This window comes from Streptomyces sp. NBC_01669, from assembly GCF_026339735.1.
GTDB classification, from domain to species: Bacteria; Actinomycetota; Actinomycetes; order Streptomycetales; family Streptomycetaceae; genus Streptomyces; species Streptomyces yanii.
In genome coordinates, this window is record NZ_JAPEQG010000001.1 from 6532501 (window position 1) to 6590171 (window position 57671).

At 70.2% G+C, this 57671-nt stretch carries 50 protein-coding genes (2 of these 50 only partly in view); 19 read left to right on the forward strand and 31 right to left on the reverse strand.

Annotation, left to right across the window (positions count from 1 at the left end; translation table 11 throughout):
* Window positions 1-1198, reverse strand: partial view of a type I glutamate--ammonia ligase gene (gene glnA, locus OG972_RS29240; RefSeq protein ID WP_266986438.1) — the 5' portion only. 212 nt of this gene lie to the left of the window's left edge; 1198 of the gene's 1410 nt are visible here — the first part of the coding sequence; its start codon is at window positions 1196-1198; the stop codon falls past the left edge of the window.
* Window positions 1199-1452: 254 nt separating this feature from the next.
* Between glnA and OG972_RS29245 the strand changes: the two genes are divergently transcribed.
* Window positions 1453-1920, forward strand: coding sequence for an RDD family protein (locus tag OG972_RS29245; protein WP_266986440.1), 468 nt, complete (start codon window positions 1453-1455; stop codon window positions 1918-1920).
* 90 nt (window positions 1921-2010) lie between these two features.
* On the opposite strand, the gene OG972_RS29250 is transcribed toward OG972_RS29245, so the two are convergent.
* The 4 genes from OG972_RS29250 to lipB all read right to left on the reverse strand — a co-directional run bounded on the left by OG972_RS29250 (window position 2011) and on the right by lipB (window position 5133).
* Complete coding sequence (locus OG972_RS29250) at window positions 2011-2718, reverse strand: DUF4191 domain-containing protein (RefSeq protein ID WP_266986442.1); 708 nt, start codon at window positions 2716-2718, stop codon at window positions 2011-2013.
* A 19-nt stretch (window positions 2719-2737) separates the two neighbouring features.
* On the reverse strand, window positions 2738-2938 hold the full coding sequence (locus OG972_RS29255; protein ID WP_037693926.1) for a hypothetical protein: 201 nt from the start codon (window positions 2936-2938) through the stop codon (window positions 2738-2740).
* Window positions 2939-3243: 305 nt separating this feature from the next.
* Window positions 3244-4209: a lipoyl synthase gene (gene lipA, locus OG972_RS29260; protein WP_266986446.1), complete on the reverse strand. Its 966-nt coding sequence runs from the start codon at window positions 4207-4209 to the stop codon at window positions 3244-3246.
* Window positions 4210-4335: 126 nt separating this feature from the next.
* Entirely contained in the window at window positions 4336-5133 is a 798-nt protein-coding gene (gene lipB / locus OG972_RS29265; protein ID WP_266986448.1) for a lipoyl(octanoyl) transferase LipB, read from the reverse strand.
* Window positions 5134-5398: 265 nt separating this feature from the next.
* Between lipB and OG972_RS29270 the strand changes: the two genes are divergently transcribed.
* Complete coding sequence (locus OG972_RS29270; protein WP_266986450.1) at window positions 5399-7075, forward strand: regulator; 1677 nt, start codon at window positions 5399-5401, stop codon at window positions 7073-7075.
* A 117-nt stretch (window positions 7076-7192) separates the two neighbouring features.
* Here the strand turns inward: OG972_RS29270 and OG972_RS29275 are convergent, their stop codons facing one another.
* The 5 genes from OG972_RS29275 to OG972_RS29295 form a co-directional block, all read right to left on the reverse strand.
* Entirely contained in the window at window positions 7193-9445 is a 2253-nt protein-coding gene (locus OG972_RS29275) for an alpha-L-fucosidase (RefSeq protein ID WP_266986452.1), read from the reverse strand.
* Between the two features lie 17 nt (window positions 9446-9462).
* Window positions 9463-11790: a family 20 glycosylhydrolase gene (locus tag OG972_RS29280; protein WP_323135906.1), complete on the reverse strand. Its 2328-nt coding sequence runs from the start codon at window positions 11788-11790 to the stop codon at window positions 9463-9465.
* A 94-nt stretch (window positions 11791-11884) separates the two neighbouring features.
* Window positions 11885-13198, reverse strand: coding sequence for an NAD(P)/FAD-dependent oxidoreductase (locus tag OG972_RS29285; protein ID WP_266986454.1), 1314 nt, complete (start codon window positions 13196-13198; stop codon window positions 11885-11887).
* 170 nt (window positions 13199-13368) lie between these two features.
* On the reverse strand, window positions 13369-14268 hold the full coding sequence (locus OG972_RS29290; RefSeq protein WP_266986456.1) for a TIGR01777 family oxidoreductase: 900 nt from the start codon (window positions 14266-14268) through the stop codon (window positions 13369-13371).
* A gap of 61 nt (window positions 14269-14329) precedes the next feature.
* A complete protein-coding gene (locus tag OG972_RS29295) occupies window positions 14330-15001 on the reverse strand; it encodes a GntR family transcriptional regulator (RefSeq protein ID WP_266986457.1) in 672 nt (223 codons plus the stop codon).
* Window positions 15002-15147: 146 nt separating this feature from the next.
* Here OG972_RS29295 and OG972_RS29300 point away from each other — a divergent pair, with 146 nt between their 5' ends.
* The 4 genes from OG972_RS29300 to OG972_RS29315 are packed head-to-tail and all read left to right on the forward strand — an operon-like array spanning window position 15148 to window position 19120.
* The gene (locus tag OG972_RS29300; RefSeq protein WP_266986459.1) at window positions 15148-16470 is read left to right on the forward strand and encodes an MFS transporter; all 1323 of its coding nucleotides are present in this window, start codon (window positions 15148-15150) and stop codon (window positions 16468-16470) included.
* Entirely contained in the window at window positions 16467-17666 is a 1200-nt protein-coding gene (locus tag OG972_RS29305; protein WP_266986461.1) for a GAF domain-containing protein, read from the forward strand. The genes OG972_RS29300 and OG972_RS29305 overlap by 4 nt, the downstream gene beginning before the upstream one ends.
* Window positions 17663-18568, forward strand: coding sequence for a polysaccharide deacetylase (locus OG972_RS29310; protein ID WP_266986463.1), 906 nt, complete (start codon window positions 17663-17665; stop codon window positions 18566-18568). The genes OG972_RS29305 and OG972_RS29310 overlap by 4 nt, the downstream gene beginning before the upstream one ends.
* 33 nt (window positions 18569-18601) lie before the next feature.
* A complete protein-coding gene (locus OG972_RS29315; protein WP_266986465.1) occupies window positions 18602-19120 on the forward strand; it encodes a GNAT family N-acetyltransferase in 519 nt (172 codons plus the stop codon).
* 68 nt (window positions 19121-19188) lie between these two features.
* On the opposite strand, the gene OG972_RS29320 is transcribed toward OG972_RS29315, so the two are convergent.
* Window positions 19189-19818 carry a TetR/AcrR family transcriptional regulator gene (locus tag OG972_RS29320; protein WP_266986467.1) on the reverse strand — a complete coding sequence of 210 codons (630 nt, stop codon included), beginning with the start codon at window positions 19816-19818 and terminating at the stop codon, window positions 19189-19191.
* 141 nt (window positions 19819-19959) lie between these two features.
* Between OG972_RS29320 and OG972_RS29325 the strand changes: the two genes are divergently transcribed.
* Window positions 19960-20733, forward strand: a complete 774-nt coding sequence (locus tag OG972_RS29325) for an SDR family NAD(P)-dependent oxidoreductase (protein ID WP_266986469.1) — start codon at window positions 19960-19962, stop codon at window positions 20731-20733.
* A 30-nt stretch (window positions 20734-20763) separates the two neighbouring features.
* Here the strand turns inward: OG972_RS29325 and OG972_RS29330 are convergent, their stop codons facing one another.
* The 7 genes from OG972_RS29330 to OG972_RS29360 form a co-directional block, all read right to left on the reverse strand.
* Window positions 20764-21285 (reverse strand): DUF4240 domain-containing protein, encoded by a 522-nt coding sequence (locus OG972_RS29330; RefSeq protein ID WP_266990780.1) that lies wholly within the window; start codon window positions 21283-21285, stop codon window positions 20764-20766.
* Window positions 21286-21346: 61 nt separating this feature from the next.
* Complete coding sequence (locus OG972_RS29335) at window positions 21347-22318, reverse strand: YafY family protein (protein WP_266986471.1); 972 nt, start codon at window positions 22316-22318, stop codon at window positions 21347-21349.
* A 135-nt stretch (window positions 22319-22453) separates the two neighbouring features.
* Window positions 22454-25123, reverse strand: coding sequence for a pyruvate dehydrogenase (acetyl-transferring), homodimeric type (gene aceE / locus OG972_RS29340; RefSeq protein WP_266986473.1), 2670 nt, complete (start codon window positions 25121-25123; stop codon window positions 22454-22456).
* Between the two features lie 260 nt (window positions 25124-25383).
* Window positions 25384-26007 (reverse strand): GntR family transcriptional regulator, encoded by a 624-nt coding sequence (locus tag OG972_RS29345; RefSeq protein WP_266986475.1) that lies wholly within the window; start codon window positions 26005-26007, stop codon window positions 25384-25386.
* 145 nt (window positions 26008-26152) lie between these two features.
* Window positions 26153-27907 (reverse strand): 2-oxoglutarate dehydrogenase, E2 component, dihydrolipoamide succinyltransferase, encoded by a 1755-nt coding sequence (gene sucB, locus OG972_RS29350; RefSeq protein WP_266986477.1) that lies wholly within the window; start codon window positions 27905-27907, stop codon window positions 26153-26155.
* A gap of 60 nt (window positions 27908-27967) precedes the next feature.
* Complete coding sequence (gene lpdA, locus OG972_RS29355) at window positions 27968-29356, reverse strand: dihydrolipoyl dehydrogenase (RefSeq protein WP_266986479.1); 1389 nt, start codon at window positions 29354-29356, stop codon at window positions 27968-27970.
* Between the two features lie 384 nt (window positions 29357-29740).
* Window positions 29741-31285 (reverse strand): leucyl aminopeptidase, encoded by a 1545-nt coding sequence (locus OG972_RS29360; protein ID WP_266986481.1) that lies wholly within the window; start codon window positions 31283-31285, stop codon window positions 29741-29743.
* Window positions 31286-31547: 262 nt separating this feature from the next.
* On the opposite strand from OG972_RS29360, the gene OG972_RS29365 reads away from it, so the two are divergent.
* Window positions 31548-32384 (forward strand): endo alpha-1,4 polygalactosaminidase, encoded by an 837-nt coding sequence (locus OG972_RS29365; protein WP_266986483.1) that lies wholly within the window; start codon window positions 31548-31550, stop codon window positions 32382-32384.
* A 40-nt stretch (window positions 32385-32424) separates the two neighbouring features.
* On the opposite strand, the gene OG972_RS29370 is transcribed toward OG972_RS29365, so the two are convergent.
* Window positions 32425-33201 carry an adenosylcobinamide-GDP ribazoletransferase gene (locus tag OG972_RS29370; RefSeq protein ID WP_266986485.1) on the reverse strand — a complete coding sequence of 259 codons (777 nt, stop codon included), beginning with the start codon at window positions 33199-33201 and terminating at the stop codon, window positions 32425-32427.
* Between the two features lie 88 nt (window positions 33202-33289).
* Between OG972_RS29370 and OG972_RS29375 the strand changes: the two genes are divergently transcribed.
* A complete protein-coding gene (locus OG972_RS29375) occupies window positions 33290-34051 on the forward strand; it encodes a hypothetical protein (RefSeq protein ID WP_266986487.1) in 762 nt (253 codons plus the stop codon).
* Here the strand turns inward: OG972_RS29375 and OG972_RS29380 are convergent.
* The 5 genes from OG972_RS29380 to OG972_RS29400 all read right to left on the reverse strand — a co-directional run bounded on the left by OG972_RS29380 (window position 33994) and on the right by OG972_RS29400 (window position 39886).
* Window positions 33994-34731, reverse strand: coding sequence for a hypothetical protein (locus tag OG972_RS29380; RefSeq protein WP_266986489.1), 738 nt, complete (start codon window positions 34729-34731; stop codon window positions 33994-33996). The genes OG972_RS29375 and OG972_RS29380 overlap by 58 nt on opposite strands.
* Window positions 34728-36527: a phosphatidylglycerol lysyltransferase domain-containing protein gene (locus tag OG972_RS29385; RefSeq protein ID WP_266986491.1), complete on the reverse strand. Its 1800-nt coding sequence runs from the start codon at window positions 36525-36527 to the stop codon at window positions 34728-34730. The genes OG972_RS29380 and OG972_RS29385 overlap by 4 nt, the downstream gene beginning before the upstream one ends.
* A 90-nt stretch (window positions 36528-36617) precedes the next feature.
* The gene (gene cobT / locus OG972_RS29390; RefSeq protein ID WP_266986493.1) at window positions 36618-37700 is read right to left on the reverse strand and encodes a nicotinate-nucleotide--dimethylbenzimidazole phosphoribosyltransferase; all 1083 of its coding nucleotides are present in this window, start codon (window positions 37698-37700) and stop codon (window positions 36618-36620) included.
* 115 nt (window positions 37701-37815) lie between these two features.
* Entirely contained in the window at window positions 37816-38643 is an 828-nt protein-coding gene (locus OG972_RS29395; RefSeq protein ID WP_266986495.1) for a class I SAM-dependent methyltransferase, read from the reverse strand.
* A gap of 40 nt (window positions 38644-38683) precedes the next feature.
* On the reverse strand, window positions 38684-39886 hold the full coding sequence (locus OG972_RS29400; protein WP_266986497.1) for a bifunctional adenosylcobinamide kinase/adenosylcobinamide-phosphate guanylyltransferase: 1203 nt from the start codon (window positions 39884-39886) through the stop codon (window positions 38684-38686).
* Window positions 39887-39997: 111 nt separating this feature from the next.
* On the opposite strand from OG972_RS29400, the gene OG972_RS29405 reads away from it, so the two are divergent.
* Window positions 39998-40207, forward strand: a complete 210-nt coding sequence (locus tag OG972_RS29405; protein WP_030933634.1) for a hypothetical protein — start codon at window positions 39998-40000, stop codon at window positions 40205-40207.
* A 68-nt stretch (window positions 40208-40275) separates the two neighbouring features.
* On the opposite strand, the gene OG972_RS29410 is transcribed toward OG972_RS29405, so the two are convergent.
* The 3 genes from OG972_RS29410 to OG972_RS29420 form a co-directional block, all read right to left on the reverse strand.
* On the reverse strand, window positions 40276-41352 hold the full coding sequence (locus tag OG972_RS29410) for a S1C family serine protease (RefSeq protein ID WP_266986499.1): 1077 nt from the start codon (window positions 41350-41352) through the stop codon (window positions 40276-40278).
* A gap of 238 nt (window positions 41353-41590) precedes the next feature.
* Window positions 41591-42325 carry a bifunctional 2-polyprenyl-6-hydroxyphenol methylase/3-demethylubiquinol 3-O-methyltransferase UbiG gene (locus tag OG972_RS29415; RefSeq protein ID WP_266990782.1) on the reverse strand — a complete coding sequence of 245 codons (735 nt, stop codon included), beginning with the start codon at window positions 42323-42325 and terminating at the stop codon, window positions 41591-41593.
* A gap of 116 nt (window positions 42326-42441) precedes the next feature.
* Window positions 42442-43041 carry a DUF3043 domain-containing protein gene (locus tag OG972_RS29420; RefSeq protein ID WP_266986501.1) on the reverse strand — a complete coding sequence of 200 codons (600 nt, stop codon included), beginning with the start codon at window positions 43039-43041 and terminating at the stop codon, window positions 42442-42444.
* Between the two features lie 296 nt (window positions 43042-43337).
* On the opposite strand from OG972_RS29420, the gene OG972_RS29425 reads away from it, so the two are divergent.
* From OG972_RS29425 to OG972_RS29445, 5 genes are all read left to right on the forward strand, one after another.
* Complete coding sequence (locus OG972_RS29425; protein WP_266986503.1) at window positions 43338-44120, forward strand: PspA/IM30 family protein; 783 nt, start codon at window positions 43338-43340, stop codon at window positions 44118-44120.
* A gap of 14 nt (window positions 44121-44134) precedes the next feature.
* On the forward strand, window positions 44135-44413 hold the full coding sequence (locus tag OG972_RS29430; RefSeq protein ID WP_266986505.1) for a hypothetical protein: 279 nt from the start codon (window positions 44135-44137) through the stop codon (window positions 44411-44413).
* Between the two features lie 154 nt (window positions 44414-44567).
* Window positions 44568-45836 carry a sensor histidine kinase gene (locus OG972_RS29435; RefSeq protein ID WP_266986507.1) on the forward strand — a complete coding sequence of 423 codons (1269 nt, stop codon included), beginning with the start codon at window positions 44568-44570 and terminating at the stop codon, window positions 45834-45836.
* Window positions 45833-46531, forward strand: coding sequence for a response regulator transcription factor (locus OG972_RS29440; protein ID WP_266986509.1), 699 nt, complete (start codon window positions 45833-45835; stop codon window positions 46529-46531). Before OG972_RS29435 ends, OG972_RS29440 begins: the two co-directional genes overlap by 4 nt.
* Window positions 46532-46696: 165 nt before the next feature.
* Window positions 46697-49852, forward strand: a complete 3156-nt coding sequence (locus OG972_RS29445; RefSeq protein WP_266986511.1) for an efflux RND transporter permease subunit — start codon at window positions 46697-46699, stop codon at window positions 49850-49852.
* Between the two features lie 127 nt (window positions 49853-49979).
* Here the strand turns inward: OG972_RS29445 and nadA are convergent, their stop codons facing one another.
* Complete coding sequence (gene nadA / locus OG972_RS29450) at window positions 49980-51176, reverse strand: quinolinate synthase NadA (RefSeq protein ID WP_266986513.1); 1197 nt, start codon at window positions 51174-51176, stop codon at window positions 49980-49982.
* Window positions 51177-51460: 284 nt separating this feature from the next.
* Here nadA and OG972_RS29455 point away from each other — a divergent pair, with 284 nt between their 5' ends.
* Entirely contained in the window at window positions 51461-51817 is a 357-nt protein-coding gene (locus OG972_RS29455; RefSeq protein ID WP_030933606.1) for an iron-sulfur cluster assembly accessory protein, read from the forward strand.
* Between the two features lie 127 nt (window positions 51818-51944).
* Here OG972_RS29455 and OG972_RS29460 read toward each other — a convergent pair whose 3' ends face one another.
* Together OG972_RS29460 and OG972_RS29465 are read right to left on the reverse strand one after the other, a co-directional pair.
* On the reverse strand, window positions 51945-53396 hold the full coding sequence (locus tag OG972_RS29460; protein WP_266986515.1) for a hypothetical protein: 1452 nt from the start codon (window positions 53394-53396) through the stop codon (window positions 51945-51947).
* A gap of 139 nt (window positions 53397-53535) precedes the next feature.
* Window positions 53536-53733 carry a hypothetical protein gene (locus OG972_RS29465; RefSeq protein WP_266986517.1) on the reverse strand — a complete coding sequence of 66 codons (198 nt, stop codon included), beginning with the start codon at window positions 53731-53733 and terminating at the stop codon, window positions 53536-53538.
* A 160-nt stretch (window positions 53734-53893) separates the two neighbouring features.
* Here OG972_RS29465 and OG972_RS29470 point away from each other — a divergent pair, with 160 nt between their 5' ends.
* Window positions 53894-54868 (forward strand): carbohydrate kinase family protein, encoded by a 975-nt coding sequence (locus OG972_RS29470; RefSeq protein ID WP_266986519.1) that lies wholly within the window; start codon window positions 53894-53896, stop codon window positions 54866-54868.
* Between the two features lie 10 nt (window positions 54869-54878).
* On the opposite strand, the gene OG972_RS29475 is transcribed toward OG972_RS29470, so the two are convergent.
* Window positions 54879-56261 (reverse strand): cysteine desulfurase/sulfurtransferase TusA family protein, encoded by a 1383-nt coding sequence (locus OG972_RS29475; RefSeq protein ID WP_266986521.1) that lies wholly within the window; start codon window positions 56259-56261, stop codon window positions 54879-54881.
* Window positions 56262-56530: 269 nt separating this feature from the next.
* On the opposite strand from OG972_RS29475, the gene coxB reads away from it, so the two are divergent.
* Complete coding sequence (coxB, locus tag OG972_RS29480) at window positions 56531-57484, forward strand: cytochrome c oxidase subunit II (protein WP_266986523.1); 954 nt, start codon at window positions 56531-56533, stop codon at window positions 57482-57484.
* Window positions 57481-57671: the 5' end (the start) of a cytochrome c oxidase subunit I gene (ctaD, locus tag OG972_RS29485; RefSeq protein ID WP_266986525.1), read on the forward strand. The gene runs 1546 nt beyond the window's last position; the window shows 191 of its 1737 coding nt (coding positions 1-191); it begins with the start codon at window positions 57481-57483; its stop codon lies beyond the right edge, outside the window. Before coxB ends, ctaD begins: the two co-directional genes overlap by 4 nt.

A 57671-nucleotide genomic window follows, 5' to 3' on the forward strand; every position in this document is an offset into this window, starting at 1 on the left:
CCAGCTCGTACAGGTCCTTGTCGATCGGCTCGGCCGGCTCGATCTTGTTCTTCACGCCGTCGAGGCCGGCCATCAGCAGAGCCGAGAAGGCCAGGTACGGGTTGGACGACGGGTCCGGGGCGCGGAACTCGACGCGCTTGGCCTTCGGGTTCGAGCCCGTGATCGGGATACGCATCGCGGCGGAACGGTTGCGCTGCGAGTAGACCATGTTGACCGGGGCCTCGAAGCCGGGGACCAGGCGGTGGTACGAGTTCACCGTCGGGTTCGTGAAGGCCAGCAGCGACGGCGCGTGCTTGAGGATGCCGCCGATGTAGTAGCGGGCGATGTCCGAGAGACCCGCGTAGCCCTGCTCGTCGTAGAACAGCGGGTCGCCGCCGGCCCACAGGGACTGGTGGACGTGCATGCCCGAGCCGTTGTCGCCGAAGATCGGCTTCGGCATGAAGGTCGCGGTCTTGCCGTTGCGCCAGGCGACGTTCTTCACGATGTACTTGAAGAGCATCAGGTCGTCGGCTGCGGCGAGCAGCGTGTTGAACTTGTAGTTGATCTCGGCCTGGCCGGCGGTGCCGACCTCGTGGTGCTGGCGCTCGACCTGGAGGCCGTTCTTGTCCAGCTCAAGGGAGATCTCGGCACGCAGGTCGGCGAAGTGGTCGACCGGCGGGACCGGGAAGTAGCCGCCCTTGTAGCGGACCTTGTAACCCCGGTTGTTCTCTTCGGAGCCGGTGTTCCAGGCGCCGGCCTCGGAGTCGATGTGGTAGAAGCTCTCGTTCGCCGACGTCTGGAAGCGGACGTTGTCGAAGACGTAGAACTCGGCCTCGGGGCCGAAGTACGCGGTGTCGGCGATGCCGGTGGAGGTGAGGTACGCCTCGGCCTTCTTGGCCACGTTGCGCGGGTCACGGCTGTACTGCTCGCCGGTGATCGGGTCGTGGATGAAGAAGTTGATGTTGACGGTCTTGTCGCGGCGGAACGGGTCGACACGGGCGGTCGACAGGTCCGCGCGGAGCGCCATGTCGGACTCGTGGATGGCCTGGAAGCCGCGGATCGACGAGCCGTCGAAGGCCAGTTCCTCGGTCGGGTCGAATGCCGCTGCCGGGATGGTGAAGTGCTGCATCACACCGGGCAGGTCACAGAACCGGACATCGATGAACTTGACATCTTCGTCGGCGATGTACTTCTTCGCGTCGTCGGCGTTCTGGAACATCCAACTCCTCCTACTCCCGGCCCGGGAGGGACGGGGTTGTAGCTCGTGGTGCGGCCAGTGCGGTGGCACACGCTGGACCCGACCATAGGCAGGCCGGATTTCTCAAGCATGACCCATTTGTTTCGCCGAAGTTAACCGAGGCGGGTGTCGGCGGCACCTCGGAGGCGTACCGGGGCGGTGGCCGGGGGCCGCGTCCGCGAGCCCGGAGGGCCCCACCCGGCAGGGCGTGGAGGGGGGCGCAGTACCGTGGACGGGTGGACAATAGGCAAGCAATCGGATCGTGGCTCTCCGGGCCGCGTGCGGCCGCCGAGGACATGGGCGCCGATTTCGGCTACCGGGGCAAGCGGCTCGGTCTGCCCGAAGAGGGACCGGGGGCGATCGCGCCGCTCGGCCGGCGCTTCGGCGCCCTTTTCATCGACTGGGCGCTCTGCCTGCTGATCGCATACGGGCTGTTCGCTCGCGGTGACCAGCAGGCGGCCGGGAACTGGGCCCTCGGGATCTTTGTCGTGCTGAGTGTGCTCACTGTCGGGACCGTCGGCTGTACGCCGGGCAAGCGCATCCTGGGTATCCGTGTCGTCGGCGAGGGCGGCGGTCGGCTCGGTCTCGGGCGGGTGATCATCCGGAGCGTGCTGCTGTGCCTGGCGATTCCGGCTCTGGTCTGGGACCGCGACGGGCGCGGGCTGCACGACCGGCTCTCGCGCGCCGTGCAGGTGCGGATCTGAGAGCGGTCCGGCGAGGCGGAGATGTGAAGAGGGCGGGCTGCGAACCTCAGTGGTTCGCAGCCCGCCCTCTTGTGCGTCGAGTGTGTGGCGTCAGCGCATCTTGCCGCCGCGCGGCATCCGCATGCCCTTCGGCATCGGGCCCTTCGGCAGTGGCATGTTGCTCATCAGGTCGCCCATCGCCCGCAGCCGGTCGTTGGCCGCCGTCACCTGCGGGCCGGTCAGGACCCGCGGCAACTTCAGCATCTTGGTGCGGACCTTCTTCAGCGGCACCTGGCCCTCGCCGTTGCCGACGATGATGTCGTGCACGGGTACGTCCACGAGGATGCGGGCCATCTTCTTCTTCTCGGCCGCCAGCAGGAGCTTGACCCGGTTCGGGTTGCCCTCGCCCACCAGCACGATGCCCGCCTTGCCGACGGCCCGGTGGACGACGTCCTGGCTGCGGTTCATCGCTACCGCCGGAGTTGTGGTCCAGCCGCGGCCCACGCGGTCCAGCACCGCCGCCGCAGCGCCCGGCTGTCCCTCCATCTGGCCGAAGGCCGCCCGCTCGGCACGCCGCCCGAAGACGATCGCCATCGCGAGGAGGGCCAGCACGAAGCCCAGGATGCCCAGGTAGATCGGGTAGTCGATCAAGAAGCCGATGGCGAGGAGGACACCGAAGGTGACGATTCCCACACCCGCGACGACAAGACCGATCTTGGGGTCGGCCCGCCGGGTCATCTTGTAGGTCAGGGCGATCTGCTTGAGCCGCCCCGCGTTCTCGGCGCTGTCCGCGCCGTCAGTGTTTGCCTTCCTCGCCATGTACTGAAGTTTACGTGGCCTAGGAGCGGTGGTCGGCCACGGCCTCCAGTACGTACTCGGTCTCGACCCGGTCCTTGGCGCGGCGGCGGTCCTCGAGGACGGCCGTCCAGGCGTTGCGGCGGGCGGTGCGCTGGCCGCTGCTCAGCAGCAGCGACTCGACGGCGCGGAGAGCATCGGTGACGGACGGAATGGCGGTGGCGCGTACCGGCACGGCCTGCATCGTGGAAGTCCCCTCGGAACGGATGCGCGGAGTGAGTGGGTTACAGGAGTTGCTTGCGCGGGCTGGAGACGGTGAGCAGTGGCGGCGGCAGCCGTGAGAACCACTGCGCTGCGTGCATCCAGAGTCACTGCTCGGTGTTACCAGCGCATGACCTTTCGGTCAAACACCAATGAAACCTTGATATGAGCGCCGCGCACGCCGACGCGGCCCATACGCGTCCCCGACCTGCGGGGAGCGTATGGGCCGCGTCGATTCAGCCAGTACCGTTCAGTAGCTTCTTGTGCCCGGATTCACACAGCCCGGGTTCAGGCAGTGGGCGCGGTCGTGGCAGCGCCGCGCCGCTCGATCGCCTGCTGGAAGAGCCGTCCGGCCCGGTACGAGGAACGGACCAGCGGCCCGGACATCACACCGGAGTAGCCGATCTCGTCGGCCTCCTCCTTCAGCTCCACGAACTCGTGCGGCTTCACCCAGCGCTCGACCGGGTGGTGGCGCACGGAGGGCCGCAGGTACTGCGTGATCGTGATGAGCTCGCAACCGGCGTCGTAGAGGTCCTGGAGCGCCTCGCTCACTTCCTCGCGGGTCTCGCCCATACCGAGGATGAGGTTCGACTTGGTCACCAGCCCGGCCTCGCGGGCCCGCGTGATGACCTCCAGGGAACGCTCGTAACGGAAACCGGGGCGGATCCGCTTGAAGATCCGCGGCACCGTCTCGACGTTGTGCGCGAGCACCTCGGGGCGCGAGGAGAAGACCTCGGCCAGCTGCTCGGGCTCCGCGTTGAAGTCGGGGATCAGCAGCTCGACCTTGGTGGCACCGGCCTCGCGCTCCGCCGTCAGCGCGTGGATCTGGCGCACGGTCTCCGCGTACAGCCAGGCTCCGCCGTCCTCCAGGTCGTCGCGGGCGACGCCGGTGATCGTGGCGTAGTTCAGGTCCATCGTGACGACCGACTCGCCGACGCGGCGGGGCTCGTCCCGGTCCAGCGCCTGCGGCTTGCCCGTGTCGATCTGACAGAAGTCACAGCGCCGGGTGCACTGGTCACCACCGATGAGGAACGTGGCCTCACGGTCCTCCCAGCACTCGAAGATGTTCGGGCAGCCGGCCTCCTGGCACACCGTGTGCAGACCCTCGCTCTTCACGAGCTTCTGCAGCTGGTTGTACTCGGGGCCCATCTTCGCCCGGGTTTTGATCCACTCGGGCTTGCGCTCGATGGGGGTCTGGCTGTTCCGGACCTCCAGGCGCAACATCTTGCGCCCGTCGGGTGCGACAGCGGACACGTCCGGCTCCCTACGACTTCGATTCTTTGGCGAACACCAGGGTACGCCCGCTATTTGTGCGGTTGGGGTGTGGCCCTTGCCCCTGGGCAACCAGGGGGTGGGCCGGGCCATTCCCGGGGCTCCGGGTCAGGCCGAGGCCCGGTCGATCTCCCGCGGGGCGAGCTCCGCGTTCTCCAGGACGTCCGTCAGGTGCCTCTCGACCACCGGGAGCACCTCCGCGACCGTGACGTCGCGGCCCAGCTCGTACGCGAGCGAGGTGACGCCCGCGTCGCGGATGCCGCACGGCACGATCCGGTCGAACCAGGTGTTGTCCGGGTTCACGTTCAACGCGAAGCCGTGCATGGTCACACCCTTGGCGACCCGGATGCCGATCGCCGCCAGCTTGCGGTCCTCGCGGCGCTGACCGGCGTTGGACGGGGCGTACTCGGGGCCGTTCAGCCGCGGGTCGAACTCCTCGTCGTGCAGCCGCGGGTCGAAGTCGAGGGAGAGGCCGCCGAGCGACGGACGCTCCTCGACCGGGTCGCCGAGCACCCAGACTCCGCTGCGGCCCTCGACCCGGCTGGTCTCCAGACCGAACTCGGCAGCCGTACGGATCAGCGCGTCCTCCAGCCTGCGGACATGCGCCACGACGTCCACCGGGCGCGGCAGCTTCTGGATCGGGTAGCCGACGAGCTGCCCGGGGCCGTGCCAGGTGATCTTTCCGCCGCGGTCCACGTCGACGACCGGAGTGCCGTCCAGGGGGCGCTCACTCTCGGTCGTACGGCGTCCCGCCGTGTAGACGGGCGGGTGTTCCAGCAGCAGACAGGTGTCGGGAACCGTGTCCTCGAACCGGGCCGCGTGCACCTCGCGCTGCTTCTGCCAGGCCTCCTGGTAGTCGACAGCTTCCTTGCCGAATCCCAGCCGGACGAACCGAAGCTCACTCACGGAGATGCCTCCCTACTTGCGGTACCGGGAGCCGGGGGGTGCCCCGGAACCACGTCACCATGCACTGATTCGCGCCCCGGGCCACTGTACGACCGCCCCGGGAGCGGTGGCCCGGCAGGTTGTTCCCGTCAGTACCACCCCCAATCCTCACACGATCGGATGAATGTGAAGCGAAGGAGACTGCGACCGCCGTAGGGCCCGCTAAATTCGCGCCGTTCCATAAGGGCTGCCCACGCGGCCCCGAAGGCAGGAGACCGTACAGCACATGTCGGAACGACCTCCGCAGCGCACCCCCAACCGCCGGCTCGCCTCGCTCATCACCGAAGCCGGATTCTCGAACGCCGGTCTCGCCCGCCGGGTGGACCAGCTCGGCCTCGAACACGGCCTGGATCTGCGCTACGACAAGACCTCCGTGACTCGCTGGCTGCGCGGCCAGCAACCGCGCGGGACCACCCCCGCACTGATCGCCGAGGTCTTCACCCGGCGGCTCGGGCGCCGGCTCTCCGCGCAGGACCTGGGCCTCGACGCGTGTGCGCCCGTATACGCCGGTCTGGAGTTCGCCGCCACTCCGGCCGAGGCGGTGGACATCGTCAGCGGCCTGTGGCGGAAGGACTCGGGCAGCCATGCGGAGGTGCGCAAGATCGCCTTCACCCCGGCCGGGCTCGTGGTGCCCAGCCGCGACTGGCTGATCGGACGGGCCGACGAGTGGGTGGGGCGGGGGAGCGAGACGGCTGCCCCCGGCGGGGGCAGCGGGACCCAGGCGGCGCCGGTGCTCGGTGCGCAGCGCGGGCCGGTGGGGGCCAACGGGTCCCGTGGTTCGCACGCCGGGGCGCACGCCACGGCCCACGCGGGGGTGCATGGATCGCACGGGGCGAGCGGGCCCGGGGGCCGATACGGCGCCCGGGCGCCCGCGCCCGCCAGGCCCTCCGGGCCCGCCGCGTCGCCCTCCGCCTCCGCCGGGCCTTCGGTGCATCTCGTGCCGCCGGCAACCGGTGCCCCCGGCGTCCCCCGGCAGCGGCAGTCCGACCGCGGATCCGGCCAGAAGGTCAGCAGCGGCGATGTCGCCGCCCTGCGTTCCGTAGGCGAGCTCTTCCGCACCCTCGACAACGCCTACGGCGGTGGCCACGCCCGCCAGGCCCTCGTCCGCTACCTGGAGCACGAGGCCGAGCCGATGCTCCGCGGGACGTACGGGGAGGCCACCGGACGGCGGCTCTTCTCGGCCGCCGCCGATCTGACCCGGCTGGCGGGCTGGACCTCGTACGACATCGCGGCGCACGGTCTCGCCCAGCGCTACTTCGTTCAGGCGCTGCGGCTCGCGCAGGCGGCGGGGGACCGGGCGTACGGCAGTTACGTGCTGATCACCATGAGCCGGCAGGCGGTCTATCTCGGGCACGGCAGGGAAGCCGTCCAGCTGGCGCGCGTCGCCCAGCAGGGCATCGGCTCGTCGGCGCCGCCCGTCGTGCTGGCCCTGCTGCACGCCGTCGAGGCGCGCGGGCACGGCGTGCTCGGCGAGGCCAGGACCTGCGTGGCCTCGCTGGTGCGGGCGGAACGCGCGCTGGAGACCGCCCGGTCCGGGGACGACGTACCGTACTGGGCGCGCTACTTCGACGAGGCGCAGCTCGCCGACGAGTTCGGGCACTGTCACCGCGATCTGCAGCAGTACCGGGCCGCCGCCCAGCACGCGGAGCGCTCGCTGCAGCTGCGCGCCCCGGGGTACGCCCGGAGCAGGTTGTTCTGCCGGGTGGTGCTGGCGTCCGCCCGGCTCGGGCTCGGTGAGCTCGACCAGGCGTGTCTGCTCGGCGCGGAGGCGGCCCAGCAGGCGGCGGAGATGAGGTCGGTTCGGGCGACGGAGTACGTACGGGACTTCGAGCGCCGCCTTGAGCCGTACCGGGACGCGGCTGCGGTACGCGGATACCGGGACCGGGTCGCGGCCCTCGGGTGATCCCTCCCGCGTGACCACGGATGACGCTTCCGCGTGACTCCTGCGCGCGACAGAACGGGTGGTGGCCCGGACCGGGAGCGATCGGTCCGGGCCACCACCCGTTTCGGCAGGGCTTTCTCAGTGCCCGCGCACCTCGACCTCCGCCAGTGACAGCGGGTTGGTGCCGGAGGTCAGTTGCACGCGGACGTACCTGCCGGAGGTGCCCGCCGGGAGCTGCACGATGGACGGCCGTCCGGCCTGGCCGGTGACATGGACCGCCGTCACACCGGGTGCGGTCCGTGCCTCATCGAGTCCGTCGGCCGTGATCGGGGTGTCCGAGGTCATGACCCAGAAGTCCTTCAGCCGGTCGGAGCAGCAGTCGGTGCGGTTCCAGATGTCGACTGCGGACAGTGACTTCGAGGCACCCAGGTCGACCTGCCACCACGCCTGTGACGAGGGCTCCGCGGTGTGGGTCACCGAGCCCGATCCGAAGGAGCCGTCGGTGTTCCCGTCGACGGCGCGGGAGGCAGGGGCGTCCCACGCGGTGCTCTTCTGGGTGGCCGGCTTGTTCCGGGCGAGGTTCTCCAGGGCCACCGTGACCTTGACCGCCGTGGTGGTCGTGAGACGGCCGTGGCGCAGGGAGATGTTCAGTGTGTACGTACCGGGGGCCGCGGAAGCGGGTGGCGTCACGGTGAACGGGACCTTCGCGTCCGCGCCCGGCGACAGCGGGTGCACGCGGGTGGCCGCCGGGGTGACGGTCCAGCCCTCGGGTCCGGACAGCCCGATCCCGGTCTCGGATGCGCGCGTGCGGGCGGTGTTGGTGAGGGTCAGAGTGCCGTCGGCGGCGCGTCCGGGGTTGAGCTCCTTCGGCAGTTCGGTCCTCGTGCGGACGAGGGTGTTCACGCCCGGAGTGGTGACCTTGAAGACGTACGCGCTCGTGCTCCTGGTGGCCGACGCCCCGTCCTTCGGTGTCTCGACGATCACGCGGCCTGTGGAGTCCTTGTGCCAGGGCAGCGCGCTGCCGTCCGAACCGAGCAGCGTGATACGGGAGTCGGAGGCGACGGGCGTGTCGGCGCCGAGGGTGAGTTCGGCGCCGGGCCATTCCAGCGCGGTCGCGTACAGCGTGCCGTCCTTCACCGTGTAGCGGATCTTGTCGTCTCCGGTCGGCTCCTCGGCGTGGTGCCAGTAGGTCGTCCCGTAGATCGCCTCACCGTTGATCTTCAGCCAGGCTCCGATGTCGAGCAGCCGCTGCTGCTGGATCTCGGGGATGGTGCCGTCGGCGCGCGGGCCGATGTCGAGCAGCAGATTGCCGTTCTTGCTGACGATGTCGGTGAGCGAGTCGATCAGCTGGTCGGAGGTGAGATGGTCCTCCTCGGGCTCGTTCTGGTTGTAGCCGTAGGAGTGCGCGATGCCCCGGCTCGCCTCCCACTTGTTCGGGTCGATGTCCGGCTTGACCGTGTACTCGGGTGTCTGGAAGTCGAGTTCCTTGCTGTCCAGCGCACCGGTCTCGATCTTGCAGCGGTTGGCGACCGCGACTTCCTTCGGGTGCGCCCGGTTCTTCGCGCGGTTGTAGTAGTCGGCGATGACGGGCGCGGTCTTCCAGTACGACGCGGGTTTGTCCCACTGCCCGTCGCACCAGATGATGTCGGGATCGTACTGATCGACCAGCTCGTTCAGTTGCGGGACCATGTAGTCGCCGACGTAGTCCTTGACCGACGGGGCGCCGGTGTACGGGACTTCGGCGCCGGTGTACGGGTTGCGGACCGGGCTGCCGGTGTACGACGGGTTGTACCACTCGTACAGCGAGTAGTAGAAGCCCGCCTTCAGCTGCCCGCCCTCGGTGTCCTTGCGCGCCGCCTTGAACAGGTCGCCCGCCAGGTCGCGCTTCGGGCCGAGGTCCACGGTGTCGCGGCCGCTGACCTTGCTGTCGAACAGTGCGACGCCTTCATGGTGCTTGGAGGTCAGCACGAAGTATTTGGCACCGGCATCCTTGAACAGCTTCACCCAGGCGTCCGGGTCGTACTTCTCGGCCTTCCACTGGCCGATGAAGTCGTCGTAGTTCGCGGTCGTGCCGTAGGTGTCCTTCTGGTGGGTGTTGGTGGCGCTGCCCTTGCTGTTCATGTAGTTCCAGTACCACTCGGCGTAGCTGCCGCGCGGGCCCCAGGCGGGCACCGAATAGGCGCCCCAGTGGATGAAGATGCCGAACTTGTCGTCGTTGAACCACGTCGGCGTGGGGTGGCTGTTGAGGGACTCCACCGTCGGCTCGTAGTCCTTCGACGGAGGTTCGGGCGCGGCGGAGGCCGGGGTGGTCAGGAAGCCGGCGAGGGCCGCCAGAGCCGTCGCTCCGACGAGTCTGGTACGGGTACGGGCATGGGTGCGGGTGCGGGTCACTGCGGGTTCCCTTCGGGTCAGCGGTCGTAGTGCGCGTAGTCGGCCCGGACCTGTTCGGGGCTCAACGCCTCGTCCCAGGTGGTGACTTCGTCGAGATCTCCGCGCAGCCCGGCCTTCTCGGTGCCGATCGAGCGCAGCGGGAGCGGAATGGACGCGTCGACCGTGCCGACGCGCTCGCCGTTCGCATACAGGGTGGTGCGGCCCGGCTCGGTGACCCAGGTCAGCTGGACCCACTGGTTCAGCGGCAGGGTGTAGTCGAAGCTGTGGTCGGCCGCGCCGTAGCGGGTGAAGCCGACCTTGCCGGTGCCCCACTGCTGGAGTTTGAGCGCGCCGGCCTTCGAACTGAGCAGCACCTGGTCACTGGTCCTGCCCGTCGTCCTGACCCAGCTGGAGACGGTCCACGGCTCGGTCAGGTCGAGGCCGCCGAATCCCACCCCGTCGCGGTCGCTGTCGAAGCGCCAGGCCTGGCCGCTCACCCCGTCCGGGACCGGAGTGGGGTTGTTGATGATGTACGAGGTGCCCGGCAGGTTCCCCGCGGTGTCCTCGGCGAAGATCGTGTTGCCGGGGCTGCCGGCCCACGTCCAGCCGCTCGGGTAGGAGGCCTGGTCGAAGGTCCAGTGGTGGCTCGGCCGACCGTCGTCGACCCGGGGTGTCACCGGGTCGGGCCGCAGGCCGGGCGGGTCGCCGAGCCGGGCGACCAGCGTCCGGAAGTCCTGCACGGTGTCCGGGGTGGCGGAGGCGTTCCAGGAGCGGTCCGCGATGATCGCGCGCGCGGTGGCCATCTGCTGCTCGAAGTAGCCGTCGTCGGCCCAGAAGTTGTAGTCGGCCCAGTTCATCAGGCCGGATCCGAGGAGATCCGGTGCGGTGCTGGGCACCCAGGAGTCGTACATCCACGGCTCGTCGGGGTACAAGTGGTGATAGTTGTTCGGCGTGTCGTAGAACGGGCCGATGGCGATCTCGTCGTGGCCGGGGATGACGGGCTCGGTGCCGGTCCCCTCCCAGGTCAGGAACACCACGGGCGCGTGGACCTGCTGCTGGGGTGCGGCGAGGTGCTCGGAGCCGTTGTAGATCGCGGTGCGCTTGCCGTGCTCGGCGACGACGTCGTCGAGGGTGTTGATGTAGCCGTTCAGCAGGTCACCGAGGGTGCTGGTGTCCGGATCGGCTGCGAGATAGTTCTTGACGCGGGGGCAGTTGGCGAGCTGGCCGGGCAACTCGTCGGCGCCGATGCTGAACAGTGGGGCGTCGAACCAGCCGGCGAACTCGTCGACGATCCGGCGGGTCGTCGCGACCGCCTTCTCGCTGGTGAGGTCGACCATCCAGTTCGGCGTGAGGTGCGAGTGGGTGTGTGCCTGGGTGCACGGTTCGGGGCCGTCACCGAAGCCGATTCCGAAGGCGTCGGTGATCACGGTGGCGTGTCCGGGCATGTCGATACCGGGCATCACCTGCACGTGATACCGGGCGGCGACACGCTTCAGCCACTCGATGTCGGCGCGGTCGTAGCTGTGTGCGGGGTCCGCGAGTCCGGGGAACTCCGGGCTGAAGAGACGGAAGCCCTCGGAGTCGGAGAACTGCAGGAACAGGGTGTTGAGCTTTTGGTCGGCCATCCGGCGGACCAGCTTCTCCAGGTACCCCGGCTGCCAGTACTTGCGGCCCGCGTCGAGCATGGTCATCCGGACCGGCTGGGCGGGACGGTCGGTGGAGACGGCCTTCGGCACGGTGAGGTGATCGGGGGCGGTGCGCAGCAGCTGCAGGAGCGTGCGCGTCCCGTAGAACAGGCCGTGGGTGGAGGCGGCTTCGATGCGGACGGCGTCCGTGCTCTCGAACCGGTAGCCCTCCGCGCCCAGTGCCCCGTGCTCGGTGAGCGTCAGCACGATGTCGCCGGCCCGTGCGTGCCGGATGTCGCTGCTGACGGCCGGAGTGACCCCGCTGACCTGGGCCACCTCCGTACGCAGCTGCTTGGCCAGGTCCTGCACGGACTGCCGTGCGGGGCCCGGGAGTTCGGCTTGCCCGGAAGGGAGCGCGGTCGTGGAGCGGGACCGGGGGTCCACCAGGATGCGGGTCCCCGCCGACAGCTGTGTGTGGCCGCCCGGTTCGGTCCACTGGGTCGGTCTGGGAACAACGGGCGGCCCTGGGGCGGCCGTTGTGGTGCCTGTGCTCGATGCGGGTTCGTCCGGAGGCTCGTTCGCCACCGCGACGGGAGTGATAGATCCGATGACTAGAGCTATAAGGAGTGGCAGAACGGGCATGACTCGGCGCACCACGGTCTCCTGAAGTCCGGTTTCGCCAGGACCGTAGCGGTAGACGTGGTGCACGACAAGGGTGTTTGCGGGAGTGGTGTAAACCATTCTCGAAAACAGGAGGTGGGGTGAGAGATCCGATCTGTAAGAGGTGCTGGGGGTTGGGGTCGTCCGGACCGGGGCAGGATGTGCGCGGGCGGACTCAGGCCGCTTCGCGCAGTTCCGCCTCCAGGTGGCCGGGCCGGATGCCCAGATCGCCGAGGATGGCGTGCGCCGCGCGGCGGCCCGAGAACAGGGCGCCCTGCACCGTGCTCGTGTCCCGGTGGTCGCCGCACACGTACAGCCCGGCGAGCAGTCTGACCGGGCGGCGCAGGTCGTGCGGGGGCGGCATGGCGGGGACCGCCTCCGGGTCGTGGTGGGCGGCCAGCAGTTCCCAGTCGCCCGTCGGGGTGCCGTACAACGCGGCGAGATGGGTGCGGACCGAGCGGTCGAGATCGGGCGGCGGGGTGCCGAGCACCGTCGACGTGATCAGGGTCCGGCCGTGCGGGACGCGCGAGGGGTCGACCTCGCTCATCACGCAGGTGTGGGACACCGGGCCCGAGCGGTCGGCGTCCAGCAACAGCGAGGCACCGGTCGGCGGGGGAGCGGGGGCGGTGTGGTGCAGGACCGTCACCGGATGGAAGGGCGGTACCCGCAGACCGGGCAGCAGCTCGGCGGCGGCGCTCGCGCCGGTGGCCAGCAGCAGGGAACGGCAGCCCAGTTCACCGTGTTCCTTGGTGCGTACGGAGGTGATGTCGGCGGCGGTGACATGGACGCCGGTCCGCACGGTGCCGGGCGGCAGGGCCGCCGCCAGCAGCTCGGGCAGCGTGGCCGAGCCGCCGGACGGTACGCACAGTCGGCCGCGCGCGTAGCTGCGCAGGGCGAGATCGGCGCACCGGCTCGATGTGGTGAGCCCGGGGTCACTGAGCAGCGCGGCGAGCAGCGGGCGCAGGAAGCCGTTGACCGTACGGGAGGGCAGGCCGCGGGTGGACAGGGCTGCGAGCGCGGTGCGCTCCGGCCGGGCCAGGATGCGGGTGGCCGGGGTGGTCGCGAGCCGGGCGAGGGCCGCGCCGAGCCTGGCCTGGTCGATCGGCCCGCCCATCGGTGGGCGGGGGGCGCTCGCCAGGGCGCGCGCCGCTTTGAATGCGCCCCGTGCGCTCCGTACCTGGCGCACATCGCCGGTCCGGTACTGGCGGCCCTCGCTGTGGACGAGGACCCCTGGAGCGAAGTTCCGCAGCAGGAGCCCTTCGAGGCCGGGCGCTGCGCGCAGTTCCGGATACGAGGTGCTGAGGAGCGGGCCGATGTGGTCGAGCCGGAACCCGTCCACCTCCTCGGTGGTCATCCGGCCGCCGACGCGCGGGCCGGCCTCCAGGACGCTGACGCTGACCCCTGCACTGGTCAATTGATGGGCTGCTGACAGGCCGGCGATCCCGGCTCCGATGATGACGACGTCCGCGTGGTGTGCCGTGCTGAGCACGTGCCCCTCCCCGAGTCGGCGCGACTGCTGGGAGGGTCTTGCCCCCAACAGGCCCCCGGAATGCCCGAGTTCGCCATGAGGCTAGGAGGGGTCCGGTGCGGGCGCAGTCGCACGCGGCCCGGGGCACCGTTGCACGGGGTCGCACACCCGTGTGATTCGACCGTGCATGGTCAGTGCAGCGCTGCGCGAATGGCGCCGTCGATGCCGGGGAAGGCGAAGGTGAACCCCGAGTCCAGCAGCCGTGCGGGCAGTACCCGTTGGCTGCCCAGCACGTCCTCCGCGAAGTCCCCGAGGGCGATCCGGAGCGCGGGCGCCGGGACGGAGAACAGCGTCGGACGGTGCAGCACGCGCCCCATCGCGGCTGTCACCTCGGCGTTGGTCACGGGGCCGGGGCCGGTCAGGTTCACCGGTCCGGACAGCGACTCCGTGTCGAGGAGGTGCCGCAGGGCCGCGATGTGGTCGTGCAGCGCGATGAAGCTCCAGTACTGACGCCCGCTGCCGAGCCGCCCGCCGAGCCCCGCCCGGAACAGCGGGAACAGCCGCCCCCAGGCCCCGCCCTCCCGGGCGACGACCAGGCCCGTGCGCGCGTACACCGTCCGGATGCCTGCCGCCTCCGCCGGAGCCGCGGCAGCCTCCCAGTCCACGCAGACGGACGGCAGGAAGCCCGTGCCGTGCGGCGCGCTCTCGTCGACCGCGCGGTCCCCGGTGTCGCCGTAGTAGCCGATGGCCGACCCGCAGAGCAGCACCTTCGGCGGTACGCCGAGCGAGGCCACCGTCTCGGCGATCGCCGCCGTGCCCAGTACCCGGCTGTCCCGGATCTCCCGCTTGTACTCCTCCGTCCAGCGGTGGTCGCCGACCCCGGCGCCGGCGAGATGGACGACGGCGTCGCAGCCGACCAGGCCCGCCCCGTCGACGTACCCACGCTTCGGGTCCCACTCGACCTCGTCCCCGGCGCGCGCCGGGTGCCGGACGAGGCGCACGACCTCGTGTCCGTCGGCCCGCAGCGAGCGCACCAGCGCGGTTCCGATGAGTCCGGTCGATCCGGTGACAGCGATACGGGAGTGCAGCATGGCCCCATCCTGCCGCAGCGGCGTACGGGGCGCCTCGCCCCCGTCACTCGTCACGCCCGAATCACTCGAACAGCAGTTGTAGGGCGACATTCCGGTAGTGGCGCACATGCCGCAGGGCGCAGACCGCCGCCGCCTCGCTGTCCGCCGCGGTGATGGCGGCGGAGAGCAGCCGGTGCTCCTCCCAGAGCGGTCCCGGGTCGTCGATCTGCTGGAACAGCCAGCGCAGCCGTCCCTCCAGCGACTCCAGGGTGGTGGCCAGCAGCTCATTGCCGGACAGCTCCACGATGTGGTGGTGGAAGGCCGTGTTGGCGCGCGAGATGCGTTCCGGCCTGCCGGACAGGGTGGCCCGGCGTGCCGTTTCCAACAGGGTTGCCAGTTCCTGCAGTTGGCTGTCAGTGGCTCGTTCGGCGGCGCGTCGAACGGCGAGCACCTCCAGCGCCTCGCGCATGTCGAAGAGGTTCTCCACGTCCTGCCGGGAGAGCTGCTTGACGACGATGCGGCGCGGCGACAGCGCCTCCAGGAAGCCGTCTCCGAGCAGGATGCGGATCGCCTCGCGCACCGGGACCCGGGAGACCCCGAACTCCTCGGCGACATCCCGCTCGACCAGCCGGTCGCCCGGTTTGAGCCGCCCGGTGATGATGCGGTCGCGCAGCCCCTCGCAGACCTGGTCGCGCAGCCACACCGTGCCGGTCAGTGAACTGGCCGTCTCGGTACCTGTGTTGGTCCGGCTCACATGTCCTCCGTGTATCGATTCGCTCACGGTATACCAAACCCTTGACGGGCTCGGGAAGCGTCTGCATTCTTTGGTATACCAAAACGCGGAACGGCCCGGCCGGAGCCGCTGCTCACCCTGTCCGATCAGTGATTCGAGGGTTTGCCATGACCAGTACGTCCCGCACCTCAGCGACCGCGGGCAGAGCCGGCGCATCCGGCGCCCGCCCGACCCGGGTGCGCTGGAAGATGTTCGTCCTGCTGCTCGGCGTCGTCGCGCTCAACTACATCGACCGGGGCTCCGTCTCCGTCGCGCTGCCGCTGATCACCAAGGACCTCGGTCTCTCCAAGGAGACGACCGGCTTCCTGCTCAGCGCGTTCTTCTGGACGTACGCGCTGATGCAGATCCCCAGCGGGTGGCTCGCCGACCGGTTCGGCGCCCGCCGCATGGTCTCCGGCGCCTGCGTCGGCTGGGGAGTCGCCCAGGGGCTGACCGCGGCCGCCGGCGGCGCGGGCTCACTGCTCGGCTTCCGGCTGCTGCTCGGCGCCGTCGAAGCGCCCGTCATGCCGGCCGGCGGCAAGCTGAACGCCCAGTGGCTGCCCGCCAAGGAGCGCGGCCGGGGCGCGGTTCTCCTGGACGGCGGCGCCCCGCTCGGCGCCGCGCTCGGCGGCATCGTGATCTCCATGCTGATCGGCTGGACCGGCAGCTGGCGGATCAGTTTCCTCGTCGCGGGCGTCCTCACCGTCGCCGCCGGCCTGTACGCCGGCTGGTACATCCGTAACACGCCCGCCGAGCACCCCGGCGTCAACGCCGCCGAGGCCGCCTACATCGAGCGGGCACACGCCGAGGAGGACGCCGCGGGCCCCGCCGATGTGCGCACCGGCCTGCTGCCGTACCTCAAGTACCGCTCGTTCTGGGCCATGTGTCTGGGCTGGATGGGCTTCAACGGCGTCTTCTACGGACTGCTGACCTGGGGCCCGCTCTATCTCTCCGAGTCCAAGGGCTTCGACATCGCGACCATCGGCTGGTCGACCCTGGCCATCTTCGGCGCGGGCTTCGTCGGCGAACTGATCGGCGGCTGGACCTCCGACCGCTGGAAGGCCAAGGGCGCCGGAGCCAACACGGTGATGCGCACGATGATGGGCGTCGCCGGGATCGCCGTCGTCTCCGGACTGCTCGGGGTGGTGCTGGTGCCCGACGCCATGACGGCGGTCGCGCTCCTCTCCGTCGTCCTCTTCTTCCTCCGCTGGGCCGGTCTGTACTGGTCGCTGCCGTCCGTGCTCGCCGGACGGGCCAACGCCGGAGTCGTCGGCGGAGCCATGAACCTCTCCGGCAACATCGCCGGGATCATCACGCCGATCGCGGTCGGCTTCATCGTCGGCGCCACCGGCTCATACACCTGGGCGCTGCTCTACTTCGTCGGCGCTGGTGTGCTGTTCACCGTGTCGTCCCTGGTCATCGACTACAGCAGGAGGCTCGCCGTCCGATGACGACCACCACCGGCCGTTCCCGCCGCATCCGCATCGGGATGCTCACCCCGTCCTCCAACACCTGTCTTGAGCCCGTCACGTACGGGCTGCTCCACGGCACGGACGTGGCCACCGCCCACGTCGCCCGCGTCCCGGTCACCCGGATCGCCCTGGACGAGGGGTCCGACGCCCAGTTCGACCCGGCGCCGATGCTCGCCGCCGCCCGGCAGCTGGCCGACGCGCAGGTCGACGTCCTCGCATGGAACGGCACCTCGGGCTCCTGGCTGGGACCGGACCGGGACCGCGCCCTGTGCGCCCGGATCACCGAGGAGACCGGCATCCCCGCCACCACCTCCACTCTCGCGCTGCTCGACGCCTGTGCCGCGTACGGCGTGACCAGGCTCGGGCTCGCCCTCCCGTACACCCGGGACGTCGCCGACCGGATCGTGCGCCGATACACGGATGAGGGCCTGGACTGCACGCTCGCCGAACCCTTCGGTATCAGCGACAACGAAGCCTTCGCCCGCATCCCGGCCGCGGACGTGGCCCGGCAGATCGAGGCGGCGGCGCCCGGTGTGCACGCCGTCGCCGTCGTCTGTACCAACGTGTACGGGGCGGACGCCGCCCGGCAGCTCGAACCGGCCCTGGGAATACCGGTGTTCGACAGCGTCACCGCGACCCTGTGGCAGGCTCTGCGCCTGGCCTCCCCGGATACCGGCGTCCCCGCCCTGCCCGGCCATGGCGACCTGCTCCGCTCGGGCGCCCTGCGGGCCCGCTTCCAGACCGTCCTGCGAACGCTGCTGGAGACGACCGGCGCCGACCGCACCACCCTCCGTCTCGACCTGCCCGCACACGGACTCGGCGTCGACCTGACCGCCGCCGAGGCGCTGCGCGAAGGCGTACGGTCCATCCGCCGCGACGCCTCCCTGGACCAGCGCCGGCTGAACACCGTCGAGTGGCTGGAGCGGCAGCGGATCCCCCTGGTCCAGCCGCACTTCGAGGCGATCCCGCATCCGCCCCAGGCGCTCGTGGACGTGTACGGCGTGCACGCCCAGATGCTCTCGCCCCTTGTCCGCGACGACCGGATGACCGGCTGGATCTCCGTGCACAGCAGGGACGAACGCGACTGGACCGAGCGGGACACCGCCGCGCTCCGGGCCGCGACGGACGACGTACAACACCTCCTCGACACCGACCGGAAGGCATCCGCCGCATGACCAAGGACATCAAGATCGCGCTCGGCGTGGACGTGGACGCCGTGGCCGGCTGGCTCGGCTCCTACGGCGGCGAGGACTCGCCCAACGACATCCAGCGGGGCGTCTTCGCCGGTGAGATCGGCACCCCGCGACTGCTCAAGCTCTTCGAGCGGTACGGGATCCGGACCAGCTGGTTCATCCCCGGGCACTCCATCGAGACATTCCCCGAGCAGACCCGCATGGTCGTCGAGGCGGGGCACGAGATCGGCGCGCACGGCTACTCGCACGAGAACCCCATCGCGATGAGCCCGCAGCAGGAGGAGGACGTACTCGCCCGCTGCGTCGAACTGATCGAGGAGTACACCGGCCGCAGGCCACGCGGCTATGTGGCGCCCTGGTGGGAGATGTCCGCGTACACCGCCGAACTCCTCCACACCTACGGCTTCAGCTACGACCACAGCCAGAACTACCGCGACTTCACGCCCTTCTACGCCCGGGTCGGCGACAGCTGGACGAAGATCGACTTCGGTAAGGAGGCCAAGGAGTGGATGAAACCCCTCGTCCACGGTCACGAGGTCGACCTCGTCGAGTTCTGCGGCAACTGGTACGTGGACGACCTGCCGCCCATGATGTTCAACAAGCACGCGCACAACAGCCAGGGGTACGTGAGCCCGCGCCAGCTGGAGCAGGACTGGCGCGATCAGTTCGACTGGGTCCACCGTGAGCTCGACTACGCGGTCCTGCCCATCACCCTGCACCCGGACGTCAGTGGCCGCCCGCAGGTGCTCCTCATGCTGGAACGCTTCATCGAGTACGTCTCCGGGCACGAGGGCGTCAGCTTCTGCACCCTGGAGGACGCGGCCGACGACTTCCGCCGCCGCTTCCCGTTCGGCTCCGCCGAGCGCCCGGCAGATATGCGATGACGTGACCGGGCGGGTCGTGGCACAGTGGCGCCCATGTCCGAGCTCCGCACCCGCCCCGTGCGCCCTGCTGTTCTCTCCGACGACACCGCTCTCGGGGAGCTCGACCGGGCCACGTGGTCGACCCTCCACTCCGTACAGCCGCGGCCGCACCCGCCGTACGAACCGTTCTTCAGCGACCGCAGCCGGCCCGAGCACCTGCTCGTGGCCGAGGCGGAGGACCCGGCGGGCGATGTGCGCATCGCCGGCTACATCCGGGTCGTCGCGCCGACCCCGCTCGCCTGCAACGCGCATGTGCGCCAGATACAGGGCCTCGCCGTGGCCGACTGGGCGCGCGGCAGCGGTGTCGCCCGAGGGCTGCTGCGGGCCGCGTCGGCGCTGGCCCGCAACGAGGGGGCGAACCGGATGACGCTGCGGGTGCTCGGACACAACGCGCCCGCCCGGGCGCTGTACGCGTCGGAGGGGTTCGTCGTCGAGGGGGTGCTGCCCGGTGAGTTCTTCCTGGGCGGGCGCTACGTCGGCGACGTGATGATGGGCCGCTCGCTCGCCCTGTGACGGCTCAGAGCCTGTCAAAATGGGCGCCCGGCTCGCGACGCCGTGTTGTCGGTGCGGCCGTTACCGCCTCACCTCTGGAACAGCCGCATGCCGCCCGTGAGTTCATGCAGGCAGCGCACCGCGAGAACGGCGGGGGAGCCGGCCCCCGTCGTCGGCGCGTCCGTGACCGCCCAGGCCTCCAGCGCCACCCGCACCGCGTCCGTGGCGGCCGCAGCGGCCAGCCGGACCTCCAGCGGATCCGCGCCCTCACCGGCCAGCCGTGCCAGCACCGGCAGCAGCCGCTCCTCCGAATCCTGATTGACCCGGTACCAGACGGCGCGCAGTGCCGGATCGTCCTGCGCCGCCCGCAGCAGACCGCGTGTCCAGCCGAGCTGCTCCGTGGCGTGCTCGTCGCGCGGGCTGAGCGCGTCCGTGACCGCAGCCTCCAGCGCCTCGGCCGGCGGGACACCCGGACCGGTCGCGTCGAGCAGGGCGCGCCAGCGCTCGGCGCCGCCGGAGAGCAGTGGTCCCACCGCGTCCTGCTTGGAGCGGAAGTAGCGGTAGAAGGTGCGCAGCGCGACGCCCGCCCGGTGGGCGATGTCCTCCGCCGTGGTGCCGTCCGGCCCGCGCTCGGCGAAGAGCGCGGCGGCCGCGCGCGCGATGTCCAGCTGGGTCGCGGCCTTGCGGCGTTCGGTGAGGGACGGCTGCTGGTGGCTCATTCCCGCAGATTACCCGGGCCGGGGTTCCTTCGTACGGAAGAGAAGTGCACAGAATGCCGTTCTGGCAAAACGTGTCACCCAGGCGTACGGTGGATGCGGATCAAGAGAGTCGTCGGGGGACTCGGAACCAGGAGTGAACACATGAACCGCTACGAAGGCCGCCGCGTACTCATCACCGGCGGTGGCTCCGGCATCGGACAGGCCACCGTCCACCGCGTACTCGCCGAGGGCGGCCTGGTCGTCGCCGCCGATGTCAACGAGGCCGGGCTGAAGACCACGTACGACACCGCTGTGGCGGGCGGCGGCGTCGCGGAGAGGCTCACCACCGCTGTCCTCGACATCTCGGACGAGGCCGCGGTCCGGGCCGGTGTCGCTGACGCCGTGGCCGCGCTCGGCGGCCTCGACGTCCTGGTCAACGCGGCGGGCATCCTGCGCTCGGAGCACACGCACAGGACGTCGCTGGAGTTCTTCAACAAGATCCTCGCGGTCAACCTCACCGGCACGTTCCTGATGATCCGTGAGGCGATACCGGCGCTGCTGGCGGGCGACAAGCCGGTCGTCGTGAACTTCTCGTCGACCTCGGCGAGCTTCGCGCACCCCTATATGTCGGCGTACGCGGCGAGCAAGGGCGGCATCCAGTCGATGACGCACGCGCTGGCGAGCGAGTACAGCAAGCAGGGTCTGCGCGTCGTCGCCGTCGCACCCGGATCGATCTCCTCCGACATGACCAGCGGCAACGGCCCGGGGCTGCCGGCCGACGCGGACATGTCGCTCTTCATGAAGCTGTCCCCGGCGCTGGGCGAGGGCTTCGCCAGCCCCGACACGGTGGCGGGCGTCGTCGCGATGCTGGGCTCCGAGGACGGTGCGTTCATCACGGGTACGGAGATCCGCGTCGACGGCGGCACCCACTTCTGAACCCGGGTGCCCACAGCGGGGGCGGGGGGCTCAGCCGGAGCCGAACCGCTCCCAGAGCAGGGGATAGCGTCCGGCCAGCGCCGCGTCGTCCTCGAAGCGGACGGGGGCGCCCTCCGGCTCGGCGGCCTGCGGCGGAAGGCCGAGGTCCGGCGTGACGACGCCGGTGAGCTGTTCGTACGCCTCGTCGGCCGCATAGCCGAGATCCTCGGCGTCCCCGTCGATCTCCTCGTCGAACTCGTCGAGGAGTTCGGCGAGGCTGTCCGGATCGTGCACCGCCCCCTCGAAGACCTCCCGCCCCTGGCCGATCAGCCAGCACCGGAAGAAGTCGAAGGCGTCGTCGCTCGCGCCGCCGAGCAGCACGGCGGCGGCGCCCCACAGGTCCCAGCGGTACGCGCGGTTGTAGCGGGCCTCGAAGTGCCGCGCGAAGTCCAGCACGGATTCCGGATCGAGCTGCACCAGCCGGTCGACGAGCAGGTCGGCATGGTCCTCGGGGTCGCCCTCGGCGGCCTCGCGGGTGCTGTCGATGATCTCCCAGAACTCCGTCTCGTCCATCACGGGTCAAGCATCGGCCTTGGTGGCAGGCGATGCACGCGGAGACACCGAAAAGAAGCCTTCAGCGATAAAGGTCGCTCAGCCGTTCGGCGGCAGCGGCGAAGCGGTTCCGCAACGCGGGCGGTTCGAGAACCTCCAACTCCGGTCCCAGGGACAGCAGCTGGTCGTACGCGACCTCCAGGGACTCCACGGGCAGGGTGACGGTGCGCCATCCGTCGGTGCCGGGCGGCCCGGCCGAGTCCAGGGCATTCCGGACCGCCGAACGGTCCATGGTGTGCGGCAGTCGGCCCACCCCCGCCTCCGACACCCGTACCGTCACCTCGGTCCGCAGGATCGAGCGGGCGAACTGCGCGGCCTGCTCGTCCCAGAAGCCCGGCAGATCGAAGTCGTCGTCGCGTACGAACCGTTCGTCCGACACAGCCACGGCGGTGAAGCGGTCGATCCGGTACACCCGGACATCCGTCCCGGCACGGGCGCACACGTACCAGACCCCGGCCTTGAGAACGAGTCCGTACGGCGCCAGCTCCCGCTCGACCTCACCGCCCGCACCGCCGCGCCGGTAGCGCGCGCTGACCATCCGGTCGTCCCAGACGGCCTCCGCGACGGCGGGCAGCAACTCGGGCGTGACGGGTTCCTGGTACCAGCCGGGTGCATCCAGATGGAAGCGCCGGGCGGCGGTGTCGGAGGCGTCCCGCAGCGAGGGCAGCAGCGCGGCGGTCACCTTGAGCCGGGCCGCGGACGCGGCGTCCTGGAGCCCCATCTCGCGCAGCGCGGACGGCAGCCCGGAGAGGAAGAGCGCCTCGGCCTCGCTACGGGCCAGCCCGGTGAGCCCGGTCCGGTACCCGCCGACGAGCCGGTACCCGCCGGCCCTGCCCCGGTCCGCGTACACGGGAACCCCCGCCTCGGAGAGCGCCTGGGCGTCGCGGGTGACGGTCCGTTCGGACACCTCCAGCTCCCGGGCGAGCTCGGCGGCGGTCATGGCGGACCGGGACTGAAGGAGCAGCACCATCTTGATGAGCCGGGCAGCACGCATGGGGACAAGTCTGCCCTGCCCTCCATCGCCGGGCGGGCTCGCAAAAATGCCCTCCGTCTCCGGACAGGCTCGAAGATCAAGCCCGCCCGGAGACGGAGGGCGGCACGGCAGCCGGGCGTACCCGGCCGCCTCACCTCACAGCCCGTACTTCTCCCGGGCCTCCTTGACCGCGGACGCGGTCACCTCGCCGCGCCGCGCCAGCTGGGCCAGTGCCGCGACCGTGATCGACTGCGCGTCGACCCCGAAGTGGCGGCGGGCCGCGTCACGCGTGTCGGACAGACCGAAGCCGTCCGTGCCGAGCGAGGACCAGTCCTGCTCCACCCACTGGCTGATCTGGTCCGGCACCTGCCGCATCCAGTCGCTGACCGCGAGGACCGGGCCCGGTGCGCCTTCCAGCGCCTGGGTCACGTACGGCACCCGCTGCTCGCCGTGGAGCAGCGCCTCGTCGCACTCCAGCGCCTCGCGGCGCAGCTCACCCCAGGACGTGGCGGACCAGACGTCGGCCGTGACACCCCAGTCCGCGGCGAGCAGTTCCTGGGCCTCCAGGGCCCAGTGGATCGCCGTGCCGGAGGCAAGCAGCTGCACGCGCGGCGCGTCCGCCGTGGCGGGCGTGCCCTCCTTGAAGCGGTAGAGGCCCTTGACGATGCCCTCCTCGACGCCTTCCGGCATCGCGGGCTGCGGCTTGGGCTCGTTGTAGACCGTCAGGTAGTAGAAGACGTTCTCGGCCTCGGGGCCGTACATCCTCCGCAGACCGTCCTTGACGATGACCGCGATCTCGTAGGCGAACGCCGGGTCGTAGTTGAGCGACGCAGGGTTGGTGGCCGCGATCAGGTGCGAGTGGCCGTCCGCGTGCTGGAGCCCCTCACCGGTCAGGGTGGTCCGGCCCGCGGTGGCGCCGACGATGAAGCCCTTGCCGAGCTGGTCGGCGAGCTGCCACATCTGGTCGCCGGTCCGCTGCCAGCCGAACATCGAGTAGAAGATGTAGAAGGGGATCATCGTCTCGCCGTGCGTCGCGTACGACGTGGCGGCGGCGATGAAGTCGGCCATGGCCCCGGCCTCGGTGATCCCCTCGTTGAGGATCTGGCCGTCCTTGGCCTCCTTGTAGTACATCAGCTGGTCGCGGTCGACCGGCTCGTACGTCTGGCCCAGCGGCGAGTAGATACCGGCCGACGGGAACAGGGACTCCATGCCGAAGGTGCGGGCCTCGTCCGGGACGATCGGAACCCAGCGCCTGCCGGTCTCCTTGTCCCGCATCAGGTCCTTGACCAGGCGCACGAAGGCCATCGTGGTGGCCATCTCCTGCTTGCCGGACCCCTTCTTCAGCGCGGCGAACGCCCGCTCCTCCGGCTCGGGAAGCGCCACCGCGTGCACCCGGCGGGCCGGGGCGGGGCCGCCGAGGGCGGCGCGGCGCTCCTGGAGGTAGCGGACCTCGGGGGAGTCGGCGCCCGGGTGGCCGTAGGGCACCAGACCGTCGTCGAAGGCGCTGTCCGGGATCGGGAGACCGAGCAGCTCGCGCATGCCCTTGAACTCGTCGATCGACAGCTTCTTCATCTGGTGGTTGGCGTTCTTGGACTCGAAGCCCTTGCCGAGCGTGTAGCCCTTCACCGTCTGGGCGAGGATCACGGTCGGCGCGCCCTTGTGCTCGACGGCCGCCTTGTACGCCGCGTACACCTTGCGGGCCTCGTGGCCGCCGCGGGAGGTGTAGAAGCACTCGGCGATCTTCGCGTCCGTGAGCAGTTTCGCCAGCTCGGCGAGGGCGGGCTCGGCGCCGAAGAAGTGCTCGCGGATGTACGCGACGTCGCGGGTGGCGTACGTCTGGAACTGGGCGTCCGGGACCTCCCGGAGCCTGCGGACCAGCGCGCCGGTGGTGTCCAGCTGGAACAGCTCGTCCCAGGCGTTGCCCCAGAGCGTCTTGATGACGTTCCAGCCGGCCCCGCGGAACGCGCCCTCCAGCTCCTGGACCACCCGGAAGTTGGCGCGGACCGGACCGTCGAGGCGCTGCAGGTTGCAGTTGATGACGAAGGTCAGGTTGTCGAGCTGCTCACGCGCCGCGAGGGCGAGGGCTGCGGTCGACTCGGGCTCGTCCATCTCGCCGTCGCCCAGGAAGGCCCAGACGTGCGAGTTCGACGTGTCCTTGATGTTGCGGTTGGTCAGATAGCGGTTGAAGCGCGCCTGGTAGATCGCCGCGAGCGGGCCGAGGCCCATCGAGACGGTGGGGAACTCCCACAGCCAGGGCAGCCGCCGCGGGTGCGGGTAGGACGGCAGACCGTCGCCGCCCGCCTCCTGACGGAAGTTGTCGAGCTGCTGCTCGCTGAGCCGGCCGTCGAGGAAGGCGCGGGCGTAGATGCCGGGGGAGGCGTGGCCCTGGATGTAGAGCTGGTCGCCGGAGCCGTCCCCCTCCTTGCCGCGGAAGAAGTGGTTGAAGCCCGTCTCGTACAGCCAGGCTGCGGAGGCGAAGGTGGCGATGTGGCCGCCGACGCCGAACCGGGAGCCACGGGTGACCATCGCGGCCGCGTTCCAGCGGTTCCAGGCGGTGATCCGGGACTCCATCTCCAGGTCGCCGTCGAACGCGGGCTCGGCGGCGGTCGGGATGGAGTTGACGTAATCGGTCTCCAGCAGCTTGGGCAGCGCGAGACCGGCGCCCTCGGCGTGCTGCAGCGAGCGGCGCATCAGGTACGCGGCGCGGTGCGGGCCCGCGGCCTTGGTGACGGCATCGAGGGAGGCCGCCCATTCGGCGGTCTCCTCCGGGTCACGGTCCGGGAGCTGGTCGAGCTCGCTCGGAAGCTTTCCTACGGGGTCGGTCATGATCGCCGCCTTCCGGAGAGGAGGGGGGTGGAGAAAGGCCCTGACTGGCAGGACAGGGCAATGGGGCCGGTGGGCCCGCGGAGTGAACTGTAAGGCGCTGATCGATGATCGATCAAAGGATGAAGAGCAAAACTTCTCGATATGAAGAAATTGGCATCCGGTGCCCTGTTTCGCGGCACGGAGTGACGTCGGAAATGGGATGAAACCGGGCGCCCGGCTGCACGCTTGAGCGCCCGACCACGCATCTGCTTACCTGGCTCTCAGGCGCGCGGCGCGCACCCCAGGACATGCGCCTTCACCAGCAGGCCGATGTCCGGGTCCTTGCGCAGGAACGCGTCGATGAGCGCCTCGTGCTCCTCCGCGTACGACTTCTGCACCGTCCCCAGCCACCGGATCGAGAGCGCCGTGAACACCTCGATGCCCAGCCCCTCCCAGGTGTGCAGCAGTACGGCGTTCCCCGCGGCCCGCACCAACTCCCGGTGGAACGCCACCGTGTGCCGCACCTGCGCCTCGCCGTCGGCCAGCCGGTCGGCCTCGTACAGCGCCGCCACATGCGGCGACAGCCGCGAGCAGTCCTCGCCGAGCACCGGAGCCGCCAGCTCCGCCGCGATCTGCTCCAGACCGGCCCGTACTGGGTAGGACTCCTCCAGGTCGGCGGCGGTCAGATTCCGGACCCGTACACCCTTGTTGGGCGCCGACTCGATCAGCCGGAGGGTCTCCAGCTCCCGCAGCGCCTCGCGTACGGGCGTCTGGCTGACCTCCAGTTCCGTGGCGATCCGGCGCTCCACGATCCGCTCGCCCGGCTTCCAGCGCCCGCTGACGATCCCGTCCACGATGTGCTCGCGGATCTGTTCGCGCAGCGAGTGGACGACGGGCGGGGTCATGAGGGCTCCTTCGGGGAAACCGGTGCTGCCGATCCGACCGGTGCGGGCGAGACAACCGGTGGTGTCTAGACAATACGGCGGCGCCCCCGCCCGGAAGGGGTCCGGACGGGGGCGCCGCTGGTGAGGCTGGTTACAACCGTGGTGCTCAGAGGCCGAGCTCGACCTCGAACTCGCCGGCCTCCAGGATCGCCTTGACCGCAGTCAGGTAGCGGGCGGCGTCCGCACCGTCCACCAGACGGTGGTCGTAGGAGAGCGAGAGGTACGTCATGTCGCGGACACCGATGACGGTGCCCTCGGCGGTCTCGATGACCGCCGGACGCTTGACGGTGGCACCGATGCCCAGGATGGCGGCCTGGTTCGGCGGCACGATCACGGTGTCGAACAGCGCACCGCGCGAGCCGGTGTTGCTGATGGTGAAGGTGGCACCGGACATGTCGTCCGGCGTCAGGCCGCCGCCGCGGGCCTTGCCGGCCAGCTCGGCGGTCTTCTTCGAGATACCCGCGATGTTCAGGTCGCCCGCACCCTTGATGACCGGCGTCATCAGACCCTTCTCGGCGTCCACGGCGATGCCGATGTTCTCCGAGTCGAAGTACGTGATGGTGCCCTCGTCCTCGTTGATCCGGGCGTTGATGACCGGGTGGGCCTTCAGCGCCTGGGCCGCAGCCTTCACGAAGAACGGCATCGGGGACAGCTTGACGCCCTCGCGGGCGGCAAAGGCGGCCTTCGCCTGGTTGCGCAGCTTCATCAGCTTCGTGATGTCGACCTCGACGACCGAGGTCAGCTGGGCCTGCGAGTGCAGCGCCTTCATCATGTTGTCGCCGATGACCTTGCGCATGCGGGTCATCTTGACCGTCTGACCGCGCAGCGGGGACGCCTCCAGCTTCGGCGCCTTCGCGGCTGCCGGGGCAGCCGCGACGGGGGCCGGAGCGGCAGCGGCGGCCTTGGCGGCCTCCGCGGCGGCGACGACGTCCTGCTTGCGGATACGGCCACCGACGCCGGTGCCCTTGACCGCACCGAGGTCGACACCGCTCTCGGAGGCGAGCTTACGGACCAGCGGCGTGACGTACGCGCCTTCGTCGGCGGCCGCAGCCGGAGCCACCGGGGTGACCGGAGCCGGAGCAGCGACCGGAGCCGGGGCCGGGGCGGCGGGCGCCGCCGGAGCCGGGGCGGCCACGGGGGCCGGGGCGGCCACGGGGGCCGGGGCGGCCACGGGGGCCGGGGCGGCCACGGGGGCCGGAGCGGCCACGGGGGCCGGAGCGGCCGGAGCCGGGGCAGCCGCCGGGGCGGCACCCGCGGCACCGATGACGGCGAGCTTCGCGCCGACCTCGGCGGTCTCGTCCTCGGCGACCACGATCTCCAGCAGCACACCGGAGACCGGGGCGGGGATCTCGGTGTCGACCTTGTCCGTGGAGACCTCGAGCAGCGGTTCGTCCTCCGTGACCGCCTCGCCGACCTCCTTCAGCCAGCGGGTGACGGTGCCCTCGGTGACGCTCTCGCCGAGCGCCGGGAGGGTGACGTCCGTACCGGCGGCGCCACCGGCCGGGGCAGCAGCCGGAGCCGCGGCCACGGGGGCGGCGGGGGCCTCCGCGACCGGCGCCGGAGCGGCAACCGGAGCGGCCGCGGGCTCGGCGGCCGGAGCCGCGGCCGGGACGGCTGCACCCCGGCCGTCGTCGATGACGGCCAGCTCGGCGCCGACCTCGACGGTCTCGTCCTCGGCGACCTTGATGGACGCGAGGATGCCGGCGGCGGGCGCCGGGATCTCGGTGTCGACCTTGTCGGTCGAGACCTCGAGCAGCGGCTCGTCGGCCTCGACGCGCTCGCCCTCGGCCTTCAGCCAGCGGGTGACAGTGCCCTCGGTGACGCTCTCGCCGAGCGCCGGAAGGGTTACGGAAACCGACATGGTTTCAGTTGCTCCTTACGAAAGTGCGGAAGTAGGTCGGTCGTCGCGCCCGGGACTGGATCAGTCGTGGGAGTGGAGGGGCTTGCCGGCCAGGGCCAGGTGGGCCTCGCCGAGCGCTTCGCTCTGCGTCGGGTGGGCGTGGATGAGCTGCGCGACCTCGGCCGGCAGCGCCTCCCAGTTGTAGATCAGCTGGGCTTCGCCGACCTGCTCGCCCATACGGTCACCGACCATGTGGACGCCGACCACGGCACCGTCCTTGACCTGGACGAGCTTGATCTCGCCCGCGGTCTTGAGGATCTTGCTCTTGCCGTTGCCCGCAAGGTTGTACTTCAGAGCGACGACCTTGTCCGCGCCGTAGAGCTCCTTGGCCTTGGCCTCGGTGATGCCCACGGAAGCGACCTCGGGGTGGCAGTACGTCACCCGGGGGACACCGTCGTAGTCGATCGGGACGGTCTTCAGACCGGCCAGCCGCTCCGCCACCAGGATGCCCTCGGCGAAGCCGACGTGCGCGAGCTGCAGCGTCGGGGCCAGGTCGCCCACGGCCGAGATGGTCGGAACGTTGGTCTGCATGTACTCGTCGACGAGGACGTAGCCGCGGTCCATCGCGACGCCGGCCTCCTCGTAACCCAGACCCTGCGAGACCGGGCCGCGGCCGATCGCGACCAGCAGCACCTCCGCCTCGAACGTCTTGCCGTCGGCGAGGGTCACGCGGACACCGTCCTGCGTGTACTCGGCGCTCTGGAAGAACGTACCGAGGTTGAACTTGATGCCGCGCTTGCGGAAAGCGCGCTCAAGAAGCTTCGAGCTGTTCTCGTCCTCGACCGGAACGAGGTGCTTCAGACCCTCGATGATCGTGACGTCGGTGCCGAAGGACGTCCACGCCGAGGCGAACTCGACGCCGATGACGCCGCCGCCCAGGACGATCGCGGACTTCGGGACGCGGTCCAGCTTCAGCGCGTGGTCCGAGGAGATGATCCGGTTGCCGTCGATCTCCAGGCCCGGCAGCGACTTCGGCACGGAGCCGGTCGCCAGGAGCACGTGGCGGCCCTGGATGCGCTGGCCGTTCACATCCACCGAGGTGGGGGAGGAGAGCCGTCCCTCACCCTCGACGTAGTGCACCTTGCGGGAAGCGATGAGACCCTGCAGGCCCTTGTACAGGCCCGAGATCACGTCGTCCTTGTACTTGTGGACGGCCTCGATGTCGATGCCCTCGAAGGTGGCCTTGACGCCGAACTGGTCGGCCTCGCGTGCCTGGTCGGCGATCTCGCCGGCGTGCAGCAGCGCCTTCGTGGGGATGCAGCCGTTGTGCAGGCAGGTGCCGCCGACCTTGCCCTTCTCGATCAGAGCGACGTCCAGGCCCAGCTGCGCTCCGCGCAGGGCCGCGGCGTAACCGCCGCTACCACCGCCGAGGATCACTAGGTCGAAAACGGTGCTGGCGTCGTTCGCCACGTCACGTCCTCCATGCATGTGCGCCGTACGCCGGGCCCCGTCGCTGGGGGATGACCGGCCGGTCGGCTGGTGTTCGGCCGCTTTTGTTATTCGGCCCTGTGGTGGGGGCCCTGTCCTGCCGAGAACCCATCTTCGCACTTGTTGACGGTGGGCGGGACGCGGGGCCCGGGTCCGAGACGGATGATCATCCGTTCCGGATGGTTACTGCTGCGTAGAGATTGGTAGGAGCGGCGAGAAGCGCCGCGGTCGAAAGGGTGGTGGTGGGAGACGGGTGGGTGTGCGGATTTCGTTGAGAGCGAAACCTGCGCGCATCGTGCGGCGATGCCGACGAGTGAACACGTACGGCCCCGGACGTATGCCCGGGGCCGTACGCACGGAGCATCCTCAGCCGAGGTCCCCGGCAGCGGTGCGCTCCGCCAGCTTCACCAGCGTGCGGACCGCGGAACCGGTGCCGCCCTTCGGCGTGTAGCCGTACGGCGCGCCCTCGTGGAAGGCCGGACCCGCGATGTCCAGGTGCGCCCAGGCGATGCCCTCGCCCACGAACTCCTGAAGGAACAGACCGGCCACCAGGCCGCCGCCCATCCGCTCACCCATGTTGGCGATGTCGGCGGTCGGGGAGTCCATGCCCTTGCGCAGGTCGGCGGGGAGCGGCATCGGCCAGGAGGCCTCGCCGACCTCCCCGGCGATCTCGTGGATGGACGTACGGAAGGCGTCGTCGTTCGCCATGATGCCGAAGGTGCGGTGGCCCAGCGCCAGGACCATCGCTCCGGTCAGGGTCGCCACGTCGACGATCGCGTCCGGGTTCTCCTCACAGGCGCGGGTCAGCGCGTCGGCGAGGACGAGCCGGCCCTCGGCGTCCGTGTTCAGCACCTCGACGGTCTTGCCGCTGTACATGCGCAGCACGTCACCCGGGCGGGTGGCGCTGCCGGACGGCATGTTCTCGGCGAGCGCCAGCCAGCCGGTGACGTTGACCTGGAGGCCGAGACGGGCGGCCGCGACGACGGTCGCGAACACGGCGGCGGCGCCGCTCATGTCGCACTTCATCGTCTCGTTGTGACCGGCCGGCTTCAGCGAGATGCCGCCCGAGTCGTAGGTGATGCCCTTGCCGACCAGGGCCAGGGTCTTCTCCGCCTTCGGGTGCGTGTAGGCGAGCTTCACCAGGCGGGGGCCGTGGGTCGAGCCCTGGCCGACGCCCAGCAGACCGCCGAAGCCGCCCTTGACGAGCGCCTTCTCGTCGAGGACCTGCACCTTGATGCCGTGCTCCTTGCCGGCGGCCGTGGCCACGGCGGCGAAGGACTCGGGGTACAGGTCGTTCGGCGGGGTGTTGATCAGGTCGCGGGCGCGGTTGATCTCCTCGACGAGCGCGGTGGCACGCTCTGCGGCCGCCTTGAACGCCTTGTCGCGCGGCTTGCCGCCGAGCAGGGCGACCTCGGCGAGCGGCAGCTTGGCGCCGTTGCCGTTCTTCTTGTCCTTCGGCGCGAGCTTGTTCTCGCCGCCCTGGTACGCGGTGAAGGCGTACGCGCCGAGCAGTGCGCCCTCGGCGACGGCCTCGGCGTCCTCGACAGACGTGATCGGCAGCGCGAAGCCGGCCTTCTTCGAACCGGTCAGCGCACGCGCGGCGGAACCGGCGGCGCGGCGCAGTGCCTCGCCGTCGAATGCCGCGTCCTTCTCCGGGACCGGACCGAGTCCGACCGCGATGATGACCGGGACCTTGAGACCGTCCGGCGCGTGGAGCTTGGTCACTTCGCCCTCGGCACCGGAGGTGCCCAGGGTCTCCAGGACGGTGGCGAGCTTTCCGCCGAACGCCTTGTCCACGGCCTCGGCGCCCGGTGCGACGACCGGGCCCTTGGCTCCCTTGGCGACGCCGACGACGAGTGCGTCGGCGCGCAGCGTCGCCGCACCGGCAGTGCTGAGAGTGAGAGCAGTCACGGTGGTGAAATCTCGCTTCCGTTGAGTTCGTTGTCGGTCGAGGGGTGGGCCGACCGTGCCCGGCGCATCGTAGACGCCGCCGCAATGTGCCGGGAATGAGCCTACGCGCGCCTTTGCTGCGGTATCACGGCGGCGGGCCGTCTACGGTCCGTTCCGGCGGTACGCCTCCGGCCCCCGGCCGGTCCGCGTCGGGGGCCGCGGGGGCGCAACCGGCCCGGGAAGTAGGGTCGGTCGGAGGTGCCGGAGCGAGTGGGGGAGAGCGATGCGCGCCCATCGGGCTGCACGCAGGACGAGACCGAAGTCGGCGGCGCCCATCACCGTACTGATCCTGTCGGCGGTGCTGGCAGGCTGCACCTCGGCTCCTCGAACCGCCTCTGCCGGGCGCTGGCAGCCGAAGCCGGGCACCGACTGGCAGTGGCAGCTCTCCGGCCGTCTCGACCCCACCGTGGACGTTCCGGTGTACGACATCGACGGCTTCGAGCACGATGCGCAGGCGGTCGCCGATCTGCACCGCCGTGGCCGCAAGGTCATCTGTTACGTGTCCACGGGCGCCTGGGAGGACTTCCGCCCGGATGCCGGGAAGTTCCCCGCCTCGATCCTCGGGAAGGGCAACGGCTGGCCGGGGGAGCGCTGGCTCGACATCCGCCGCACGGATCTGCTCGGGCCGCTGATGGAGTCCCGCATCGAGATGTGCGCGAAGAAGGGCTTCGACGCGGTCGAGCCCGACAACATGGACGGCTACCGCAACCGCACGGGCTTTTCCCTGACCGGCGCCGATCAGCTGCGCTACAACCGCCTCATCGCCCGCATCGCCCACCGGCACGGACTCGCGGTCGGGCTGAAGAACGACCTGGACCAGATCCCGCAGCTGGAACCGGACTTCGACTTCGCGGTCAACGAACAGTGCGCCCAGTACGACGAGTGCGCCGACCTCACCCCGTTCATCGAGGCGGACAAGGCGGTGTTCCATGTGGAGTACGAGGTGCCGGTGGCACGGTTCTGCCCGGAGTCGACGCGGCTGCGTCTGAGTTCGCTCCGCAAGAAGTACGACCTGGGCACCTGGCGCCGGAGCTGTGTGGCGAGCCCGTCCGCGGAGTGAGGAGAAGACGGAAACCGGGCAGCCCCGCACCCCCGTCCGCCTACCCCAGGGCCAACACCACCAGCGCCGCCGTCGCCGCCGTCTCCGCGAGCGCACCGAACACATCCCCGGTCACGCCGCCGAACCGCCGCACACAGTGCCGCAGCAGCAGCTGTGCACCCATCAGCCCGGCCACTACGGCAAGGCCGTGGTGCAGCGCCCCGTACCCGCCGAACAGCGCCCCCGCCCCCGACCCCGCGGCCACCACCGCGACCGTCACGGCCGCCGCCGCCCCCATCGGCACCGTTCCCGCCACCGCCGCCCCCAGCCCCTCCGGCCGGGCCGGAGGCACGCCCTGACGGGACGCCAGTGTGAGCGCGAGGCGGGCGGTGACCCCCGCGACGGCCGCCGCCACCGCGCCGTGCGCCCAGCCCTCCCCGTACAGCTCCTGGAGGACCGCGACCTGGGCCAGAAGGACGAACAGCAGGGTGATGACACCGAATGGCCCAATGTCCGACTGCTTCATGATGCGCAACGCGTCCGCCGCGGACTTGCCGCTGCCGAGCCCGTCCGCCGTGTCGGCGAGTCCGTCGAGGTGCAGCCCCCGTGTGAGGACCGCGGGCACCGCGGTGGAGGCGACCGCCGCGAGCAGCGGCCCCGACCCGAGCAGCAGCAGTCCGCCGGAGGCCGCCGCGAGCAGCCCCACCACCAGACCGGCGAGCGGGGCGCTCAGCATCCCGGCACGGGTGGCCTCGCGGTCCCAGCGGGTGACGCGGACGGGGAGCACGGTCAGGGTGCCGAAGGCGAAACGTATGCCGTGGCTGTTCAGGGAGGTCACGGCGCGCAGGCTAATCCCTGGGCCGCACCGCTAGATTGGCCGAAACGCTGTAAAGCACCGCACAAGCGGATCAATGGGAGTGAGTGGCATGGGTCACTGGTTCGATCAGAACTTTGTCGAGCCGGGGAAGCTGCCCCTGCTTCTCGCCCTGGCCGCCTTTGTGCTGACCTTCGCCATCACCCGTCTCATCACCCGGATGATCAGGGCCGGGAAGGGGCCGTTCCGCAACATCACGCCCGGCGGGGTGCACGTCCACCATGTGGTGCCCGGTGTGGTGCTGACGGTGATCGGCGGCTTCGGCGCGGTCTCCAGCGGACGGTACGGCGTGGCGGCGGGCGTCTGCGCGGTGATCTTCGGGGCGGGCGCGGGGCTGGTGCTGGACGAGTTCGCCCTGATCCTCCATCTCGACGACGTGTACTGGTCCGAACAGGGCCGCCAGAGCGTCGAGGTCGTCGTCCTCACCGCCGCGCTCGTCCTGCTCCTCCTCGGCGGCTTCTCACCGCTCGGGGTGAACGAACTGACCAGCGATCAGCAGCAGGGCCGGCTCGGCATCGTCCTGACCCTGTTGATCAACTTCTGCTTCGTGCTGATCGCCCTGTTCAAGGGCAAGGCACGGATGGCGGTGATCGGCACCCTGGTGCCGTTCGTCGCCCTGTTCGGGGCGATCCGGCTGGCCCGGCCGACGTCTATGTGGGCGAAGAGGTTCTACCGCAACCGGCACCGCGCCCGTTCCAGGGCGGTGCTGCGCGCGTACCACCACGACCGGCGCTGGGCGGGGCCGCGCCGCAGGTTTCAGGACCTCATCGGCGGAGCGCCGGACCGGGCCCGCGTTCCCACGCCCAAGTCCTGACCACGGCGGACGGGCGGTTGCCGACGCCGGTCGTACCGGGCGGTGAGGCCGCACAGGATCAGCACCGCGGCGATCGCCGCCAGATGCTCCTTGCCCGCCAGGTTGTTCCTGAGAAGTACCTCGATGACCATCGCCGCGATGACCACCGCCCCGGTGAACCACGCCCGGTAGGCGTGGCACACATAGATCGCGAGCCCCACGACTGCCGCCGACGGTCCCGTGTCGACGACCTGCGCGTCGGATGCCGGCAGCCCGAACAGCCCATCGGGGCCGACCGCGACGCCGGTCCGTGCGTACAGTGTCCCGGCCAGCGTGGCGACGTACGCGATGAGCAGCGTGCGCTGGCGCCCGAGACAGATCTCGGCGACCCCGAACACCACGAGCACCTGCGCCAGCGCACCCCACACCGGCAGATCGAGCGCGGGCACGAACAGCGACAGCGGGGTACGCAGCAGAGCGGTCCACAGCGGGTCCTCGGCCCGCACCGAGCCGAGGACCTGCACCGGACGGAAGCCCCACGGCTGGTTCTGCACCGCCTGGAGCAGCGCCGTCAGACAGACCGCGGCCGGCGTCATGGGGACCGCCCGCAGCCGGGAGCGGGCGAGCGCCCCGCGTACGGTCGAGAGCAGCGGTACCCACTCGCGTCGGGCGACCGTGCGCAGCGCGGCCACCGGTCTCATCTACGGGTTCCCAGGTGCGAGCGGTGCAGCCACTTGGGCAGCCCGGGCGCCTCCAGGAACCCTTCGGCGCGGCCCGCGGCGATGCCGATGCGCAGCAGGTCGGAGCTCTTCTCGAAGAGCATGAAACGCGGCTCCCAGATCGGTCGGTACTTGGCGTTGGCGCGGTAGAGCGACTCGATCTGCCACCAGCGCGAGAAGAAGCTGAGCAGCGAGCGCCACAGCCTCAGCACCGGTCCCGCGCCCAGCCGCGATCCCCTCTCGAAGACCGACCGGAACATCGCGAAGTTGAGCGACACCTGCGTGATCCCGATCTTTTCGGCGCGCTGGAGGAGTTCGATGACCATGAACTCCATCAGACCGTTCTCGGCGTCCCGGTCACGGCGCATCAGGTCCAGCGAGAGACCGTTCGGACCCCAGGGCACGAAGCTCAGTACGGCTCGCAATTCGCCGGGGCCGCCCGCTCCTTCGCCCTGCCCCTTCTCCGTGGGGTCACGGCATTCGAGCATCACGCACCGGCCGTCCGCCGGATCGCCGAGCCGCCCCAGCGCCATCGAGAAGCCGCGCTCGGTCTCCCCGTCGCGCCAGTCGTCGGCGCGCCGCAGCAGTTCGGCCATCTCCTCGTCGGGGATGTCGCAGTGGCGCCGGATGGTCACCTCGTACCCGGCACGCCTGACCCGGTTGTACGCCTGGCGGACGGTCCGCATCGCCCGCCCTTCGAGGGTGAATTCGGCGGTCTCCACGATTGCCTCGTCGCCGAGTTCCAGCGCGTCGAGCCCGTGCCGGGCGTAGACCGTGCCGCCCTCCTCGCTCACCCCCATCACCGCCGGGATCCAACCGTGCTCGCGGGCCTCGGCCAGCCATGGTTCGATCGCGCCGGGCCAGGCCTCCGGGTCGCCGATCGGATCACCGGAGGCGAGCGAGACGCCGCCGACCACCCGGTAGGTGACGGCCGCCTTCCCGGTCGGCGACCAGATGACGCTCTTCTCCCGGCGCAGCGCGAAGTAGCCGAGCGAGTCGCGTTCGCCGTGCTTTTCCAGGAGGGCGCGGAGCCGGTCCTCGTCCTGCGGGGTGATCGGGTCGACGGCCCGGCGGGAGCGGAACGCCACGTACACGACGGCGATCAGCAGCAGGGTGGAGAGGATGTTGATGACGACATTGACCCAGCCGGGCACGGTGATGCCGGGGAAGCGGGCTTCGTCGGTTGTTACCGAGATCAGCCGCAGCGCGCCGTAGCGCCAGCGGTCGAGGAAGGTCGACCGGTACTCGTCGTGCGCCTTGTTCGTGACGGTGACCAGCAGGGTGGCGATCAGCGAGGTGACCAGCAGCCCGCCGACGGCGACCACGGCCGCCAGCTTCGCGTTGGACCGGTCGCCCTTCGCGTAGAACTCCCGCCGGCCCAGGACCAGCGCCACGACGAACGCGGCTGTCAGCGCAAGCGAGATCCAGTTCTGTGGGTACCGTCGGATCTCGGGAAAGACGATCACGAAGGCGAAGAGCAGGAGCAGGAGGCCGCTCAGCACCATGTTGACGATCCAGGCGGCGCGCTTGCGCCGTCGCATGGTGATCGCGAGGAAGAGGGCGACCACTCCGGAGGAGAAGCCCGCGGTGAGGAGATAGGGCGTGAAGTAGTTCTCGGTGTTGTGTCGACGCAGGTCCTGCCCGAGCGTGACCCAGACGGCGCTCAGGAAATTGATGAACGACACGATGCGCAGATACCAGATGGTGAATGCCGCACTGCGTCGTGAGCGGACGGTGCTCCGCCGGGCGTCCTGGCTGACCAATCGGACCTCTCCCATGAAAAGCGATCATATGGTGCATCGCGCCCCATGGGGAGGCCTGCTGCGGCCGGTGTCCGGCGGTCGGCGGCCGCAGCGCGGCAGGGTCCGTCAGTCGTCGTCCGTGTCGGTCTTCGAGGCGTCGTCCTCGTCGGCCGGTACCCGCTCGGGCAGCTCCGCCGCCAGCGCGGCGGCGGCCTGCACGAGCGGAAGCGCCAGCAGCGCCCCGCTCCCCTCGCCCACGATGACGCCGTGGTCCAGTAGCGGGCTGAGCGCCATCCGGTCAAGCGCCTTCGTCTGTGCCGGCTCGCCGCTCACCTGGCCGGCCAGCCACCAGTCCGGCGCCCGGAAGGCGGCCCGCTGAGCGACCAGCGCGCACGCCGACGAGACCACGCCGTCCAGAATCACCGGCAGCCTGCGCACCGCGCACTGCAACAGGAACCCCGTCGTCGCCGCCAGGTCCGCGCCGCCGACCGTGGCCAGCAGCTCCAGCTGGTCACCGAGGACCGGCCGGGCCCGCCGCAGCGAGTCCCGGATCGCCGCGCACTTGCGCATCCAGGCGAGATCGTCGATACCCGCGCCGCCGCGCCCGGTGACCACCGAGGCGTCCGTGCCGCACAGGGCCGCGATCAGGGTGGCCGCCGCCGTGGTGCCACCGACGCTCAGATCGCCGAGCGCCACCAGATCGGTGCCCGAGTCGGCCTCCTCGTCGGCGATCGCGATGCCCAGACGTACCGCCTGCTCGGCCTCCTCGGCCGTCAGCGCGTCCTCGATGTCGATCCGGCCGCTGCCGCGCCGCACCCGGTGACGTACGACCGACTCGGGCAGCAGCTCCGGCTCGCAGTCCAGGCCGGCGTCGACGATCCGCACCGGTACGGAGAACTGGCGGGCCAGCACGGCCAGCGGCGTCGCGCCCTCCAGCGTGGCCCGGACCAGCTCGTGCGCGGTCCCGGCCGCGCGGCCGGAGACACCGAGCTCGGCCACCCCGTGATCACCGGCGAAGAGCACCACGCGCGGCTGCAGGATCGGCTTGACCGGCACGGCCTGCTGGGCGGCCGAGAGCCACTCGCCCAGCTCGTCGAGCCGGCCGAGGGCGCCCGGGGGCACGATCTGCCGCTCCCGGCGTTCCTCGGCGTCGCGCCGTACCCCGCCGTCGGGGCGTTCGATCAGGTCGGAGAAGTCGTCCAGATTCACGGGGGTCTGCCTCGCGGGTCGTTACGTGGTGTGGGCCGGTGAGCCCGGCGGCGGGCTCATTGCGGAACAGTACCTGCCACGATTCTGACGCCTCATCAGTGCGGCGGCCGGCCCCTCAGGTGCCGAAGCGCAGCAGCGTCATCGCGGGGGTCAGTGTCCGCAGCCCCGGCGTCAGATGCTGGAGCCGGATCAGTTCTCCCATCGCGCCCCGTCCCCGCGGCAGCCCCAGCGCGCGCACCTCGGTGATGTTCGGATGCGCACTGCGCAGCTTCTTCCGCTCGCCCGGGTTCATCGCCCAGTGCATCGGCGGGACGGTCATGGAGCCGATCTTCGACTTCCCGGCCACCGTCCCCTTCGCCGGCCGGCGCGCCATCGAGTCCAGGACGAGCACCCCGCCCGGCAGCCGTTCGGCGCAGGTCGCCAGGATCTTCCGTACCGCCCAAGGCTGCAGATACATCAGCAGCCCCTGCGTCGTGACGATCACGCCCCGGCCCGCAGGGTCCTCGATCTCGTCCAGCCAGGAGAGATCGGTCGCCGACCGGGAGAGCGTCCGCAGCCGGTCCGAGGAGGGCAGCAGCATTCGGCGCAACGCTGCCACCTGGGGCAACTCCACACTCAGCCAGGTGAGCCGCCCGTTGTCGACCCGCCAGAAGCCGGTTTCCAGCCCGTCGCCGAGCGCGACGACGGTGGCCTCCGGATGTCCGCGCAAATAGCCCTGCACCGTCAGGTCGAAGCAGCGTGAGCGCAGCGCCTGCGCCTGCGAGTGGAAGGCGTTCGGCCGCCCGAAGCGCTCCTCGAAGGGGTAGTCGAGGTCCGCCATGAGGTGCAGCGCCATCGGATCGTCGATGACGGGATAGAGCTGCCCCGCCTCGTACGCCCGGTTGTAGAGCGTCCAGAGCAGGGTCTCCGGAACGCCTTCCAGCATCGGCCTCACTCGCGCCATGTCCGCTCCCTTCCAGCTGCTGTTCCTGTGGCGATGCGGGTCAGCCGCGTAGCGTCAGCGCCTGACCGGCCACCACCAGCAGCACGTGCTCGCACTCGTCGGCGAACGCGGCGTTGAGCCGCCCCAGCTCGTCCCGGAACCGCCGACCTGCGGCGGTCGCGGGCACCACGCCCGAGCCGACCTCATTGGTCACGGCGACGACCGTACGCCGCGTTCCGCGCACCGCGCCGACCAGTTCGGTGACCCGTTCCCGCAGCGCACTCTCGCCGCCGTCCGCCCACGCCGCGTCGTCCCAGGCGTTCACCCGGTCCATCGCGTCCGTCAGCCACAGCGACAGGCAGTCGATCAGCAGCGGCGGCCCGTCCGACTCCAGCAGGTCCACCAGGTCACAGGTCTCCTCGGTGCGCCAGGCCGCCGGTCTGCGCTCCCGGTGCAGCCCGACCCGGGCCATCCACTCCGCGTCGCCTTCGCGGCCGCCGCCGGTCGCCACATACACCACCTCGGGGAAGGTCTCCAGCCGCCGCTCGGCCTCCACCGACTTCCCGGACCGCGCACCGCCCGTCACCAGCGTCCGCCGCGGGACATCCGCTACGACGTGGTACTCGCCGACCACCAGTGTCGTCCCGTCCGGCACGGTCCGGGCGCCGGCCGCCGCGAGCCGCCGGTCCAGCTCGGGGCCGGTGGGCGCGTCATGGTCCAGATGAACGGCGATGACCTCGGTGGCCGGCCCGATCGCTTCGACGGCCCGCAGCCTGGCCATTGCGTCCGGGCGTTCGGTCACATCACCGACCACCATGTCGTACGGCTCCGCCACCCGGTCCGTGAGACCGGCGGGGGCCGCCCCCGGCGGCATGTACAGCAGCCGCGCACCCTCCGGGGACGTCACCTCGTACCCGGTCCCCGGCGAGTCCATCGGCACCGCCCGGATCCGGTGCCCGCTGATCAGCGTCAGCACCTGCCCGTCCGGCACCCGTCCGGCCGGAGGCAGCCCGGCCGGCAGCTCCACGGCGGGCCCGTCGTGCGGATGGCTGAGCAGCACCTGCCGTACGCCGGTCAGTGAATGACCCGCACGTGCGGCGGCGAACGCGGCCCCCGGAGTGAGATCGAGCAGCACCGCGCCGTCGACCAGCAGTGCGGTCGCGGCGCGCGCCCACACCCCGCGGGCGGTGGCGCAGGCGGCGCACGGACATTCGGGGCGCGGCAGCCCGTCGGGGGCTCCGGTGCCGAGCAGTGTCAGTTCCACGCTCCGATCCTCCCGCGTCCCCGCACCGACTGCGCGACCAACCCCATGGATCTCGGTCCGACAGGCCCCAGGCACTAGGCTGCGGGCAGCAACGCGACCCAGGAGGCGGACATGGCGTGGACGTGGCGGTTCGAGAAGTCCGACGGTACGGAGACGGAGCCGGCCCTGCAGCCGGAGGAATTCACGACCCAGGGCGATGCGGAGTCATGGATCGGTGAGTTCTGGAAGGAACTTCTGGACGGCGGGGCGGACCAGGTGACCCTCTTCGAGGACGCGACGAAGATCTATGGCCCGATGAGTCTCCAGGCCGACCAGGGCTGACCGCCGATACGGGCGCACGAAGGCCCCGGGCGCCGTTCCTCGGCATCCGGGGCCTTGCATGGCAGCGGTCAGATCTCGCCCAGAGTGACGACCGCGGTATTCTCCACACCGTTGCGCAGATATGTCACCTTGACCTTCTGGCCCGGCTTATTGCCGGCCAGCGTCTCGGCCAGCTCCGTCATCGTCGTGATCCGTGTGTCGTCGATCTTCGTGACGATGTCGCCGACCCGCAGTCCGGCCTTGTCCGCGCCTCCGCCCGGCGTGACGGTGACCAGCGCGACTCCGAACGGCTGGTAGTTGTCGTCGACGACTGTGCGGCCGGTGATGTTCAGCGCCGCTCGGCCCGAGTCGGTGACCTTGCCGCTCTTGATGATCTGGTCGGCCACCGTCTTCACCATCGAGACGGGGATCGCGAACCCGATGCCCGGTGCCGCGCCGTTCATCTGCGGATCCGTCGCCGCCAGCGTCGGAATGCCGATCACCTCGCTGTCCAGGTTCACCAGCGCACCGCCGCTGTTGCCCGGGTTGATCGCGGCCGAGGTCTGCACCATGTTCGCTATGGTCGCCCCGGTGCCACCGTCCTCCCGGCTCTCGCTGACGGTCCGGCCGACCGCCGACACGATGCCCTGGGTGACGCTGCTGGACAGTCCGAGCGGCGAACCCATCGCCAGCACTATCTGACCGACCTCGACCTTATCCGAGTTGCCGAACTTCGCCGCCTTCAGCCCGCTCGGTACGTTGTCGAGCTTGATGACGGCCAGGTCCTGCTCCGGATAGGTGGCGACCAGCGAGGCGCCCAGCACCTTCTCGCCGGTGACGACGGTGACCTTGAACGTCTTCTCCTGGCCGACCACATGGGCATTGGTGACGATATGGCCCTTGTCGTCGTAGACGATGCCGGATCCGAGACTGTTGGCGGCTTGGATCTGTACCACGGAGGGCAGCACGTTTTTGATGACGGTCTGGTATTCGGCCTGCAGGTCACCTGCGGCCCGGGAAGTCGCATGCGGCGAGGCCGACTTCGTGGCATCGGCGCTGGCCGAGTCCGAGTCCGAGCAGCCGGACACCAGGGCTATGGCACAGACACCTGCGGTCAGAGGCAGCAGCAGCCGGTACAAACGGCCGCGCGAGTGGGAAGCATCCATGTCTGAATCATTACTTTTAACCCCATTGGCGGCCTGCTGGGTTCGGCCGATCGGGTGAAGCCCACCCCTCAACCATCCCCGGGGATTTCCGGCGGATCACGGCCGGGGCCGCATCGGCCGGCACGGCCTCTCGCGGCGCTGCCGATATGTCGGAACAGCTCGCTACCTGGATGCTCCGGCGCCCTGCGATGCGCCGCACCGGGCGCCGTGAACTGTCCCGCCCTCGTCCGGACGCCCGCTAGCCGCGCACCCCGCACAGATGCAGCAGCGCGGCAACCCGGCGGTACGGATCCGTCCGTCCGGCCCGGTCCTCCGCGGCGAGCACCCGGTCGAGTTCCGCGGCGGCCGGCAGCTCCACGTCATTGCTCACCTGGTCCGTGAAGATCCGCACCCCGTACCAGGCGTGCAAGGGCGCCGCGATCCCGGCGAGCGTGGCCGTGAGGGCGTCCAGCCGGTCGGCGCGGACCGTCAGGCCCAGCCGGTTGGTGTACGTATCCGTGTCGAACGCGGCCAGTGCCGTGTCCCAGTCCCCGGCGGCGCCCGGCCGCATCGCCAGCGCGTCGCCGTTCCGTACGAGCAGCGAGAGCAGCCCGCCGGGCGCCAGCATCCGGGCCAGTCCGGCCAGCAGCGCGTCCGGCTCCCGGACGTACATGAGTACGCCGTGGCAGAGCACCACGTCGAAGCTGCCCGGCAGGAAGTGCACGCCCGTGTCCTGGCCGTCGCCCTCGATCAGCCGGACCCGCTCCCGGATGCCCGCGGGCTCGTCCCCGAGCGCCTCGCGGGCGACCCTCAGCATCTCGGCGTCGGACTCCAGACCGGTCACCGTGTGGCCGGCCCGGGCCAGCCGCAGCGCCTGCGTGCCCTGTCCCATGCCGACATCGAGAATCCGCAGCCGCTGACCGACCGGGAAGCGCGCGGCTATCTGCTCGTCGAGCTGCCGGGCGACGAGCTCCTGGCGGACGGTGTTGCGCAGCCCGCCGAGCCCTCTGAGCCACGCCGAAGAGGCCCCGCTGAACCCGTAGTCCCTGAAGGCGGCACCGCCCGGCAGGCCTGCGGATGGACCGCCGACCGAGTCGGAAAGCTCCGTACTCAGGGCCGCTCTCCGCGCTTGACCTGCGGCTTCGGCAGACGGAGCCGACGCATCTGAAGCGTACGCATCAGGCCGTAGGCGACCGCGCCGCGCTTCGGCGTATCGGGGAAGCGGGCGTTCAGCTGCTTCTTCAGCCGGAACGTGAGACCGATCGAGTCGATGACGATCAGCACGATCACACCGAGCCAGAGCAGCAGCGAGATGTTCTGGATGTTCCGCACCTGGATCACGCTGAGGACCAGGATGATCACCGCGAGCGGCAGGAAGAACTCCGCGATGCAGAAGCGCGAGTCCACGAAGTCGCGGACGAAGCGCCGCACCGGACCCTTGTCACGGGCCGGCAGGTAGCGCTCGTCGCCACTGGCGAGCGCCTCGCGCTGCTTGGCCAAGTCAACCCGGCGCGCTTCGCGCTGGCGTTTCATGGCCTCCTTGCGGTCGAGCGGCGCGCCACTGGAGGCACGACGGCGCTGCGACTGGGCATCGCTGCGCTTGGGGGTGGGGCGACCTTTGGGGGCCTGCGGGTCGCGGGGCTGCGTGGAGAGGTCCGCCGTCACCTTGGTGGCGGGGGCCTTCTCATCCTTCGAACGGCTACGGAACACAAAACCCAAGGGTACGGGGTCGGCCGCGACGACCCCAGCCCGGTCGGGAACGATCCGGCAACGGCCTGCGTCCTCCCAGGTGTCCCGAGAGGGGCAGATCGGACGTTGCCACCGGTTTCCCCGAGGGCCGCCTACTCCCTGGGCCGGAGCGGTAACCGGGGGCAGTCGTCCTTGGGGAGGAGCACATCCGTGCTCGAACAGTGCGGTAATAGAGACAGGGCCCGTACTGTGGGTTCTGTTGGAGTGCTGGAGCCCAGTCCGTCAGAAGGGGGCGCGCGAAGCCCATGAGCGGTGTCATGAAGCGTATGGGGATGATCTTCCGCGCGAAGGCAAACAAGGCCCTTGACCGGGCCGAGGATCCGCGCGAGACCCTCGATTACTCGTACCAGAAGCAGCTGGAACTGCTTCAGAAGGTGCGCCGCGGCGTCGCCGATGTGGCGACCTCGCGCAAGCGCCTGGAGCTGCAGCTGAACCAGCTGCAGGGCCAGACGTCCAAGCTGGAGGACCAGGGCCGCAAGGCGCTCGCGCTCGGCCGCGAGGACCTGGCCCGCGAGGCGCTGTCCCGGCGCGCCGCACTCCAGCAGCAGGTCACCGACCTGGAGACGCAGCACGCGACGCTGCAGGGTGAGGAGGAGAAGCTCACTCTCGCGGCCCAGCGGCTGCAGGCCAAGGTCGACGCCTTCCGTACGAAGAAGGAGACCATCAAGGCCACCTACACCGCCGCCCAGGCGCAGACCCGGATCGGCGAGGCGTTCTCCGGGATCTCCGAGGAGATGGGCGACGTCGGCCTGGCGATCCAGCGGGCCGAGGACAAGACCCAGCAGCTGCAGGCGCGCGCCGGTGCGATCGACGAGCTGCTCGCCTCCGGCGCTCTGGACGACCCGACCGGGACGGCGAAGGACGACATCGCCGCCGAACTGGACCGGATCTCCGGTGGTACGGATGTGGAGCTGGAGCTGCAGCGGATGAAGGCCGAACTGGCCGGCGGCTCCGCCCCGCAGCAGGCCATCGAGGGCGGCCCGCAGGACGCCGCCCAGCAGCAGTCCTCGCAGTCCCCGCACAGGTTCGACAAGCAGTAAGTAAGGCGGACGTCATGATCGTTCGGATCATGGGGGAGGGCCAGGTCGCCCTGGCCGACAGCCATCTCGCCGAGCTCAACAGGCTCGACAACGAACTGCTCGCCGAGATGGAGAGCGGTGACGGCCCGGGCTTCCGCGCCACGCTCCAGGCGCTCCTCGCCACGGTGCGCGAGCTCGGCACGCCTTTGCCGGACGACTCCCTGGAGCCGTCCGAACTGATCCTGCCGTCGCCCGACGCCACCCTCGAAGAGGTGCGCGAGATGCTCCGGGACGACGGTCTGATCCCCGGCTGACGCCGGTCGCTCCAGCACCCGCACACACGCACTGTGCCCCGTGTCCGGTCCGCCGGTCACGGGGCACAGTTCTGCCCGGATTGCCACGCTCTGCGTACGGTCCCTGCCACGGGTGGACCGTATCCGTGCGCGACACGCCGTACCGTAGCTTGACGTGACCACCATCGGAACCGGGTTCCTACGCGTCCGGCGCTGGCTGCGCGACCATCCCCTCGCGTTCGACGGCGCGCTCGCCGTGGCCGTACTCGTCGCGATGATCGTCGGATCGTTCACCGACCCGAACGCGCCGAACGGGCCCAGCTTCGGCACCCGCACGCCCGAGGTGGGCAGCGTGGTCCTGATGGTGCTCGCCGCTGCCGTGCTCGCCCTGCGGCGGCGCAACCCGATGGCGGTGCTGGCCGCCACCGGTGGGCTGTCCATTGTCGAGTTCGTGCTGGTGGACCCGCCCGCCCCGGTGGTCATGAGTGCGGTCATCGCGCTCTACACGGTCGCCGCATCCACCGACCGGCCCACCACCTGGCGGGTCGGCCTGCTGACCATGGCCGTGCTGGCGGCGTCCGCGATGGTCTTCGGCGCGTCTCCCTGGTACAGCCAGGAGAACCTCGGGGTCTTCGCCTGGACCGGCATGGCCGGCGCCGCCGGGGATGCCGTCCGCTCCCGGCGGGCGTTCGTCGACGCGATCAGGGAACGCGCCGAACGGGCCGAACGCACCCGCGAGGAGGAGGCCCGGCGGCGGGTCGCCGAGGAACGGCTGCGGATCGCCCGTGATCTCCACGACGTCGTCGCCCACCACATCGCCCTGGTCAATGTGCAGGCCGGGGTCGCCGCCCACGTCATGGACAAGCGCCCCGACCAGGCAAAGGAGGCGCTCGCCCATGTCCGGGAGGCCAGCCGCTCCGCACTGGGCGAACTCCGCGCCACGGTCGGGCTGCTGCGCCAGTCCGGCGATCCGGAGGCGCCGACCGAACCGGCACCCGGTCTCGCGGTCCTCGACGAACTCGTGGAGACGGTCCGGCGCGCCGGGCTCCCGGTCCAGGTGGCCTGCGTCGACCGCAGGCCCCCGCTGCCCGCGGCCGTCGATCTGGCCGCGTACCGGGTGATCCAGGAAGCGCTGACCAATGTGCGCAAGCACGCAGGCCCCGGGGCGAAGGCCGAGGTCAGTGTCGTACGGGTCGGGGGGACGGCCGAGGTCACGGTCCTCGACAACGGCACGGGCAGCCCCGAGGGTGCGGGTGCCGGAGCCGACGGCGGCGGCCACGGTCTGCTCGGTATGCGCGAGCGCGTCACCGCCCTGGGGGGCACCCTCACGGCCGGGCCCCGCTACGGCGGCGGATTCAGGGTTCATGCGATCCTGCCGCTCAAGGCCCGCACGGGAGAGCCGGGGACGCCGGGTATGGCGGGCCGGACGGGGGAAGGCGCATGACACCACCACCCATCAGGGTCCTGCTCGTCGACGACCAGGCGCTGCTGCGCAGCGCGTTCCGGGTGCTGGTCGACTCGGAGCCCGACATGCAGGTCGTCGGCGAGGCGGCCGACGGAGCGGAGGCCGTGGCACTGACCCGTTCGACGCGCGCCGATGTGGTGCTGATGGACATCCGGATGCCCGGTACGGACGGACTGGCCGCGACCCGGATGATCAGCGCCGACCCGGAGTTGGCGGACGTACGGGTCGTCATGCTCACCACTTTCGAGGTCGACGAGTATGTGGTGCAGTCGCTGAGGGCCGGTGCCTCAGGCTTCCTCGGCAAGGGCGCCGAACCGGACGAACTGCTCAACGCCATCCGTGTCGCCGCGGGTGGCGAGGCGCTCCTCTCGCCGGCCGCCACCAAGGGGCTGATCGCCACCTTCCTTGCGCAGGGCGGCAGTTCGGGCGATGAGGGGCCGAGCGCTGCGGAGTACTCCGAACGGCTCGACGCACTCACCGGTCGCGAACGAGAGGTGCTGGTCCTCGTCGGAGGCGGGCACTCCAACGACGAGATCGCCGAGCGTCTCGTCGTCAGCCCACTCACCGTCAAGACCCATGTGAACCGGGCCATGGCGAAACTGGGCGCCCGCGACAGGGCTCAATTGGTGGTTTTTGCATATGAATCGGGCCTGGTGCGCCCACGGGTGGAGTGAAGGGTGGAGAAGCGGCGTACTCCACCTGCGGTACGCGCCACGTAAGAAAGTGACCCTGGGGTCGACGCTTCCACCCCTGTGGATGAGCGATGGTGTAGCTGGGCCGGGTCTGTCCCCGAGTCACCCGCCCACCTGCCGCGTACGCCACAGAAGAGAGACCCACCCATGTCCTGGCTGTCCAGATTCAGCCTCGCGCAAAGGGCCCTGATCGGGCTGATCTCGATCGTCGCGCTCGTCTTCGGAGCGATCGCGATCCCGCAGCTCAAGCAGCAGTTGCTGCCCACCATCGAACTCCCGATGGTCTCGGTGCTCGCCCCCTACCAGGGTGCGTCCCCCGATGTGGTCGAGAAGCAGGTCGTCGAACCGCTCGAGAACTCCATCAAGGCCGTCGACGGCGTCACCGGCGTCACCTCGACCGCCAGCGAGGGCAACGCCGTCATCATGGCGTCCTTCGACTTCGGTGACGAGGGCACCAAGCAGCTCGTCGCCGACATCCAGCAGGCGGTCAACCGCGCCCGCATCCAGCTGCCCGACGACGTCGACCCGCAGGTCATCGCCGGCTCGACGGACGACATCCCGACCGTCGTCCTCGCCGTCACCTCCGACAAGGACCAGCAGGCGCTCGCCGACCAGCTGGACCGCACCGTGGTCCCCGCTCTGGAGGACATCGACGGTGTCGGCCAGGTCACCGTCGACGGCGTCCAGGACCTCCAGGTCTCCATCACCCCCGACGACAAGGAGCTCGCGGCCGCCGGTCTGAACGCCGGATCCCTTGCCCAGGCCCTCCAGGCGGGCGGCGCCACGGTCCCGGCCGGATCGTTCTCGGAACAGGGCAAGAGCCGCACCGTCCAGGTCGGCGGGGCCTTCACCTCCCTGCAGCAGATCGAGGACCTGCAGGTCGCCGGTCAGGACCCGGCCACCGGCAAGCCCGGCAAGCCGGTCCGTATCGGTGACATCGCCACGGTGAAGCAGGAGCCGTCCACCGCGGTCTCCATCACCCGTACCAACGGCAAGCCGAGCCTCGCCGTGATGGCCACGATGGACAAGGACGGCAGCGCCGTCGCCATCTCGGACGCCGTCAAGGACAAGCTCCCGGACCTCCGCAAGGACCTCGGCGCCGGCGCCGAACTGACCGTCGTCTCCGACCAGGGTCCCGCCGTCTCCAAGGCGATCTCCGGTCTGACCACCGAGGGCGCGCTCGGCCTGCTCTTCGCGGTCATCGTCATCCTGGTCTTCCTCGCGTCGCTCCGCTCGACGCTGGTCACGGCGGTCTCCATCCCGCTCTCCGTGGTTCTCGCACTGATCGTGCTCTGGACCCGCGACCTGTCGCTCAACATGCTCACGCTCGGCGCGCTGACCATCGCGATCGGCCGCGTCGTCGACGACTCGATCGTGGTCCTGGAGAACATCAAGCGCCACCTCGGCTACGGCGAGGAGCGGCAGTCCGCGATCATCACAGCGGTCAAGGAAGTGGCCGGCGCGGTCACGTCCTCGACCCTCACCACGGTCGCGGTCTTCCTCCCGATCGGTCTGGTCGGCGGCATGGTCGGCGAGCTGTTCGGCTCGTTCTCCCTGACCGTCACCGCGGCCCTGCTCGCCTCCCTGCTGGTCTCGCTGACCGTGGTCCCCGTCCTGTCGTACTGGTTCCTGCGCGCCCCCAAGGGCAGCACGGAGAACCCGGACGAGGCCCGCCGCAAGGCCGAGGAGAAGGAAGCCCGCAGCAGGCTCCAGCGGCTGTACGTCCCGGTGCTGCGCTTCGCGACCCGGCGCCGCATCACCAGCATCGTCATCGCCGTCGCCGTGCTTTTCGGCACCTTCGGCATGGCACCGCTGCTCAAGACCAACTTTTTCGACCCGGGCGAGCAGGAAGTCCTCTCCATCAAGCAGGAGCTGGCCCCCGGCACCAGCCTGGCGGCCGCCGACGAGGCGGCCAAGAAGGTCGAAAAGCTCCTCGACGAGGACAAGGGCGTCAAGGACTACCAGGTCACCGTCGGCTCCTCCGGCTTCATGGCGGCCTTCGGCGGCGGTACGGGCGCCAACCAGGCCTCCTACCAGGTCACCCTGAAGGACTCGGCCGACTTCGACGCCACCCAGAAGCGCATCGACGAGAGCCTCGGCAAGCTCGACGGCATCGGTGACACCACCATCGCCGCCGGCGATGGTTTCGGCAGCCAGGACCTCAGCGTCGTGGTCAAGTCCGCGGACGCCGCGACTCTGAAGAAGGCCTCCGAAGAGGTACGGGCGGAGGTCGCCGAACTCAAGGACGTCACCGACGTCCAGAGCGACCTGGCGCAGAGCATTCCGCGCATCTCGGTCAAGGCCAACTCCAAGGCCGCGGCCGCCGGATTCAACCAGGCCACCCTCGGGGCGGCCGTCGCCGGAGCGGTGCGCGGCACCCAGGCCGGCAAGGCGATCATGGACGACACCGAGCGCGATGTCGTCATCAAGTCCGCCCACCCGGCCACCACGATGGAGGAGCTGAAGAAGCTTCCCCTCGGCCCGGTCGAGCTCGGCCGCATCGCCGATGTGAAGCTGGTCCCCGGACCGGTCTCGATGACGAGGATCGACGGCCAGCGCGCCGCCACGATCACTGCCAAGCCCACCGGTGACAACACCGGCGCGGTGAGCGCCTCGCTCCAGTCGAAGATCAACGCCCTGGACCTGCCGGACGGCGCCACCGCCACCATCGGCGGGGTCTCCCAGGACCAGAACGACGCGTTCATGAAGCTCGGCCTGGCCATGCTCGCGGCCATCGCGATCGTCTTCATGCTGCTGGTCGCGACCTTCCGGTCCCTGGTCCAGCCGCTGATCCTGCTGGTCTCCATCCCGTTCGCGGCGACCGGCGCCATCGGCCTCCTCGTCGTCACCGGCACCCCGATGGGCGTCCCGGCGATGATTGGCATGCTGATGCTGATCGGCATCGTGGTGACCAACGCGATCGTGCTGATCGACCTGATCAACCAGTACCGGACGCAGGGCCTGGGCGTCGTCGAAGCAGTCATCGAGGGCGGCCGCCACCGCCTCCGCCCGATCCTGATGACGGCACTCGCGACGATCTTCGCCCTGCTCCCGATGGCGCTCGGCGTCACCGGCGAGGGCGGCTTCATCTCGCAGCCCCTCGCGGTCGTGGTGATCGGCGGCCTGGTCACGTCGACGCTGCTGACGCTGCTGCTGGTGCCGACGCTCTACGCGATGGTGGAGCTCCGCAAGGAGCGCCGCGCGACGAAGAAGGCCATCAAGCGCGCGAAGAAGGCGGGCGTTCCGGGCTCGGCCCCGCTGGAGGAGACCACCTCCGAGGAGCCGGAGCCTGCGAAGGCCTGACATCCGGCACGCACGAAGGCCCCGGCACCGCGAACGGTGCCGGGGCCTTCGTGTGCCGGCCTTCCGGGTCCATACGGGCGACCGAGGCCCCAGGCGGGGGGCGGAGGCCCGGAGAGACCCGTAGCGCCTACGGGAGCGCCAGCATCCGCTCCAGCGCCAGCTTCGCGTACTTCTCCGTCTCGGGGTCGACCTCGATCCGGTTGACCAGGTTCCCCTCGGCCAGCGACTCCAGCGTCCACACCAGGTGCGGCAGGTCGATCCGGTTCATCGTCGAGCAGAAGCAGACCGTCTTGTCGAGGAAGACGATCTCTTTGTCCTCCGCGGCGAACCGGTTGGCCAGGCGGCGCACCAGGTTCAGCTCGGTGCCGATCGCCCACTTCGAGCCGGCCGGGGCCGCCTCCAGGGCCTTGATGATGTACTCCGTCGAGCCGACGTAGTCCGCCGCGGCCACGACCTCGTGCTTGCACTCGGGGTGCACCAGCACATTGACGCCCGGGATGCGCTCGCGCACATCGTTGACGGAGTCCACCGAGAAGCGCCCGTGCACCGAGCAGTGCCCGCGCCACAGGATCATCTTCGCGTTCCGCAGCTCCTCGGCGGTGAGGCCGCCGTTCGGTTTGTGCGGGTTGTAGAGGACGCAGTCCTCCAGTGTCATCCCCATGTCGCGGACCGCGGTGTTCCGTCCCAGGTGCTGGTCGGGGAGGAAGAGGACCTTCTCGCCCTGTTCGAAGGCCCACTCCAGGGCGCGCTTCGCATTGGACGAGGTGCAGATCGTGCCGCCGTGCCTGCCGGTGAAGGCCTTGATGTCGGCGGAGGAGTTCATGTACGAGACGGGTACGACCTGCTCGGCGACCCCGGCCTCGGTCAGTACGTCCCAGCACTCGGCGACCTGCTCGGCGGTGGCCATGTCGGCCATCGAGCAGCCGGCGGCCAGGTCCGGCAGCACGACCTTCTGGTCGTCGGTGGTCAGGATGTCCGCGGACTCCGCCATGAAGTGCACGCCGCAGAAGACGATGTACTCGGCTTCCGGCCGGGCGGCCGCGTCACGGGCGAGCTTGAACGAGTCGCCGGTGACGTCCGCGAACTGGATGACCTCGTCGCGCTGGTAGTGGTGGCCGAGAACGAAGACCTTGTCCCCGAGCTTCTCCTTGGCCGCGCGGGCGCGCTCCACCAGGTCCGGGTCGGACGGGGAGGGCAGATCGCCGGGGCACTCGACGCCGCGCTCACTCTTCGGGTCGGCCTCGCGGCCGAGCAGCAGCAGGGCGAGGGGTGTCGGCTGGACATCGAGGTCCTGGACGGGGTGGGCCGTGGTCACGTCACGCACCCTTTCTTCTCTGCAGATAAGCCTTTTCGTCTAATTGACGTTATCTATCATATCCGGTTCACGTCACTTTGACGATGCCGATAGCGTCTATGTGACGAATTCCCTCTGGAGGTGACCGGAGGCTGTTCCGGGGTCGCGAGAGGCGTCCTTGTCCCGCCCGGCACCTCTTCCCCGAGGGGTGTGCGAGCATGAAAGGAACAGGCAAGCGCTCGGCCCGGAATGAATCCGCGGTCCCGACGGTTGCAACGTCGGCAAGCAGTCCGTACAACCCGGGAGAGAAGCAGATGTCCGTATCGGACGAGACCACCACCGTGAGCGACGGCATCCTCCTGTCCGACGCCGCCGCAGCCAAGGTCAAGGGCCTGCTGGAGCAGGAAGGCCGTGACGACCTGGCGCTGCGCGTCGCCGTCCAGCCCGGCGGCTGCTCGGGCCTGCGCTATCAGCTCTTCTTCGACGAGCGTTCGCTCGACGGCGATGTCGTGAAGGACTTCGACGGCGTCAAGGTCGTCACCGACCGGATGAGCGCTCCGTACCTGGGTGGCGCCTCCATCGACTTCGTCGACACCATCGAGAAGCAGGGCTTCACGATCGACAACCCGAACGCCACGGGCTCCTGCGCCTGCGGTGACTCCTTCAGCTAAGTCGCGAAGGCGGTAACGGGCAGCAGTGCCTGCAGAAGGCGGCGGCCCCCGGACTCCGGGGGCCGCCGCCTTCAGTCGTGCCAGGCGCCGATCAGCCGACTGTCACCGACGTCACGACCGCGTACACCTAGCCGCGCGGCACCGTGCCGCCCGCCGCGTCGAGCACCTTCCGGTCACCCAGCGGGGCGTCCAGCGTCACCGTCCGCGTCAGCTCCTTGGCGATCATGATGCAGACCTTCTTCGGGTCCGGGGTCGACTCGGTGATCGTCACCCGCACAGCGTCCGCGCTCTCGGTCGCGCTCGCCGCGTACGTACTGCACACACCGCCCCAGAACGTCACCTTCAGCGTCCGGCCGTCCGCGGTGTACGAGGTCAGCTGGTGCGTGGACCGTGACGCGTCCCCCGTGCCCGAACCCGACCCCGGGTACTTCGAGGAAGGCTTGGTCAGCGAGTCCGGGTCCACTGCGACCTGCGCCACCGTGTTGCCCGTCCCGCCCGCTGCCGGCCGCACCGAGAAGAGCCACGACGGTACGAGTGTCTGCTCCCCGTCCACGTACCGCATCGCAAGGCCGAAGACCGCCTTGTCGACCGTCACGATCGTCGTCTCACGCTCCGCTCCGGTCCGTGTCCCGCAGCTGACGGCCGGCGACTTCGGTTCGTCCTTCTCCAGCGGTACGGGGGTGGCGCACCCGCCGATGCGGCTCCGCGAAGCGTTCGCGCGGCCGGCCTCGTTCAGCTGCTTCAGCGCATCGTCCGCGCTGATCACCGGATACTCCGCACCTTTCTCCAGGCTCTTCAACTGACCGCTGCCACCGACCACTTGACCGTCGGATCCCACCTGGATCCCAGTCGCCCAGCCGTACGTGGGCAGCCCGCCCACCACCGGGTTCGCGTTCACCACCCGTACCGAGCCCATGAGTTGGGACGCGTCGAGGGCGGCATCGTCCTGGCCCGCCGCCTTCAGCACGGGCACGGCGGCGGCCTTGGCGGCGTTCTCGCTCACCGGCGATCCCGTGCCGCCCGGTGCCACGTCCCTGCTCGCACACACCGTCGTGCTCCGGCAGTTGTCCGTTCCGCCGGAGCCGAAGAGGGCGAAGGACCAGGTGCCCGGCGCCTGCTTGTTCACCCGCAGGACCGGACCCGAGCCGTCCCCGTCGGACCCCACCTTCCATGCGGTGCCCTCGGCCCGCGGAGTGCCCTCCAGGCCCAGAGCCTTCGCCAGCCGGGTCACCTCCGCGGCGGAGACGGTGCCCTTCGCCCGGTGGACGGCGGCCTTGGCCGGGCCGTCGGGCAGCTTGCCGGACGCGCGGTAGACCACGCCGTCGCCGCTGGGGTCGGGCTCGCCCGGGGCGATACCCTCCGGGGGTGCCGTCGGGCTCGACGCGACCTCGTCGAGCGCGAGCAGGGGAGGCGTGCGGTCACTGCTGCCCGCCCGGCTGCCGCTGCCGCCGTCCGCGGCAGCCCAGTACGCGCTGCCGCCCCCGGCGAGCAGCACCGCTGCCGCCACCGAGGCCACGGCCAGCGGCGACCGCCGCCGTCGGGGGGCAGTCACGTCGTTGTCGGGTCGCTCGGTACTCACCGGATCGCTCCTTCGGCTGCGTTGCCGTCACCATGACCGTCGCACGGTCATCGCCTGTCCCGCGAGTGCGGACAACGGTGGGACGGAGCAGGGGGGCACCCGGTTCCCCGAGGGTGCCGGAAGCGAGCGGTTGCGGCCGTCAGTCGCCGTACTCGGACATCGCGTCGATCAGCCGTGCGGACGCGTCCGGAACGGTGACGCCATGAATCAGGGACGGCGCGACAGGGGTGGGGGCGGCCTTGGGGGGTACGACCCAGTGCGGAGCCATCCGTGCGCAGTCGCCGCGCAGCTCGGCCAGGCTGATCTCGGACTCGCTCGGGGCGATGTTCTTCGACATATTCGCACCGTAGGCACCGCAGACCTCAGGATAAAAGACCTACTATCGGGTAGTTTTTCCCCCTTCAGGGCGAGTGCGGCGAACGGGTAGCGTGAACTGTCACGCCGTCCCGGGAACGCAGTCACCCGTTCCCCCCGACCTCCGCAGGAGCAGTCTCCCCGTGCGCATCGCAGTCACCGGCTCCATCGCCACCGATCACCTCATGACCTTCCCCGGCCGTTTCGCCGACCAGCTGGTCGCCGATCAGCTGCACACGGTCTCGCTCTCCTTCCTGGTCGACAACCTCGATGTGCGCCGGGGCGGTGTCGCCGCCAACATCTGCTTCGGCATGGGCATGCTCGGTACCGGCCCGATCCTGGTCGGCGCCGCGGGCTCCGACTTCGACGAGTACCGCGCGTGGCTCGACCGGCACGGCGTCGACACCGGCTCGGTGCGGATCTCCGAGGTCCTGCACACCGCCCGTTTCGTCTGCACGACGGACGCCGACCACAACCAGATCGGCTCCTTCTACACGGGCGCGATGAGCGAGGCCCGGCTGATCGAGCTGAAGGCCGTCGCCGACCGTGTCGGCGGTCTCGACCTCGTCTCGATCGGCGCCGACGACCCGGAGGCGATGCTCCGCCACACCGAGGAGTGCCGCTCCCGGGGCATCGCGTTCGCCGCCGACTTCTCGCAGCAGATCGCGCGGATGGACGGCGACGAGATCCGGATCCTCCTCGACGGCGCCACGTACCTCTTCTCCAACGAGTACGAGAAGGGGCTCATCGAGTCCAAGACCGGCTGGACCGATGAGGAGATCCTCGGCAAGGTCGGCCACCGTGTCACCACGCTCGGGGCCCGCGGCGTCCGGATCGAGCAGGCCGGTCAGGAGACCATCGAGGTGGGCTGCCCGGAGGAGGAGACGAAGGCGGACCCGACCGGCGTCGGTGACGCCTTCCGCGCCGGTTTCCTCTCCGGCCTCGCCTGGGGCGTCAGCCTGGAGCGCGCCGCGCAGGTCGGCTGCATGCTCGCCACGCTGGTGATCGAGACGGTCGGCACCCAGGAGTACACCCTGCGCCGCGCCCACTTCATGGACCGCTTCACCAAGGCGTACGGTCACGACGCCGCCGCCGAGGTCCGCACCCACCTGCGCTGATCCGGGAACGCTACGACAGCCGGCGGACCACATAGGCGGAGCCCCGGTCCGCCGGCTCCTCACCCACGTACTCCTGCTCCCGCATCTCGCACCACGCAGGGATGTCCAGCCGTGCGGCCTCGTCGTCCGAGAGCACGGTCACCGTCCCGCCCACCGGTACCTCTCCGATCACCTTGGCGAGCTCGATCACCGGGATCGGGCACCGCCTCCCCAGCGCATCGACCACCAGGGACGCGGCCGTCGCGGGGGAGGGGGCGGGCGAGACGGGCGCGCCCAGCCTCTCCCGTACCCCTGCCACCACCCCCGGCAGCACCCGGAGGAAGCGGTCGACGTCCTCCTCCGTGGTGCCGGCCGGCAGGGACACCCGGACGTTGCCCTCCGACAGCACTCCCATCGCCTTCAGCACATGGCTCGGTGTGAGCGTGCTGCTCGTGCAGGACGAACCGGACGAGACGGAAAATCCCTCCCGGTCCAGTTCGTGGAGGAGTGTCTCCCCGTCGACATAGAGACAGGAGAAGGTCACCAGGTGCGGCAGCCGCCGCACCGGATCGCCGACCACCTCCACATCGGGCACGACCGAGCCCACTGTGGCTCGAATCCGGTCCACCAGCGCCCGTAGCCGTACGGACTCCACCGCCGCCTCGGCCCGGACGGCCCGCAACGACGCCGCCGCCGCCACGACGGCCGGGATGTTCTCGAAGCCGGCGGCCCGCCCCGACTCCCGTTCGTCCGCCGCGCCTTGGGGTGCGAACCGGACCCCCTTGCGTACGGCGAGCAGCCCCACCCCCGAGGGTCCGCCCCACTTGTGGGCACTGGCCGTCAGCAGCGACCAGCCGCCCGGCACCGGACCCCAGCCCAGCGACTGGGCGGCGTCCACCAGCAGTGGCACGCCCGCCGCCCGGCAGGCCTCCGCGACCTCGGCCACCGGCTGTTCCGTACCGACCTCGTGGTTGGCGGACTGCAGGCAGGCCAGTGCGGTGTCCTCGCGCAGGGCCTCCCCGTACGCCGCCGCGCTCACCGTCCCCGCCCGGTCCACCGGCACCTCGGCGAACGTCCCGCCCTGAGCCTCATGGGCGGCGGCCGAATGGAGCACCGACGAGTGTTCGACCGCCGAGACCACCAGATGGCGGCCGACACGCCGACGCCCGGCGAGGGCACCGGAAATTCCTGAGTGCACCGCCCGGGTTCCCGACGAGGTGAAGGTCAGCTCGTCCGGGCGGCACCCCACCGCCTCCGCGGCCGCCTCCCGGGCCGCGTCCAGCAGCAGCCGGGCCCGCCGCCCCTCCCGGTAGAGGCGGGCCGGGTCGGACCAGCCCTCGTCCAGTGCGGCCAGCAGCGCCTGGCGGGCCACGGGGTGCAGGGGTGCGGAGGATGCGGCATCGAAGTAGGGCACATGTCCACGCTAGCTCGCACCCGCCGCCGCCTCGGGACGGGCCGCTCACGCAGCCAGGAGAGGGCCCGTCAGATGGCGGCCGGAGGCCCGGATTCCACCCCTTCGGGGTGTCGGGCGGCGCGTTGGGCACCCTCCCCGCGCGACCCCAAATAGCGTCCAGTAGGGTTTGGTCCGCATAAACATCCAAACCCCTGCCCGCGTCAGGGCGGCGACCGACCAGAGAGACGGCCGCGCCGAACGCGCGGGCGAGACTCTCGGGAAGGCGCTACGTGAGTCCCAACGGCTCCGACCGCTCGTCGCGGCGCCCGATGCGGCGGAAGCTGCCGCAGGTGCTGACTGCGGGCCTGATCCTGGCGACCGCCACCGGTTGCACATACCCCCGCCTTGGTATGCCCACGCCGGTAACGGAAGAGGCACCACGGATCCTTTCCCTCTGGCAGGGCTCGTGGGCGGCAGCGCTCGCCACGGGTGTGCTGGTCTGGGGCCTGATCCTGTGGAGCGTCATCTTCCACCGGCGCAGCCGCACCAAGGTGGAGGTACCTCCGCAGACCCGGTACAACATGCCCATCGAGGCGCTGTACACCGTGGTCCCTCTGATCATCGTCTCGGTGTTGTTCTACTTCACCGCGCGCGATGAATCGAAGCTCCTCTCGCTCTCCCCGAAGCCCGCCCACACCATCAACGTGGTCGGCTTCCAGTGGAGCTGGGGCTTCAACTACATCGAGAACGTGGACGGCTCGACCGCCACGGGCAACGAGATCCCCAAGGAGCTCGACGCCATCCCCGACCGGTTCCGGAAGGAATTCCCCAAGGGTGCGGAAGGCGTCTACGACGTCGGCATCCCGGGCACCCGGAACCCGCAGAACGGCAACCCGGGTCCGACCCTGTGGCTGCCGAAGGGCGAGAAGGTCCGCTTCGTTCTGACTTCGCGTGACGTCATCCACTCCTTCTGGGTGGTGCCGTTCCTCATGAAGCAGGACGTCATTCCGGGCCACACCAACTCCTTCGAGGTGACTCCCAACCAGGAGGGCACCTTCATGGGCAAGTGCGCCGAGCTCTGCGGCGTCGACCACTCCCGGATGCTCTTCAACGTCAAGGTCGTCTCCCCGGAGCGCTACCAGGCGCACCTCAAGGAGCTGGCCAAGAAGGGCCAGACGGGCTACGTGCCGGCCGGTATCGAGCAGACGAACCCGGCCAGGAATGCGGAGACGAACAAACTGTGAGCATCCTCAACGAACCTCAGGGTGCCGCGGCAGCAGACGACTCGTACGAGGACGAGCTGCCGGTCCGGCTGAAGCAGCCGGGAAACGTCGTCGTCAAGTGGTTGACCACCACTGACCACAAGACGATCGGCACGATGTACCTGGTCACGTCGTTCGTGTTCTTCTGCATCGGCGGTCTGCTGGCGCT

Coding starts and splice junctions, on each gene's coding strand:
- OG972_RS29250 (WP_266986442.1), bottom strand. CDS start 2,718: ATGGCGAGGAAGGCAAACACTGACGGCGCGGACAGCGCCGAGAACGCG.
- OG972_RS29255 (WP_037693926.1), bottom strand. CDS start 2,938: ATGCAGGCCGTGCCGGTACGCGCCACCGCCATTCCGTCCGTCACCGAT.
- OG972_RS29270 (WP_266986450.1), top strand. CDS start 5,399: ATGTCGGAACGACCTCCGCAGCGCACCCCCAACCGCCGGCTCGCCTCG.
- OG972_RS29280 (WP_323135906.1), bottom strand. CDS start 11,790: ATGGTTTACACCACTCCCGCAAACACCCTTGTCGTGCACCACGTCTAC.
- OG972_RS29290 (WP_266986456.1), bottom strand. CDS start 14,268: ATGCTGCACTCCCGTATCGCTGTCACCGGATCGACCGGACTCATCGGA.
- OG972_RS29300 (WP_266986459.1), top strand. CDS start 15,148: ATGACCAGTACGTCCCGCACCTCAGCGACCGCGGGCAGAGCCGGCGCA.
- OG972_RS29305 (WP_266986461.1), top strand. CDS start 16,467: ATGACGACCACCACCGGCCGTTCCCGCCGCATCCGCATCGGGATGCTC.
- OG972_RS29310 (WP_266986463.1), top strand. CDS start 17,663: ATGACCAAGGACATCAAGATCGCGCTCGGCGTGGACGTGGACGCCGTG.
- OG972_RS29315 (WP_266986465.1), top strand. CDS start 18,602: ATGTCCGAGCTCCGCACCCGCCCCGTGCGCCCTGCTGTTCTCTCCGAC.
- OG972_RS29320 (WP_266986467.1), bottom strand. CDS start 19,818: ATGAGCCACCAGCAGCCGTCCCTCACCGAACGCCGCAAGGCCGCGACC.
- OG972_RS29325 (WP_266986469.1), top strand. CDS start 19,960: ATGAACCGCTACGAAGGCCGCCGCGTACTCATCACCGGCGGTGGCTCC.
- OG972_RS29330 (WP_266990780.1), bottom strand. CDS start 21,285: ATGGACGAGACGGAGTTCTGGGAGATCATCGACAGCACCCGCGAGGCC.
- OG972_RS29335 (WP_266986471.1), bottom strand. CDS start 22,318: ATGCGTGCTGCCCGGCTCATCAAGATGGTGCTGCTCCTTCAGTCCCGG.
- aceE (WP_266986473.1), bottom strand. CDS start 25,123: ATGACCGACCCCGTAGGAAAGCTTCCGAGCGAGCTCGACCAGCTCCCG.
- OG972_RS29345 (WP_266986475.1), bottom strand. CDS start 26,007: ATGACCCCGCCCGTCGTCCACTCGCTGCGCGAACAGATCCGCGAGCAC.
- sucB (WP_266986477.1), bottom strand. CDS start 27,907: ATGTCGGTTTCCGTAACCCTTCCGGCGCTCGGCGAGAGCGTCACCGAG.
- OG972_RS29365 (WP_266986483.1), top strand. CDS start 31,548: ATGCGCGCCCATCGGGCTGCACGCAGGACGAGACCGAAGTCGGCGGCG.
- OG972_RS29375 (WP_266986487.1), top strand. CDS start 33,290: ATGGGTCACTGGTTCGATCAGAACTTTGTCGAGCCGGGGAAGCTGCCC.
- OG972_RS29380 (WP_266986489.1), bottom strand. CDS start 34,731: ATGAGACCGGTGGCCGCGCTGCGCACGGTCGCCCGACGCGAGTGGGTA.
- OG972_RS29385 (WP_266986491.1), bottom strand. CDS start 36,527: ATGGGAGAGGTCCGATTGGTCAGCCAGGACGCCCGGCGGAGCACCGTC.
- OG972_RS29395 (WP_266986495.1), bottom strand. CDS start 38,643: ATGGCGCGAGTGAGGCCGATGCTGGAAGGCGTTCCGGAGACCCTGCTC.
- OG972_RS29405 (WP_030933634.1), top strand. CDS start 39,998: ATGGCGTGGACGTGGCGGTTCGAGAAGTCCGACGGTACGGAGACGGAG.
- OG972_RS29410 (WP_266986499.1), bottom strand. CDS start 41,352: ATGGATGCTTCCCACTCGCGCGGCCGTTTGTACCGGCTGCTGCTGCCT.
- OG972_RS29425 (WP_266986503.1), top strand. CDS start 43,338: ATGAAGCGTATGGGGATGATCTTCCGCGCGAAGGCAAACAAGGCCCTT.
- OG972_RS29430 (WP_266986505.1), top strand. CDS start 44,135: ATGATCGTTCGGATCATGGGGGAGGGCCAGGTCGCCCTGGCCGACAGC.
- OG972_RS29440 (WP_266986509.1), top strand. CDS start 45,833: ATGACACCACCACCCATCAGGGTCCTGCTCGTCGACGACCAGGCGCTG.
- OG972_RS29445 (WP_266986511.1), top strand. CDS start 46,697: ATGTCCTGGCTGTCCAGATTCAGCCTCGCGCAAAGGGCCCTGATCGGG.
- OG972_RS29455 (WP_030933606.1), top strand. CDS start 51,461: ATGTCCGTATCGGACGAGACCACCACCGTGAGCGACGGCATCCTCCTG.
- OG972_RS29465 (WP_266986517.1), bottom strand. CDS start 53,733: ATGTCGAAGAACATCGCCCCGAGCGAGTCCGAGATCAGCCTGGCCGAG.